Source organism: Pseudocitrobacter vendiensis, from assembly GCF_943590815.1.
GTDB lineage: Bacteria > Pseudomonadota > Gammaproteobacteria > Enterobacterales > Enterobacteriaceae > Pseudocitrobacter > Pseudocitrobacter vendiensis.
In genome coordinates, this window is sequence record NZ_CALSBS010000028.1 from 1 (window position 1) to 54,264 (window position 54,264).

61 protein-coding genes, 3 tRNA genes and 1 pseudogene are annotated in these 54,264 nt (G+C 53.2%); 30 read left to right on the forward strand and 35 right to left on the reverse strand.

The annotated features are described in order from the left end of the window. The first annotated feature begins 204 nt into the window (after positions 1-204). Positions 205-624 (forward strand): universal stress protein UspC, encoded by a 420-nt coding sequence (gene uspC, locus NMC31_RS21250; RefSeq protein WP_253899010.1) that lies wholly within the window; start codon positions 205-207, stop codon positions 622-624. Positions 625-672: 48 nt separating this feature from the next. On the opposite strand, the gene otsA is transcribed toward uspC, so the two are convergent. The 6 genes from otsA to NMC31_RS21280 all read right to left on the reverse strand — a co-directional run bounded on the left by otsA (position 673) and on the right by NMC31_RS21280 (position 7,438). Next, the gene (otsA, locus tag NMC31_RS21255) at positions 673-2,094 is read right to left on the reverse strand and encodes an alpha,alpha-trehalose-phosphate synthase (RefSeq protein WP_149462850.1); all 1,422 of its coding nucleotides are present in this window, start codon (positions 2,092-2,094) and stop codon (positions 673-675) included. After that, on the reverse strand, positions 2,069-2,869 hold the full coding sequence (gene otsB, locus NMC31_RS21260) for a trehalose-phosphatase (protein WP_149462851.1): 801 nt from the start codon (positions 2,867-2,869) through the stop codon (positions 2,069-2,071). Before otsB ends, otsA begins: the two co-directional genes overlap by 26 nt. A 163-nt stretch (positions 2,870-3,032) precedes the next feature. Then, complete coding sequence (gene araH, locus NMC31_RS21265) at positions 3,033-4,013, reverse strand: L-arabinose ABC transporter permease AraH (RefSeq protein WP_253899039.1); 981 nt, start codon at positions 4,011-4,013, stop codon at positions 3,033-3,035. Positions 4,014-4,027: 14 nt separating this feature from the next. After that, positions 4,028-5,542: an L-arabinose ABC transporter ATP-binding protein AraG gene (araG, locus tag NMC31_RS21270; RefSeq protein WP_253899011.1), complete on the reverse strand. Its 1,515-nt coding sequence runs from the start codon at positions 5,540-5,542 to the stop codon at positions 4,028-4,030. A 65-nt stretch (positions 5,543-5,607) separates the two neighbouring features. Continuing rightward, entirely contained in the window at positions 5,608-6,588 is a 981-nt protein-coding gene (locus NMC31_RS21275; RefSeq protein ID WP_253899012.1) for an arabinose ABC transporter substrate-binding protein, read from the reverse strand. 292 nt (positions 6,589-6,880) lie between these two features. Beyond that, the gene (locus NMC31_RS21280; RefSeq protein WP_253899013.1) at positions 6,881-7,438 is read right to left on the reverse strand and encodes a DJ-1/PfpI family protein; all 558 of its coding nucleotides are present in this window, start codon (positions 7,436-7,438) and stop codon (positions 6,881-6,883) included. Between the two features lie 602 nt (positions 7,439-8,040). Here NMC31_RS21280 and NMC31_RS21285 point away from each other — a divergent pair. Continuing rightward, a complete protein-coding gene (locus NMC31_RS21285) occupies positions 8,041-8,544 on the forward strand; it encodes a non-heme ferritin-like protein (protein ID WP_149462856.1) in 504 nt (167 codons plus the stop codon). 66 nt (positions 8,545-8,610) lie between these two features. Here the strand turns inward: NMC31_RS21285 and NMC31_RS21290 are convergent, their stop codons facing one another. Together NMC31_RS21290 and azuC are read right to left on the reverse strand one after the other, a co-directional pair. Continuing rightward, a complete protein-coding gene (locus tag NMC31_RS21290; RefSeq protein ID WP_015963981.1) occupies positions 8,611-8,859 on the reverse strand; it encodes a DUF2766 family protein in 249 nt (82 codons plus the stop codon). Between the two features lie 95 nt (positions 8,860-8,954). Then, complete coding sequence (azuC, locus tag NMC31_RS21295) at positions 8,955-9,044, reverse strand: stress response protein AzuC (protein ID WP_015963980.1); 90 nt, start codon at positions 9,042-9,044, stop codon at positions 8,955-8,957. Positions 9,045-9,251: 207 nt separating this feature from the next. On the opposite strand from azuC, the gene NMC31_RS21300 reads away from it, so the two are divergent. Further along, positions 9,252-10,676 (forward strand): MFS transporter, encoded by a 1,425-nt coding sequence (locus NMC31_RS21300; RefSeq protein WP_253899014.1) that lies wholly within the window; start codon positions 9,252-9,254, stop codon positions 10,674-10,676. A gap of 45 nt (positions 10,677-10,721) precedes the next feature. Here NMC31_RS21300 and NMC31_RS21305 read toward each other — a convergent pair whose 3' ends face one another. Further along, complete coding sequence (locus NMC31_RS21305) at positions 10,722-11,360, reverse strand: RpiB/LacA/LacB family sugar-phosphate isomerase (protein WP_149462858.1); 639 nt, start codon at positions 11,358-11,360, stop codon at positions 10,722-10,724. Positions 11,361-11,615: 255 nt separating this feature from the next. Between NMC31_RS21305 and yecR the strand changes: the two genes are divergently transcribed. Together yecR and ftnA are read left to right on the forward strand one after the other, a co-directional pair. Further along, positions 11,616-11,954 carry a YecR family lipoprotein gene (yecR, locus tag NMC31_RS21310; protein ID WP_253899015.1) on the forward strand — a complete coding sequence of 113 codons (339 nt, stop codon included), beginning with the start codon at positions 11,616-11,618 and terminating at the stop codon, positions 11,952-11,954. 159 nt (positions 11,955-12,113) lie between these two features. Beyond that, the gene (gene ftnA, locus NMC31_RS21315; protein WP_253899016.1) at positions 12,114-12,611 is read left to right on the forward strand and encodes a non-heme ferritin; all 498 of its coding nucleotides are present in this window, start codon (positions 12,114-12,116) and stop codon (positions 12,609-12,611) included. Between the two features lie 34 nt (positions 12,612-12,645). On the opposite strand, the gene NMC31_RS21320 is transcribed toward ftnA, so the two are convergent. Continuing rightward, positions 12,646-12,885 carry a YecH family metal-binding protein gene (locus NMC31_RS21320; protein ID WP_253899017.1) on the reverse strand — a complete coding sequence of 80 codons (240 nt, stop codon included), beginning with the start codon at positions 12,883-12,885 and terminating at the stop codon, positions 12,646-12,648. Between the two features lie 193 nt (positions 12,886-13,078). Here NMC31_RS21320 and tyrP point away from each other — a divergent pair, with 193 nt between their 5' ends. Then, positions 13,079-14,290: a tyrosine transporter TyrP gene (gene tyrP / locus NMC31_RS21325; protein ID WP_253899018.1), complete on the forward strand. Its 1,212-nt coding sequence runs from the start codon at positions 13,079-13,081 to the stop codon at positions 14,288-14,290. A gap of 32 nt (positions 14,291-14,322) precedes the next feature. On the opposite strand, the gene NMC31_RS21330 is transcribed toward tyrP, so the two are convergent. The 7 genes from NMC31_RS21330 to uvrY all read right to left on the reverse strand — a co-directional run bounded on the left by NMC31_RS21330 (position 14,323) and on the right by uvrY (position 18,668). After that, positions 14,323-14,991, reverse strand: coding sequence for a YecA/YgfB family protein (locus NMC31_RS21330; RefSeq protein WP_149462863.1), 669 nt, complete (start codon positions 14,989-14,991; stop codon positions 14,323-14,325). Positions 14,992-15,141: 150 nt separating this feature from the next. Further along, positions 15,142-15,228: transfer RNA gene (locus NMC31_RS21335), tRNA-Leu, on the reverse strand. Between the two features lie 12 nt (positions 15,229-15,240). Next, a tRNA-Cys gene (locus NMC31_RS21340) sits at positions 15,241-15,314 on the reverse strand. A gap of 38 nt (positions 15,315-15,352) precedes the next feature. After that, a tRNA-Gly gene (locus tag NMC31_RS21345) sits at positions 15,353-15,428 on the reverse strand. A gap of 151 nt (positions 15,429-15,579) precedes the next feature. Further along, on the reverse strand, positions 15,580-16,128 hold the full coding sequence (gene pgsA / locus NMC31_RS21350) for a CDP-diacylglycerol--glycerol-3-phosphate 3-phosphatidyltransferase (protein WP_015963969.1): 549 nt from the start codon (positions 16,126-16,128) through the stop codon (positions 15,580-15,582). Between the two features lie 54 nt (positions 16,129-16,182). After that, entirely contained in the window at positions 16,183-18,015 is a 1,833-nt protein-coding gene (uvrC, locus tag NMC31_RS21355) for an excinuclease ABC subunit UvrC (RefSeq protein ID WP_149462189.1), read from the reverse strand. Continuing rightward, positions 18,012-18,668 carry a UvrY/SirA/GacA family response regulator transcription factor gene (uvrY, locus tag NMC31_RS21360; RefSeq protein ID WP_015963967.1) on the reverse strand — a complete coding sequence of 219 codons (657 nt, stop codon included), beginning with the start codon at positions 18,666-18,668 and terminating at the stop codon, positions 18,012-18,014. Before uvrY ends, uvrC begins: the two co-directional genes overlap by 4 nt. Before the next feature lie 453 nt (positions 18,669-19,121). On the opposite strand from uvrY, the gene NMC31_RS21365 reads away from it, so the two are divergent. Further along, the gene (locus tag NMC31_RS21365) at positions 19,122-19,346 is read left to right on the forward strand and encodes a DUF2594 family protein (protein WP_149462190.1); all 225 of its coding nucleotides are present in this window, start codon (positions 19,122-19,124) and stop codon (positions 19,344-19,346) included. 67 nt (positions 19,347-19,413) lie between these two features. Here the strand turns inward: NMC31_RS21365 and sdiA are convergent, their stop codons facing one another. From sdiA to NMC31_RS21405, 8 genes are all read right to left on the reverse strand, one after another. After that, a complete protein-coding gene (sdiA, locus tag NMC31_RS21370) occupies positions 19,414-20,136 on the reverse strand; it encodes a quorum-sensing transcriptional regulator SdiA (RefSeq protein WP_149462191.1) in 723 nt (240 codons plus the stop codon). Between the two features lie 205 nt (positions 20,137-20,341). After that, the gene (tcyN, locus tag NMC31_RS21375; RefSeq protein WP_253899019.1) at positions 20,342-21,094 is read right to left on the reverse strand and encodes an L-cystine ABC transporter ATP-binding protein TcyN; all 753 of its coding nucleotides are present in this window, start codon (positions 21,092-21,094) and stop codon (positions 20,342-20,344) included. Next, positions 21,091-21,759 carry a cystine ABC transporter permease gene (tcyL, locus tag NMC31_RS21380; protein ID WP_149462193.1) on the reverse strand — a complete coding sequence of 223 codons (669 nt, stop codon included), beginning with the start codon at positions 21,757-21,759 and terminating at the stop codon, positions 21,091-21,093. Before tcyL ends, tcyN begins: the two co-directional genes overlap by 4 nt. A gap of 15 nt (positions 21,760-21,774) precedes the next feature. Further along, positions 21,775-22,761 carry a D-cysteine desulfhydrase gene (gene dcyD / locus NMC31_RS21385; RefSeq protein ID WP_253899020.1) on the reverse strand — a complete coding sequence of 329 codons (987 nt, stop codon included), beginning with the start codon at positions 22,759-22,761 and terminating at the stop codon, positions 21,775-21,777. A 93-nt stretch (positions 22,762-22,854) separates the two neighbouring features. Further along, positions 22,855-23,655, reverse strand: coding sequence for a cystine ABC transporter substrate-binding protein (tcyJ, locus tag NMC31_RS21390; protein ID WP_015963961.1), 801 nt, complete (start codon positions 23,653-23,655; stop codon positions 22,855-22,857). Between the two features lie 86 nt (positions 23,656-23,741). Next, a complete protein-coding gene (fliZ, locus tag NMC31_RS21395) occupies positions 23,742-24,287 on the reverse strand; it encodes a flagella biosynthesis regulatory protein FliZ (protein ID WP_253899021.1) in 546 nt (181 codons plus the stop codon). Positions 24,288-24,325: 38 nt separating this feature from the next. Continuing rightward, complete coding sequence (locus NMC31_RS21400) at positions 24,326-25,048, reverse strand: RNA polymerase sigma factor FliA (protein ID WP_113857143.1); 723 nt, start codon at positions 25,046-25,048, stop codon at positions 24,326-24,328. A gap of 162 nt (positions 25,049-25,210) precedes the next feature. Beyond that, a complete protein-coding gene (locus NMC31_RS21405) occupies positions 25,211-26,737 on the reverse strand; it encodes a flagellin N-terminal helical domain-containing protein (RefSeq protein WP_253899022.1) in 1,527 nt (508 codons plus the stop codon). 247 nt (positions 26,738-26,984) lie between these two features. On the opposite strand from NMC31_RS21405, the gene fliD reads away from it, so the two are divergent. The 4 genes from fliD to amyA all read left to right on the forward strand — a co-directional run bounded on the left by fliD (position 26,985) and on the right by amyA (position 30,768). Next, positions 26,985-28,394 carry a flagellar filament capping protein FliD gene (gene fliD / locus NMC31_RS21410; RefSeq protein WP_253899023.1) on the forward strand — a complete coding sequence of 470 codons (1,410 nt, stop codon included), beginning with the start codon at positions 26,985-26,987 and terminating at the stop codon, positions 28,392-28,394. Positions 28,395-28,409: 15 nt separating this feature from the next. Continuing rightward, positions 28,410-28,820, forward strand: a complete 411-nt coding sequence (fliS, locus tag NMC31_RS21415) for a flagellar export chaperone FliS (RefSeq protein WP_149462197.1) — start codon at positions 28,410-28,412, stop codon at positions 28,818-28,820. Then, complete coding sequence (gene fliT, locus NMC31_RS21420) at positions 28,820-29,194, forward strand: flagella biosynthesis regulatory protein FliT (RefSeq protein ID WP_149462198.1); 375 nt, start codon at positions 28,820-28,822, stop codon at positions 29,192-29,194. The genes fliS and fliT overlap by 1 nt, the downstream gene beginning before the upstream one ends. A gap of 86 nt (positions 29,195-29,280) precedes the next feature. After that, complete coding sequence (amyA, locus tag NMC31_RS21425) at positions 29,281-30,768, forward strand: alpha-amylase (protein WP_253899024.1); 1,488 nt, start codon at positions 29,281-29,283, stop codon at positions 30,766-30,768. A 106-nt stretch (positions 30,769-30,874) separates the two neighbouring features. Here the strand turns inward: amyA and yedD are convergent. Next, positions 30,875-31,285 (reverse strand): annotated as a pseudogene (gene yedD / locus NMC31_RS21430) (lipoprotein YedD); the annotation flags it as partial. A gap of 181 nt (positions 31,286-31,466) precedes the next feature. Here yedD and yedE point away from each other — a divergent pair. Next, a complete protein-coding gene (gene yedE / locus NMC31_RS21435) occupies positions 31,467-32,681 on the forward strand; it encodes a selenium metabolism membrane protein YedE/FdhT (protein ID WP_149462201.1) in 1,215 nt (404 codons plus the stop codon). Then, on the forward strand, positions 32,678-32,911 hold the full coding sequence (yedF, locus tag NMC31_RS21440) for a sulfurtransferase-like selenium metabolism protein YedF (protein ID WP_108475236.1): 234 nt from the start codon (positions 32,678-32,680) through the stop codon (positions 32,909-32,911). The genes yedE and yedF overlap by 4 nt, the downstream gene beginning before the upstream one ends. A gap of 141 nt (positions 32,912-33,052) precedes the next feature. On the opposite strand, the gene fliE is transcribed toward yedF, so the two are convergent. Continuing rightward, positions 33,053-33,364: a flagellar hook-basal body complex protein FliE gene (fliE, locus tag NMC31_RS21445; protein ID WP_149462253.1), complete on the reverse strand. Its 312-nt coding sequence runs from the start codon at positions 33,362-33,364 to the stop codon at positions 33,053-33,055. A gap of 214 nt (positions 33,365-33,578) precedes the next feature. Here fliE and fliF point away from each other — a divergent pair, with 214 nt between their 5' ends. From fliF to rcsA, 14 genes are all read left to right on the forward strand, one after another. Then, the gene (gene fliF / locus NMC31_RS21450; protein ID WP_253899025.1) at positions 33,579-35,240 is read left to right on the forward strand and encodes a flagellar basal-body MS-ring/collar protein FliF; all 1,662 of its coding nucleotides are present in this window, start codon (positions 33,579-33,581) and stop codon (positions 35,238-35,240) included. Then, positions 35,233-36,228 carry a flagellar motor switch protein FliG gene (gene fliG, locus NMC31_RS21455; protein ID WP_015963948.1) on the forward strand — a complete coding sequence of 332 codons (996 nt, stop codon included), beginning with the start codon at positions 35,233-35,235 and terminating at the stop codon, positions 36,226-36,228. Before fliF ends, fliG begins: the two co-directional genes overlap by 8 nt. Continuing rightward, a complete protein-coding gene (gene fliH, locus NMC31_RS21460; RefSeq protein ID WP_253899026.1) occupies positions 36,221-36,916 on the forward strand; it encodes a flagellar assembly protein FliH in 696 nt (231 codons plus the stop codon). The genes fliG and fliH overlap by 8 nt, the downstream gene beginning before the upstream one ends. Then, a complete protein-coding gene (gene fliI, locus NMC31_RS21465; RefSeq protein ID WP_253899027.1) occupies positions 36,916-38,286 on the forward strand; it encodes a flagellar protein export ATPase FliI in 1,371 nt (456 codons plus the stop codon). The genes fliH and fliI overlap by 1 nt, the downstream gene beginning before the upstream one ends. A gap of 21 nt (positions 38,287-38,307) precedes the next feature. Further along, positions 38,308-38,754: a flagellar export protein FliJ gene (gene fliJ / locus NMC31_RS21470; RefSeq protein WP_149462257.1), complete on the forward strand. Its 447-nt coding sequence runs from the start codon at positions 38,308-38,310 to the stop codon at positions 38,752-38,754. Next, a complete protein-coding gene (locus NMC31_RS21475; RefSeq protein WP_253899028.1) occupies positions 38,747-39,889 on the forward strand; it encodes a flagellar hook-length control protein FliK in 1,143 nt (380 codons plus the stop codon). Before fliJ ends, NMC31_RS21475 begins: the two co-directional genes overlap by 8 nt. 106 nt (positions 39,890-39,995) lie before the next feature. Further along, positions 39,996-40,463 carry a flagellar basal body-associated protein FliL gene (fliL, locus tag NMC31_RS21480; protein WP_149462259.1) on the forward strand — a complete coding sequence of 156 codons (468 nt, stop codon included), beginning with the start codon at positions 39,996-39,998 and terminating at the stop codon, positions 40,461-40,463. A 4-nt stretch (positions 40,464-40,467) separates the two neighbouring features. After that, a complete protein-coding gene (gene fliM / locus NMC31_RS21485; protein WP_149462260.1) occupies positions 40,468-41,472 on the forward strand; it encodes a flagellar motor switch protein FliM in 1,005 nt (334 codons plus the stop codon). Further along, complete coding sequence (gene fliN, locus NMC31_RS21490) at positions 41,469-41,882, forward strand: flagellar motor switch protein FliN (RefSeq protein WP_108475224.1); 414 nt, start codon at positions 41,469-41,471, stop codon at positions 41,880-41,882. Before fliM ends, fliN begins: the two co-directional genes overlap by 4 nt. A gap of 2 nt (positions 41,883-41,884) precedes the next feature. Then, the gene (gene fliO, locus NMC31_RS21495; RefSeq protein ID WP_436650919.1) at positions 41,885-42,268 is read left to right on the forward strand and encodes a flagellar biosynthetic protein FliO; all 384 of its coding nucleotides are present in this window, start codon (positions 41,885-41,887) and stop codon (positions 42,266-42,268) included. Further along, positions 42,268-43,005, forward strand: a complete 738-nt coding sequence (gene fliP / locus NMC31_RS21500) for a flagellar type III secretion system pore protein FliP (RefSeq protein WP_149462263.1) — start codon at positions 42,268-42,270, stop codon at positions 43,003-43,005. Before fliO ends, fliP begins: the two co-directional genes overlap by 1 nt. Positions 43,006-43,017: 12 nt before the next feature. Beyond that, a complete protein-coding gene (gene fliQ, locus NMC31_RS21505; RefSeq protein ID WP_007371488.1) occupies positions 43,018-43,287 on the forward strand; it encodes a flagellar biosynthesis protein FliQ in 270 nt (89 codons plus the stop codon). A 5-nt stretch (positions 43,288-43,292) separates the two neighbouring features. Then, on the forward strand, positions 43,293-44,087 hold the full coding sequence (gene fliR / locus NMC31_RS21510; protein ID WP_253899029.1) for a flagellar biosynthetic protein FliR: 795 nt from the start codon (positions 43,293-43,295) through the stop codon (positions 44,085-44,087). Positions 44,088-44,365: 278 nt separating this feature from the next. Further along, a complete protein-coding gene (gene rcsA / locus NMC31_RS21515) occupies positions 44,366-44,989 on the forward strand; it encodes a transcriptional regulator RcsA (protein ID WP_253899030.1) in 624 nt (207 codons plus the stop codon). A gap of 46 nt (positions 44,990-45,035) precedes the next feature. On the opposite strand, the gene dsrB is transcribed toward rcsA, so the two are convergent. After that, positions 45,036-45,224 carry a protein DsrB gene (gene dsrB / locus NMC31_RS21520; RefSeq protein ID WP_112296194.1) on the reverse strand — a complete coding sequence of 63 codons (189 nt, stop codon included), beginning with the start codon at positions 45,222-45,224 and terminating at the stop codon, positions 45,036-45,038. A gap of 167 nt (positions 45,225-45,391) precedes the next feature. Between dsrB and NMC31_RS21525 the strand changes: the two genes are divergently transcribed. Next, positions 45,392-45,601, forward strand: a complete 210-nt coding sequence (locus NMC31_RS21525) for a YodD family protein (protein WP_015963934.1) — start codon at positions 45,392-45,394, stop codon at positions 45,599-45,601. 294 nt (positions 45,602-45,895) lie between these two features. Beyond that, entirely contained in the window at positions 45,896-46,708 is an 813-nt protein-coding gene (locus NMC31_RS21530; protein ID WP_149462268.1) for a mannosyl-3-phosphoglycerate phosphatase-related protein, read from the forward strand. On the opposite strand, the gene dgcQ is transcribed toward NMC31_RS21530, so the two are convergent. The 3 genes from dgcQ to NMC31_RS21545 form a co-directional block, all read right to left on the reverse strand. Continuing rightward, on the reverse strand, positions 46,705-48,393 hold the full coding sequence (dgcQ, locus tag NMC31_RS21535; protein WP_253899031.1) for a cellulose biosynthesis regulator diguanylate cyclase DgcQ: 1,689 nt from the start codon (positions 48,391-48,393) through the stop codon (positions 46,705-46,707). The genes NMC31_RS21530 and dgcQ overlap by 4 nt on opposite strands. Before the next feature lie 201 nt (positions 48,394-48,594). Beyond that, on the reverse strand, positions 48,595-48,774 hold the full coding sequence (locus tag NMC31_RS21540; RefSeq protein ID WP_253899032.1) for a YodC family protein: 180 nt from the start codon (positions 48,772-48,774) through the stop codon (positions 48,595-48,597). A gap of 77 nt (positions 48,775-48,851) precedes the next feature. Continuing rightward, positions 48,852-49,763 carry a DUF808 family protein gene (locus NMC31_RS21545; protein WP_253899033.1) on the reverse strand — a complete coding sequence of 304 codons (912 nt, stop codon included), beginning with the start codon at positions 49,761-49,763 and terminating at the stop codon, positions 48,852-48,854. A 177-nt stretch (positions 49,764-49,940) separates the two neighbouring features. Here NMC31_RS21545 and yedA point away from each other — a divergent pair, with 177 nt between their 5' ends. Further along, positions 49,941-50,852, forward strand: coding sequence for a drug/metabolite exporter YedA (gene yedA / locus NMC31_RS21550; RefSeq protein WP_253899034.1), 912 nt, complete (start codon positions 49,941-49,943; stop codon positions 50,850-50,852). Here the strand turns inward: yedA and NMC31_RS21555 are convergent. Genes NMC31_RS21555 through drpB form a run of 4 tightly spaced genes read right to left on the reverse strand, consistent with a single transcriptional unit; the run spans position 50,827 to position 53,797 of the window. Beyond that, positions 50,827-51,321, reverse strand: coding sequence for a very short patch repair endonuclease (locus NMC31_RS21555; RefSeq protein WP_253899035.1), 495 nt, complete (start codon positions 51,319-51,321; stop codon positions 50,827-50,829). The two genes, yedA and NMC31_RS21555, sit on opposite strands and share 26 nt — an antisense overlap. After that, positions 51,302-52,717, reverse strand: a complete 1,416-nt coding sequence (locus NMC31_RS21560) for a DNA cytosine methyltransferase (protein WP_253899036.1) — start codon at positions 52,715-52,717, stop codon at positions 51,302-51,304. The genes NMC31_RS21555 and NMC31_RS21560 overlap by 20 nt, the downstream gene beginning before the upstream one ends. A 57-nt stretch (positions 52,718-52,774) precedes the next feature. After that, positions 52,775-53,470: a phosphohydrolase gene (locus tag NMC31_RS21565; protein WP_253899037.1), complete on the reverse strand. Its 696-nt coding sequence runs from the start codon at positions 53,468-53,470 to the stop codon at positions 52,775-52,777. 57 nt (positions 53,471-53,527) lie between these two features. Next, positions 53,528-53,797, reverse strand: a complete 270-nt coding sequence (gene drpB / locus NMC31_RS21570; RefSeq protein WP_253899038.1) for a cell division protein DrpB — start codon at positions 53,795-53,797, stop codon at positions 53,528-53,530. Positions 53,798-54,264: the final 467 nt, after the last annotated feature.

The window sequence follows — 54,264 nt, forward strand, 5'->3', positions numbered from 1 at the left end:
AGTAATTACTATAACTTAAGGAAAGTAGTTACATTCTCGGCATAATTTGCAACACACCCATTTTTTACACTATTCCGAACATAAGAATAATTAATGCATATATTGAAGCAGCTCACAGTTACATTTGAAACCACCCTTGCAGTCAGATGGCAAAAAGAGTATGAGCTTAAATAAGGTTAGTGAAGTGTCCTGCAAGGAGGTCTGATGCCTTACTCTCACCTGTTAGTGGCGGTAGCGCCAACGCCTGAAAGTCACGCGCTGGTGCGCAAGGCCGTTTCGATCGCGCGCCCGGTCAATGCCCGCGTCAGCCTGATCACGTTCTCAACCGATCCTGAAATGTATAACCAGCTGGCCGCGCCGATGATGGAGAATCTGCGTGAATTAATGCAGGAGGAGACCCAGCAGTTTCTTGATACGCTGGTTGAACAAGCCGACTACCCCATCTGGAAAACCCAAATTGCCAGCGGTGAATTGTGTGAAAGTATTAAATCCTGGTGTCAGCACTACCAGGTCGATTTAGTTATCTGTGGTAACCACAACCAAAGCTTTTTCTCGCGCGCCACCTGCTCAGCGAAGAATATCGTCGGCAGCAGTTGCGCCGACGTTTTGCTTGTGACGTTGTAACATTCCCTGTGCGACGCCGGTTTTGTCGGCTCCGGCGTCATTCTTTCCTTATGCCAGCTTTGGGAATGCCGCCACTTTATTCTCCATCTGACTCTCTTCGCTTCTCGGCGTAATCCGTTTTAGATCGCTCATAAACTGCGCCTGCCAGTTGTGGATGTCGTTACGCGTGATAATCTCCAGCATTTCCGCATGACGCGAGATACGCTCGGCAAGCGGCATATTCAACGCTCTGTCCAGCGCTGCCGCCACTTCATCCCGATCGTAAGGATTTACAATCAGGGCAGAGGTCAGTTCATTCGCTGCCCCGGCAAACTGCGAGAGCACCAGCACACCCGGGTTCGCCGGGTCCTGCGCGGCCACAAACTCCTTTGCCACCAGATTCATCCCATCGCGTAGCGGCGTGACCAGACCCACATCGGAATAACGAAAGACTTTCATCAGTAATTTACGATCAAAATGCTGATTCAGGTAATAGAGCGGTGTCCAGCCAAGTTGACCGTACTGCCCGTTAATCCGCCCTGCCGCCGTTTCCAGTTGATGACGAATATCCTGATAGGCCTGTACATCGCCACGCGACGTTGGCGCAATCTGGGTATAACGAATTTTGCCATGATGATGCGGGAATTTTTCCAGCAGCGCTTCATAGGCCTGAAAACGTTCCGGCAGGCCTTTTGAGTAATCCAGTCGTTCGACCGAAAAGATATTTTTGACGTTTTTAAGCTCGGCTTTCAGTTGCGCCAGCTTTGGTGGCAATGGCCCCTGCGCTTGTTTCGCTATCTCGTCCGGTTCAATACCAATCGGGTAAACTTCGGTGCGGAAGGTTTTTCCCCAGGCCGTATGCGTTTTACTGCGCGTGGTAACCCGCGTCTGAGCACTTACGCAATCGAGGAACGCCAGCCTGTCGTTTTCCGTCTGGAATCCCAGCAGGTCATAATCGCAGAGCTGCTCCAGTAGTTCGGCGTGCGGCGGCAGGGCGTTGAAAATTTCCGGCGTCGGGAAAGGAATGTGCAGGAAAAACCCGATACGGTTGTTCACCTCGCGCTTACGTAGCTCGCTGGCGAACGGCAGCAGATGGTAATCGTGTACCCAGATATCGTCATCGTCTTGCAGTAACGGCAGCAGTTTATCTGCCAGTTTACTGTTTACCCGCAGGTAACCCTCCCAGCATTCACGCTGAAAAGCGACCAAATCCAGTCGATAGTGAAACGCGGGCCACAGCACCGCATTGGAAAACTGGTTGTAGTAATGCTCGTGATCCTGCTCATTCAGCGTAAACGAAGCCCAACTGATGTTGCCCTGGGACACCTTTTCCAGCGGCGCATTCTCATCACCAATTTCGCCATTCCAGCCAAACCACAGGCCCCCTTTACTCTTCAATGCCCCCATGATCCCCACAGCCAACCCACCAGCACTGGCCTTTTTATCATCAGGAACGGAAATACGGTTAGATACTACGACTAAGCGACTCATAGCCATCTCTCCTGTCTGTAAGCGCGTTTTGTTTTTGATTTTCAGCCGCGTTTTGCAACCACTGGTGAACGGCCGCCACATCAGGTAAACGTGATGTAGCCTGCGTGTCGCCCGCTCCCACTTTAATCGATATTCCATTCAGTCTGTTCACGGCGGCAAAGCCCGCCTCATCCGTTAAATCATCGCCAATAAATACCGGCAGCTTGCCGCGAAAGGGCGCCTCCTGCATAAAGGCGGCAATGGCTGCGCCTTTGTTGATCCCCTTTGGTTTAATCTCCACAACGCACTTACCCGGCTGAAGCGCCAGCTCGGGAAACTGCGCAACGATATGCTGCGCCAGCGCCACAATTGCCGCTTCATGTTGCGGCGCCTGACGATAATGCAGTGCAAAAGCCATCCCTTTAGCTTCGAGTTCGGCCCCGGTCAATACTGCCAGCGCCGTACTTAATTGCTGCTGAACGCAACGAGCCGTCTCATTTTCCAGCGCAACGATATGCGTTTTCCCGCTGATATCGCGGCGTTCCGCTCCGTGTACGCCCGCCAGAGGGAAGCGATACGGACTGGCGAGCCTGTCCAGCTCAACCATTGAGCGCCCTGAAATCAACGCTACTGCGCCATCGTGCGCCTGTGACAACTGAAACAGCGCATCCCGAACGGGTTCAGGTATAGCAACATGATCGGGATGCGGTTTGATCCCTGCGAGAGTGCCATCAAGGTCAAAGAAAAAAGCGACATTTTTAGTTGGTGCAGGGGGTACAGAAAACAGGTCAGCCACCCTGGGTTCCTCCTTATCAGTGATTGCCTAGTGATGTGTTAACAAAAAGTTAGCAGTTAAAGTATAGACAGTGTGACGCGGCTCGCCATTTTCAAATGAAGACGCCGGTGGGATTAGCCACCGGCGCGGGTACTGCATACACTTAAAAATTGGACCTGACTTTTTAGACTGTTCGCTTCGCTTTTTGTTTGTAGCGGTCAAAGATAACTGCCGCCAGCAGGATTAAACCCCGTACTACGTACTGCGAGAATGGCGAAATATTCAGCAGGTTCATGGCGTTTTCTACCGTCCCCAAAATCAATATTCCGGCCACCACGTAGGAGATTTTTCCGATACCGCCTTTTAGCGACACCCCGCCCAGCACGCAGGCTGAGATGACAATCAGCTCATAACCGATAGAGGTCATTGGTTGCCCGCTGGTCATTCGCGAAGCCAAAATAATCCCTGCCGCCGCCGACACCAGGCCTGACAGAATAAAGATGATAATTTTGGTGCGAACAACCGGAACACCTGCCAGACGCGCAGCCTCTTCGTTCCCGCCAATCGCCAGGGTATTACGGCCAAAAGTGGTCTTATTCAGTAATAATCCGAAAATGATTAAACAGGCGACAGTCAGCCAGATTGGCGCCGGTAAACCGAGCCAGTTCGCGTATCCCAGTTCAAAGAAACGCTCATCTTCGATTCCAACGGCTTTACCATCAGAGATGATATAGGCAAGGCCGCGCACAATCTGCATGGTGGCAAGCGTGGTGATCAGGGCGTTGATTTTCAGTTTGGCAATGACGAAGCCGTTGACCAGACCGCTCAACACGCCCAGCATCAGCCCGGCAAAGACGCCTATCCACAGGCTTTCTGTCAGGTTAATCACCACCGCAGCGGTGACGCCTGCGCAGGCAATCACCGAGGCAACGGAGAGGTCAAAGTCGCCAGACGCCAGGCAGAACAGCATGCCACAGGCGACCATACCGGACATCGATATCGCCAGCCCCAGCCCTTTCATGTTGACGAAGGAAGCAAAATTCGGCACAAAAATCGCGCAGCCGATAAACAGTACCGCGAAGACAACCAGCATGCCGTACTGATCCCAGATACGGCCAAAGCTGAGTGATGGTCGGCGTGCGCCGGAAGTCGTTACAGAAGACATCATAAACTCCTTTCTCAGGCGACGGCCTGACTCACTTTAGGCATAGCGAGGCTTAACGCCTGCTGTTCATTCGCGCTGCCATGCAGCAGTTCACCGGCAATTTCGCCTTCGCGCATCACCACGATTCGGTCCGCCACGCCCAGCACCTCTGGCAGGTCGCTCGAGGCGAACAGTACCGCCACGCCGGACGCCGCCAGGGCGTAAATGACGTTATAGATTTCATGCTTCGCGCCCACATCAATGCCGCGCGTGGGTTCATCCAGCAAAATGACTTTCATCTCTTCCGACAACCAACGCCCCAGAATCGCTTTCTGCTGATTACCCCCGGAAAGATTCATAATCAGTTGCTCGGCACCCGGCGTTTTAATATTCAGCGATTGAATATGATGATCCGCGTTGCGCGTCTCCCAGCCGTTGTTAATTAGACATCCGGCATGAATATTGTTGCGCCGTGCGCTGATGTTGATGTTGTCGCGTACGGAGTGAACAGGAATAATCCCTTCGGCTTTACGGTCTTCCGGGCACAGCATCATACCGGCGCGAATCGCATGCGCGGGCTTATCGATGGTGACGGCCGCGCCGTCAATATAAACCTGACCGCTGGATATTTTGTTGCCGCCAAACAGCCCCTTCATCAGTTCGCTACGCCCGGCGCCAACCAGCCCGAACAGGCCAACGATTTCACCGCTGCGCACCGTCAGGGAAATGGGTGTCCGCACGCCTGGCGCCTTGACCTGGTCCAACCGCAGGCGTTCCGCACCATGCTCGCGTGGCTGCCAGCCATAGATATCACCAATGTCACGCCCGACCATCGCCTGGACCAGGCTGTCGTGGTTTACTTTTTCCATATCACTGAAGGTACAAACATAACGTCCGTCTTTAAATACGGTGATGGCGTCACTCAGGGCAAAAATTTCTTCCATACGATGAGAGACATAGATGATTACGCGGCCTTCTTTGCGCAGTTCGCGGATCACGCGGAACAGATTTTCAATTTCGCGCGCTGAGAGCGAGCTGGTGGGTTCATCGAAGGCGATGACCTTAGCGTTGCGCGCCAGCGCTTTGGCAATTTCCACCATCTGCCACTGGCCGATAGAGAGATACTTCAACGGTGTGTTCGGATCGATATCAAGCCCAAGGTGCTGTAGCTGTAGTCCGGCTTCGTAGTTCAGCAGCGAACGATTAACAATGCCGCCTTTGCTGGGCAACTGCCCGAGATAGATATTTTCCGCGACGGTCATCTCCGGTACCAGATGCAGTTCCTGATAGATAATCGCGACGCCGGCATTCAACGCAGCGGTGGTATCCGCAAAGGCGACATCCTGCCCGCGCAGCGTTAGCGTGCCCGCCGTCGGCGCATAGTTGCCACTCAGAATCTTGAGCAGCGTAGATTTTCCGGCACCGTTTTCGCCCATCAGCGCGTGCACCTGTCCGGCATAGCAGTCGAAGCTGATATCGGATAACGCTTTTACGCCCGGGAAGGTTTTAGAAATGCCGCGAAACGAGAGATAAGGGGTTGACTGTTGCATAACCACTCCTGAATGACAGGGTCACGCCTCCCCCGGCAATCAGGCCCGGGGAGACGCATCACGACTTACAGACCTTTTTTCGCCAGCTCTTCTTTAAAGTTATCGCGGGTAATCAGCACCACGTCGGTAACCGCGGTGAACTTCGGCGGCTCTACGCCCTTCTCAACCCAGTTGTAGAGCATTTCACTGGTTTTATAACCGTGAATATCCGGGCTTGGTAGCAGGGAACCATAAAAGCCGGTGGCCTGCGCCTTCGACAGTTCGTTCACCGCATCCACACCATTGATACCGATACCGATAACATCGGCAGCTTTAAAGCCCTGGCCTTCCGTCGCGCGCACGCCGCCCAGGACGGTGTTGTCGTTCATGCCGACAATCAGCCAGTGCTTCACGCCAGGGTGTTGCACCAACATAGAGTTACCAGCATCAAACGCGCCGGGGATGTCGTTGGATTTCGTCGGGACCTGATAAATCTGTTTTTCCGGGAAGCCAGCGGCTTTCAGCGCATCCAGCGAGCCGGTGGTGCGGCGACGCGCGGTATCCAGCTCGTTCGCCGTAATGGCCATCACGGCGGTATCTTTTACGTCCCAGCCGCGTTTTTGCATCTCTTTATAGAGTTCCTGCCCCTGGCGAGCGCCGATTTCACTGGCAGCCATCATCACCAGCGGAACGGTATCCATCGGCTTGCCTTTGGCATTCACGAACTGGTCATCGACGGTGATCACTTTCATGTCATAGCCGCGCGCTTTCGCCATAATTGCTGAGCCCAGTTTCGGGTCTGGGGTACAGATAACGAACCCTTTCGCGCCGTTAGCCGCCAGGCTATCGATGGCATTCAGGGTTTTCTCGCCGTCGGGTACGGCAATTTTAATCACGTCAAAACCCAAATCTTTGCCGGCTTTGTCAGCAAACTTCCATTCGGTCTGGAACCACGGCTCTTCCGGTTGCTTCACCAGAAAACCGAGCTTCAAATTTTCTGCCATAGCTGATTGTGACATAACCGCTGCCAGGCCGATGGCGGCCAGCGCTTTAGTGAATTTGTGCATGGTAGACTCCAGCTTTAGTGCTTTTATTTGTAGGTAAATAATCGGTTTTAAATTTTAATTAGGACGTAAAACAACGTATTAGCCGTTTCGTTAATTGCTATACGGTTGTTAGCACATTAATAGCGGGAAAATATTTATCCATAAGAGAGCCGCATCACACCGCAGAATTACAGTAGTTGCATACATGGATTTAGCAGAAAATGACATACAGAAAGGGCGAATTGTCTGACAATTCGCCCCGGTGATAGCACTATAATCTATATTGTTAGCTAACTAATCCTTGTTTAAGGTGCTACCACGGATAGTAAATATGGTCTGCGTGATCGCGTACTGGTGCCTCATCACCTAATAAGCGCGCCGCCACGGTAAAGGCAAAATCGAAAACATGACCGAATCCTTTCCCGCTGATGAGGTTGCCATCTTCCACTACCGGGGCATCAATATACTCACCGTCTTTAATATCCTGCCATAAGTCGCCGGAGCAGACATAGCGACGGCCTTTCAGCAGGCCGTTACCTGCCAGCACGCGAACGGCGGCAGAGCAAATGGGGCAAATATATTTTCCAGCTTCATCATGTGCGGCGACAAACTTCACCACGTCTTTATTTGCCGCGAGATTCACACTGCCCTGCGGCCCGCCCGGCAGTACCACTGCGTCGTAGATTTTATCCATGCGTTCTACAAGCGTGGCATCCGCCACCATCGGAATATCGTGATAGCTCACCACCGCACGCGATTCAGCGCAGGACACCAGTTCGACCTCAAGATGCAAACGACGCAGAATATCAATCGTGACTATCGCTTCACCTTCTTCAACCCCGGGTGCTAACAGCACGGCAACCTTTTTCATTGTAACTCCTGTTTTATCGTAATCGAGGATTGGTCGAGTATTTTTGCGCGAGACAATCTGTCTCAACATTGGCAAAAATGATCTAAGACAATTTACTGGCTATTGAACTGTTTGCCTGACCCACAAAATAAACAAACAAAAATAAACCACTGTTTCATTTTATTATACGAATAGTACGTAATTCCTGACAAGCTATGAAACAGGTTTATGCGATCGTCCCCAAAAAGTGTTAACAAGATCACAAATAAAGATGAACGTTAATATATTCACCATACGAATCATATAGGTGTAATAATTCCTTACGGTAACCCATACAGGCATAATCCTTTTCTGGAATATAGTTGTAACAAAACGTAAATGAACAAACTTAAGAGTTTTCTTAACCTGTAGCGCGCGGTATTATTTTTCGAGCCGATTCAGGAATCGTACATCGGTCACATTCAGAGGTCGTCGAATATTACATTCTGTCATTGTTCTCTGACGCGTAAATAGCGCGATTTAAACTTGAAGTAATTTACGCCCTTCATCATAGCGTAATGTTAAAAAGTAAGAATCCCGAGTGTTAACGCGAGTTGTCCCTTCCAGGAAATAAGGATATTGGTATGGCAGTCCCAGGAATGGTTCAAAAACTGAATACTCAAATGAACCTTGAGTTTTACGCATCGAATCTCTATCTCCGTCTCAGCGAGTGGTGTTCCGAACAACGCCTCAACGGCACCGCAACGTTTCTTCGCGCACAGGCACAAACCAGCGTCACGCAAATGATGCGAGTGTTTGATTACATGAAGAAATCCGGCGGGTACCCGGTAGTGAAGGCCATTGAGCCGCACGAAGAGCAGTGTGCCTCACTCGAAGAACTCTTCCTGAAAACCATTGAAGAGTATAACCAGCGCAGCAATACGCTTTCAGAGCTGGCTGAACAGGCGAAAGTTTTGCGCGATGACAGCACGCTGAGCTTCTTAACCAACCTTGAAGAAGAGCAGCAGCAGGATGGGGTTTTGCTTCAGGCGATTCTTGAAGAAGTACGCAATGCGAATAAAGCGGGCCTGTGCATGCAACAAACCGATCAGCATCTTCTGAACGTGGTAAACCACCAGGTACACTAATCCCTTCTTTGCATAACAACCGGCAGTGCAAACCTGCCGGTTGTCAATCACGCCTCAATCACCCAATCAATGTGCTTCACCCTGCGGGGTAAACTTTAGCTCGATCAGGGCAATCGCTTTCTGGATGGCGCGCAGCGTGACCGGGTCAGCTGACGGATGCCCGGCGAAATCGATAGATTTCAGCTGAGTGGACATCTTCTCACGCACTTCGACGGGGGCGATGACATCGATGACATCAAGAATTTGCTTAATGACCAACTGGCAGGCTACCACGTCGGATACCAGTTCTTCATCAGCAGTCAGGTTCTGGGACATATACGCTCCTTAACATTTAGGGGTACTATGGTACCCGAAAGGACCGAAGCGCGCCCCTTACAGACATAAAAAAACCTGCCGTGGCAGGTTTTTTATCAGAACATAGCGCCTGGCGGTACGTCTTTGAAAGTTTTGCAATAGTTCTCGAACATGCTTTTGAGGATTTTGCGCATGCGTTGTTTCATTGTGAGGCTCCATTTTGTTACGCAGGTGTTATTGTCTTTTAACACATAGTATGACACCCATCACAAAAATCAACCAAAATGAGACATGCATCACGTTTATTTTTCGTCAAATTGGTGATAAACACTCATTATCTTAAACAAATCCGCGACTTAGCTTAAAACTTTAATTACAAAATTTGCAGCTTATTTTGATAGGGTATAACAGAAATGAGTGAGCCTTTTCAGGCACAAAACGAGCGCGGCCTGTCACCCGCTGCTCTGTTGGTTGCTGGCGCGTTTTTTATGGAGTTTCTTGATGGCACCGTGATCGCCACCGCCCTGCCCGACATGGCCAAAAGTTTCGGCGTTGACGCCGTCGATCTTAACATTGGTATCAGCGCCTACCTGATTACGCTGGCTGTTCTCATCCCTGCCAGTGGCTGGATAGCCGACCGATTTGGCGCACGTAAAATATTTACGCTGGCGCTGGCCATTTTTACACTGGCGTCCGTATTTTGCGGCCTGGCGACCACCGTCGACAGTTTCGTTGCCATGCGTATTCTCCAGGGAATGGGCGGCGCGCTCATGGTACCCGTTGGGCGTCTGGCGGTTCTGCGTACCACGCCTAAACATCTGCTTATTACGGCCATCGCCACGCTAACCTGGCCTGCGCTTATCGCACCAATTATCGGGCCGCCGCTGGGCGGCTTTATCACAAGCGTCGCAGACTGGCGGTGGATCTTCTTTATTAACGTTCCGCTGGGCATTATCGCCATCTTGCTATCGCTCCGTATCATTCCCGATATTCGCGATGACGAACGCCGCCCCTTTGACCTGCCCGGTTTTCTTGCCACGTCGGTGGCGATGGTGAGCCTGGTGTGTGCCATGGAGGCGCTGGGCGGGCAGAGCATGCAGAGCGGGCTGGTGCTGACACTGTTTGTTATTGGCGGGCTGGCGTTTTATTACTCGCTGTATCATTTTCGGCGGGCAAAATGGCCGATGATCCGCCTGGATGCGCTGAAGGTCCCGACCTTCAGGGTCACGATGTACGGCGGATCGCTGTTCCGCGCCTCAATCAGTGCGGTGCCATTCCTGCTGCCGCTGCTTTTTCAGGTCGGTTTTGGGATGGACCCATTCCATTCCGGCCTGCTGGTGCTGGCGGTATTCGTCGGCAATCTGACCATCAAACCCGCTACCACGCCGTTGATTCGCTGGCTGGGTTTCCGCCGCCTGTTGTTGATTAATGGCGCATTGAACGTGCTGGCCCTGACCGCCTGCGCCTTTTTAACGCCACAAACGCCCGTCTGGGCCATATTGCTGGTGCTTTATTTAGGCGGCGTATTCCGTTCCATCCAGTTTACCGGCGTGAGTACACTGGCGTTTGCCGATGTACCTGGCCCGCAGATGAGTTATGCCAATACGTTGTTCAGCACCGCCAGTCAGTTAGCCATTGGGCTTGGCATCACCCTCGGGGCAATTGGTATTCGTCTGGGGGAGAAAGTGAGCGTTCTACTGGGGCTCGGCACAATGCCGGGGATAAGTTTCAGGCTGGCGTTTGTGTTTATCGCCCTGATCTGCCTGATAGGAATGATGGATACGCTACGGCTGACTAAAGATGCTGGCGTGTCGGTATCCAGAAAAGTGAAGGCGTAGAAACAAAAATCCCCACGCAGGTGGGGATTTTCATATCATGCGCAATTAGCCGAGGATCTGACGTACAAACGCTTCAATCTCTTTATTCTGGCAATTTTCGAAGAAGCACTGCTGGAAACGCTGACCAGAAACGGCGGTTTTCACCAGTTCCGGGTCAATGGCACGCAACGTATCCAGATAATTTTCTTTCACCACCGCCGCTTTAACCTGGTTCAGAATACCCGCATTACGTACCTGCGGTTCTTTACGCTCTGGCGGATAACCTTCACCATTGCGACCAGTGAACGCTTTTTCAAAGATAAAGCGCACGTTCAGTTCCGCGCCCCAACCGAACCCTTTGGCGAATGGCAGCGACAGCGCATTACCGTTGTTGATCTGCGCGAACAGGAAGGCATCAGCCGGGTCGATACAGTAGCCGCACACCACACCCGGGTGGATATTGAGAGACATCAGCGCGCCCTGACCGGTACCGCAACCCGTTACCACGAAGTCAACCGCTTTGGAATTCAGCAGGATGCTGGCCATGATACCCAGGTGAATATAGGTCAGATGATGGTCGTTTTCATCGCTCATACCTACGTTGAAAACCGGGAATCCTTTTTCATCGGCAACCGCTTTTAACTCGTTATGAATGATGGCGTTTTTGCTGGCCTGGCTGTTTTCCATCATCAATGCAATTTTCATTCTTTCCTCTCCTGAATGCAGCGCGGGCTTCTCCCGCAAGGGTACGATAACAATGTATGAACCTTACAACCTTGCAAACATACTTTCAAATTTTATGAAAAATGGTTTTAAAAATCACAGCAAGGCTCACATTTTTGCTTTACGTGGGGGAAAGATCGTCGCCTTAAGAGAGCAAGGTTCTCCTCTTTATTCGGAGGATTGCCCGCCTTTACCTATGTCAGGATAGCGCAATGATAGATTGCCCTGAGTACCGCCATGAAAATTCTCTTCCCGATTAGCGCTATCGTAATTTTGCTTTCCGCCTGTAGTGTCCACCGACAGGCAGCTATAAGCGAAATGGATGCGACCAGCGGTATCGTACGGCTAACTTATGGCCAGGCGATGTTGCAGAATGCGAAAACCGACGACTACGTTGTTAACGGCACCGCGACCAAAGCCTGCCAGCAAATGGGTTACGCCACCGCCTTTGCCTACGGGCAGCCAATTACCACCTGCGTCAGCAGCAGCGGGCCATTGTGTATTAATGAAAGCGTGACGCTGCAATATCAGTGCAGAGGTATTGCCGTCACGCCGGTTGCGCCTGCCTGGAATTAAATTTTACGCCGGAATACATTCCGGCGACATTATCATGCCAATGCGTTTTATTCCCATTCGCATTATTAAATAAAAGTTTTTATTTTTACCTTTTGCAAATAATTTAATAACAACTTATAGTTCCTCCATAATTAATTAACACCTTTATGGAGCCTGAAAATGTTAAAAGCGGAAATGATCGAGAAATTAAATCAACAAATGAATCTCGAGCTTTATTCCTCACTGCTTTATCAACAGATGAGCGCCTGGTGCAGCTTTAATAGCTTTGAGGGCGCCGCTGCGTTTCTGCGCCGCCACGCCCAGGAAGAGATGCAGCACATGCAGCGTCTGTTCGATTACCTGACCGATACCGGAAGCCTGCCCTGCATCCACAGTGTCGCTTCGCCGGTGGCGGAATACGCGTCGCTGGACGATCTCTTCCGCGCCACCTACGAGCATGAACAATTGATCACGTCTAAGATCAATGAGCTGGCGCATGCCGCGATGACTAATCAGGATTACCCAACCTTTAACTTCCTGCAATGGTATGTGGCTGAGCAGCACGAAGAAGAGAAACTGTTTAAATCTGTAATTGATAAACTGACCCTCGCCGGTAAAAGCGGTGAAGGCCTCTACTTTATTGATAAAGAGCTTTCTACGCTCGATACGCAGAATTAATTAACAGGCAGCGGCGTTAATTCGTCGCTGCTGATTAATGTCGACAGATTTTACTTTCCGCCGTTGTGAAGCCCGCGTCCACCGGAATAAACTTGCCTTTTTTCGCCAGAAAATCCACCAACTCAGCCGCACACATATTCTCTGCCGAACAGGTATGAAAACGCGCATCCTCGCCAAAACGATCTTCAATCGCCGCCACCAGACTTTCTGTTGAATAAGACTCACCTGATGCGATCATCATATTCAGTACTTCATGACCGTGAATAGATTCCATAATGCCTCCGCTAAAAGCAGCACAATAACCTGCATTTCACTTACCTGTTTTGCGCTAGCGCAGGCTTTCATTCCCTAACCATTTGTAAACTTTTTAATACACACGCTGTAATCGCGATTTGACGAATCGTCTGGATTCACATAACCTGCGCGACATATTTGTGTCGTATATGCGTGCTGTAGCAGAGGAAAGCGTGAAGAACCGTACCCTGGGGAGTATTTTAATCGTAGCAGGCACCACGATTGGTGCAGGGATGCTGGCGATGCCGCTGGCTGCGGCTGGCGTCGGCTTTGGTGTAACGCTGGTGCTGTTAATTGGGCTCTGGGCGTTGATGTGCTACACCGCCCTCATGCTGTTGGAAGTGTATCAACACGTGCCTGCCGATACCGGTCTTGGCTCCCTGGCGCAACGTTATCTGGGTCGCTATGGTCAGTGGATAACCGGTCTCAGCATGTTATTTTTAATGTACGCCCTGACTGCCGCCTACATTAGCGGCGCGGGTGAACTGCTGGCCTCCAGTCTCAGCCAGTGGTTCTCGGTGGATATGCCGCCCGCCATTGGCGTACTGCTATTTACAGCAATTGGCGGCACGGTAATTTGTATTGGCACATCGCTGGTCGACCTTTTTAACCGTTTTCTTTTCAGCGCCAAGATTATCTTTCTGGTGGTGATGCTGGCGCTGCTGCTGCCACACATTCATAAAATCAATTTGTTAACCCTGCCGTTGCAGCAGGGTCTGGCGCTGTCGGCCATTCCGGTGATTTTTACCTCATTCGGTTTCCACGGCAGTGTGCCCAGCATTGTGAGCTATATGAATGGCGACATTCGCAAGCTACGCCGCGTGTTTATGATAGGCAGTTTCATTCCGCTGGTTGCTTATCTCTTCTGGCAACTGGCGACGCTGGGCAGCATTGAGTCAGGCGTCTTTGCCGGGTTAATGGCGCAACATACCGGGCTGAACGGTCTGCTGGAAGCCATTCGCGCCGTGGTGGCTTCGGCCCACGTTGAGCTGGCCGTACACCTGTTTGCCGATCTGGCGCTGGCGACCTCTTTCCTCGGCGTTGCGCTGGGATTGTTTGATTACCTGGCGGATCTATTCCAGCGTCAGAATGGCGTGCGCGGCCGTCTGCAAACGGGTGGCATCACCTTCCTGCCACCGCTGGCATTCGCCCTTTTCTATCCGCGTGGTTTTGTGATGGCGCTGGGTTATGCGGGTGTTGCACTGGCGGTGCTGGCACTGATTATCCCGTCACTACTGACGATGCAGAGCCGTAAACATCACCCGCAAGGGGGATATCGTGTCGCTGGCGGCTCCCCCGCGTTATGGTTCGTGTTTGCCTGTGGCATTGCGGTGATTGCGATTCAGGTAGCGATAGCGGCAAACCTTTTGCCTGCCGTGGGCTAAAAAAAATGCCGGGTAATTTACCCGGCATTTTTTCATTTATTGGCGCAGCACTGTTTGTATTTCTTACCGCTTCCACACGGGCATGGGTCATTGCGACCCACTTTCCCCTCATTTCTGACAGGCTGCTGCACGGGCGTCACTTTCGGATGGGCCATCCAGTAACCATGCAGCATCAGCGCCGCCGGGCGAATCTTATCGATACTTGCCAGATACTCGTCAGCGGAGAAGTTATCAAGCGCCGCTGCGTTCTCATCATCGCCGTGCAACGCGATAGCATCCAGCTCTTCCTGTAACGCTGGCGGCAAACCAGACCAGTCACTTAAGCCCACACCACGCATATAGCCATAGCACCACTCTTCAACAACGGTCAGCTCCTGGCCTTCTTCCTCGCGCGTGCCGAACAGGGGTTCAAACTGATCGGGATAGTCATTCAGACGCTCGGCGATATCACCCATATGCTGCAGCGTGAGATTGATGAAATGATCACGCTCGCGATCTGCCGACCAGCGCGGCACGCTATCCGCCCCGCCCCATACGGCCAGCAGCCAGTCTGCAGGTTCAATGTCTTGCGGCGAGGAAAGTATTGCCGTCAGCATGCCGTCCAGTTCGGAAACATCGAGAATGGATTTATCCGTCGAATGTTTTTCGATGGTCTCATCCAGCCATTCCAGCTCGCTTTCGGTTAAAGGTCCTGTTTTCATTTTTGATCTCATCACGTTTATAAGGGAGCGTTCAGACAAGTATTGAGGGAGAGCAGGGTAAATGGAAGCAAAGAAAAGCAGATACAAAAAAACCACCCGTAGGTGGTTTCACGACACTGCTTATTGCTTTGATTATTCTTTGCTTTCCCATGGTACCCGGAGTGGGACTTGAACCCACACAGCGCGAACGCCGAGGGATTTTAAATCCCTTGTGTCTACCGATTCCACCATCCGGGCTCGGGAAGAAAGTGGAGGCGCGTTCCGGAGTCGAACCGGACTAGACGGATTTGCAATCCGCTACATAACCGCTTTGCTAACGCGCCTTTAAAACTTAACACCCGCAACTGCCGATGCTTTAATTTGGAGCGGGAAACGAGACTCGAACTCGCGACCCCGACCTTGGCAAGGTCGTGCTCTACCAACTGAGCTATTCCCGCATCATCAAGTTGCTTTGCTAACCACTTGATTTTGCTATCGTCTGGCAATCAGTGCTGCCGTTCGATGCGTTGCATTCTACTTATCTGACGCACTGAGTCAACGGTATTTTTCGCAACTTTGTGTTGTTTGCTGAAAATTACGCCGAAACGATCACTGTTCAAGCAAATCTGCACGCGCAGCGTTCAAATATTGCAGCATTGACCACAGCGTCAGCACCGCCGCAAACAGGAAGAGCACAATACCGGCCCACTCAACCCACTCATTAGGACGCCACAGCAGCCACGCCAGGGCGGCCATTTGCGCGGTGGTTTTCACTTTGCCGATCCAGGAGACTGCCACGCTACTGCGTTTACCCAGTTCTGCCATCCACTCACGCAGAGCAGAAATGATGATTTCACGGCCAATCATAATGGCAGCCGGCAACGTCACCCACCACGTGTGATAGTGTTCCACCACCAGCACCATGGCAATTGCCACCATCACTTTATCGGCTACCGGGTCAAGGAACGCGCCAAAACGCGTACTCTGGTTCCAACGACGCGCCAGATAGCCATCAAACCAGTCGGTCACGGCGGCAATACAGAAGATAAGCGCGCAGGCGAATGGCGCCCAGACGAACGGGAGATAAAACGCCAACACAAAGAACGGAATAAGGATGACGCGGAACAGGGTAAGCAACGTAGGAATATTATATTGCATGCAAGGTAACTATCTGTTGTTAGTAAATATTAGCCCTATGTTGCTACAGAGCCCCTAATGTTTCAACGAGTAGAAGATCTTTTCTGCCAGGCCGTGAGAGATACCCGGAACTTTTGCTATCTCTTCAACGCTGGCGTTCTGCAAACCCTGTAGGCCACCCATGTACTTGAGTAGCATCTGACGTCGCTTCGGCCCAACGCCTTCGATAGTCTCCAGCGTACTGGTGCTCTTTACTTTAGCGCGTTTTTTACGGTGCCCGGAAATCGCATGATCGTGTGATTCGTCACGAATATGCTGGATAACGTGCAGCGCAGGCGAATCTGGCGGTAAGCTAAAGCCCTCGCCTTCCGGTTCGAAGAACAGCGTTTCGAGCCCGGCTTTACGGTCGCTGCCTTTCGCCACGCCAAGCAGTAAAGGATGGTTTTTATCCCACGCGACATCCAACTCAGCAAAAACGGCTTTTGCCTGGCCCAGTTGCCCTTTCCCGCCGTCGATGAGTATGACATCCGGGATCTTACTCTCTTCTATATCTTTGCCATAGCGGCGTCGCAGCACCTGATTCATCGCTGCATAGTCATCGCCCGGCGTGATCCCGGTAATATTGTAGCGACGATACTCGGCACGCAGCGGCCCGTTCGCATCAAACACCACGCAGGAGGCCACGGTCTGTTCCCCCATCGTGTGGCTGATATCAAAACATTCCATACGCTTGATCTCGGGCAGCTCCAGTTGCGTCGCCAGCGCTTTCAGGCGCTGATGCACAGTAGACTGTTGCGAAAGTTTGGTGGTGAGCGCCGTCGCCGCGTTGGTGCGGGCAAGTTTCAGGTAGCGTGCGCGGTCACCTCGCGGTTTGGTTTCAACGTGAATACGTCGCCCGGCCAGCTCAGATAAGGAATCGGCCAGCAGCGTTTTATCACTGAGCGCAAAGTCGAGCAGGATTTCCCCTGGCAGAGTACGCATCTGACTGCCCTGGAAGTAGAACTGACCGACGAAAGTTTCCACCACTTCGTCCAGTTCCGTACCGCCGGGCACTTTCGGGAAGTAACTGCGACTGCCCAGCACTTTACCCTGTCGGATAAAGAGCACATAGACGCAAGCCATTCCTGCCTCAAACGAGACGCCGATAACGTCGAGGTCATCGCCGTTATTCGAGACAAACTGTTTCTCGGTCACGCGGCGAACCGCCTGAATCTGGTCACGAATGCGCGCCGCCTCTTCAAACTCCAGCGCCTGGCTGGCTTTTTCCATCCGCGCGATCAGCATGGTCAATACCTGATCATCTTTCCCGGCGAGGAACAGGCGCACATAGTCGACCTGCTGCGCGTACTCTTCTTCGCTGACCAGTCCGGCTACGCAGGGCCCAAGGCAGCGGCCTATCTGGTATTGCAGACAGGGACGCGAGCGATTGCGGTACACGCTATTTTCACACTGACGGATCGGGAAGATTTTTTGCAACAGCGCCAGCGTTTCCCGCACAGCATAGCCGTTAGGGAACGGGCCAAAATACTCCCCTTTCGCATGCTTCGCGCCACGGTGCATCGCCAGCCGTGGGTGGGTATCGCCGCTCAGGAAAATAAAGGGATAGGATTTATCATCACGCAGCAGCACGTTGTAACGTGGCTGGTAGAGTTTGATGTAGTTATGCTCCAGCAGCAGCGCTTCGGTTTCCGTATGTGTCACGGTCACGTCAATCTGCGCAATTTGCGCCACCAGCGCTTCCGTTTTACGGGAAGAGACCTGGCGACGAAAATAGCTGGAGAGGCGTTTTTTTAGATCTTTGGCTTTACCAACGTAAATAACGGTGCCGCCGACATCGTACATGCGATAGACGCCGGGCTGGCTGGTGACCGTTTTCAGGAAGGCTTTCGAATCAAAAACTTCACTCACTGACTTGCTAACGACTCCGCATTACACAGACCATGGCGAATTGCCAGGTGAGTCAGCTCCACATCACCGTGAATGTTTAATTTGCTGAACATTCGATAGCGATAGCTGTTCACCGTTTTGGGACTCAGATTCAACTGCTCTGAGATCTCATTAACTTTCTGGCCTTTAGTGATCATCAGCATAATCTGCAATTCGCGTTCAGACAAACTGGCGAATGGCGATTCAGTTTTTTCCGGCTCTATCTGACTCAGTGCCATCTGCTGCGCAATATCGGAAGCGATATAGCGCTGACCAGAGAAGACAGAGCGGATGGCATTCACCACTTCTTGCGGCGCTGCCCCTTTCGTTAAATAGCCAGCCGCCCCTGCCTGCATAACCCTGGCGGGAAGCGGATTTTCGGTATGAACGGTTAACATAATCACTTTTGTATCAACCGCAGAGCGCGCAATCTTACGCGTGGCCTCCAGGCCGCCGATGCCCGGCATGTTCATATCCATCAGTACAACATCAACGGGATTAGCGCGGCACCACTTCACAGCGTCTTCGCCGCAGTTAACTTCACCGGTGACTCTAATACCCTTTATATCTTCGAGAATGCGTCGTATCCCTGCGCGCACCAGTTCGTGGTCATCAACAAGAAGGACGTTGATCAAAGGAATAATCTCCAGAATAGGGATAACGCTACTGCCTCTTAATTCACCTCCATAGTACCGGGTTTTATATCAATTTTGAAAGTCTAAAAGTGTCACAGCGTCGATTTTGATCTCGTTTTTGGAAATTAGAATGTACATCCGCTGGAAACGTCTTAAAAACAGTGAGATGCAACGCGCACTTTTTACAACTTTCTGCGCAATTTGTCCGAATATGGACAATTTTTCGCAGATGAGAAATACGCAATATAATATGTAACAATAATTAACGATGAGTGAACCAGATTTAAACATTTTGTGTGCATAATCACTGTTCCGGCCATTTTTAATTATCAGAAAAGGTGAAAGCGGCGGGTAAAAAACAAGCACTCCTTTTTTTCTACTGGCTTGTGGTATACTTCGCGCCCTTCACTATCCAGTATCGCGCACCAGCGCAGAAATCATACGAGGCAATAAATGAGCACACCTGATTTTTCCACCGCGGAGAATAATCAACACCTGGCGCAGGAGGTATCCTGTCTGAAAGCCATGCTGACGCTGATGCTACAGGCCATGGGTCAGGCAGATGCAGGCCGCGTGATTCTCAAAATGGAAAAGCAAATTGCACTGCTGGAAGATGAACACCAGTCTGCTGTATTTTCCAGCACCGTTAAGCAAATTAAACAAGCTTACCGCCAGTAATAAAAAACCGGCTGTAAGCAATGCCTGCAGCCGGTCTCCAGTCTGACACGCAGAACCTTAAACAGAGTCAGATAAGACCAATCGCTACCGCATAACAGGCAATCTGTGTTTTATTGGGCGCGTCAAATTTCTTCTGCATATTCTTTTGGTGAAAGTTCACCGTATTCTCAGAAATTGACAGAATCATCGAAATCTCCGCCGACGTTTTGCCTTCTGCCGTCCACTGTAGTATTTCCAGTTCACGTTTACTGAACTTCATCGTCCTCGGCATGACCATTTCATCTTCTACGCGTAATAGCGCAAGGGAACTCATCTCTAATAACATTTGCAGACGAAGTTCTATTTCATCACTATACGGCCCCGCTTCTGTGGCGTGAGTCCGTGATACCGAAAAGAAACTATGAGCATGATTAGGAAGCATCAGGCATTGTGTCGCGCCGGTGCGCAGACCATGATCGCGTGCGGCATCCCACAGCTCCTGGGCTTCACAGAATAACGCGTCATCCCAGCGTAAATGACCAAGACGGAAATTATCCTGCTTCAGCACCGGATCGACTGCCAGATAATTCGCTGCTTTGTAATGCGACATCCAGGCGTCAGGATAGGTGGTATAAAGTGAAATTTTAGGTCGCGTGAATGGTACCGGATGGCGCACGCACAGCGAGAAGAAGTCATATTCAAGGCGTTCGGTTTGCTGCTGCAGAAGCGTATAAATTTGGTCGCTGGTCGATGCGGATTGAAAACGGTGGAGCATCTCCCGCCGCCAACTGAAAAAGTCACTGTCCCTCATAACGAACGAGAAAGCCTCTTATTGAGAATTGTTTTTATCAATACAGAAAACTAACACATAAACAGTGCTTATATGTATAAAATATTACATTCCCGCAAAATTAACTTAATTTTCGACTGCCGGGCGGAGATATGTCAGGGAAGTCTGCGGGAGGGCGAGGCAATTACCGTCCTGATTTTGGTTAAGGACGGTAATTGATTGCGGCTTATTGCATGAGGAATTTTTCGAGGAACTGACGGGTACGCGCCTGCTGCGGATTAGCAAACAGCGCTTTCGCCTCGCCCTGCTCCACAATGCGTCCCTGATCCATAAAAATGGCCCGGTCGGCGACATCGCGCGCAAAACTCATCTCGTGCGTCACAATCACCATGGTACGTTTCTCCTGAGCCAACTGACGAATGGTGTTCAGCACCTCGCCGACCAGTTCGGGATCCAGCGCAGACGTCGGCTCATCAAACAGAATCACATCCGGGCGCATTGCCAGCGCGCGGGCGATAGCCACACGCTGCTGCTGACCACCGGATAAGCGGCGCGGATAGCTCCCCTCTTTCCCGGTCAGGCCCACTTTCGCCAGTAACTCGCGCGCGCGCGCGCTGGCTTCAGCCTTATTTTCCCCTTTCACAATCACCGGGCCTTCAATGATATTTTCCAGTACCGTCCGGTGGGGAAACAAATTGAAGCTCTGGAAGACAAACCCCACATGCTGACGCAGACGACGAATCAACCCCTTCTGCTGGCTGAGAGATTTTGCCGTGTCGATGGTAATATCACCCACCCGAATGGTGCCGCCTTCCGGCTGTTCCAGCAAATTAATGCTGCGCAGAAGCGTGGTTTTCCCCGAGCCGCTCGGCCCGATAATCGCCACGACTTCACCTTCGTTTACCTGCAAATCGATGCCATGCAGCACCGTCTGACCATGGAACTTTTTCACCAGGTTTTTTACATCGATGGCACTCATTTTGGATCACGCTCCTGGCGGTTAAGCTGATTTTCAAAGTAGTTTTGCAGCGAGGAGAGCACCGTCGCCATCACCCAGTAGATCAACGACGCCGCGAGATACATGGTGAACACTTCCAGCGTGCGCGAAGTGATCAGTTGCGCCTGACGGAACAGCTCCGGTACCTGAATCGTCGCCGCAAGCGAGGTGTCTTTCACCAGGCTAATAAAACTGTTCGACAGCGGCGGCAGCGCAACCCGCGCAGCCTGCGGCAGAATCGCCCGGCGCAGCGTTTGCCACGGCGTCATCCCGATACTGGCGGCCGCTTCCCACTGGCCTTTATCGATAGAAGAGATCGCCGCACGCAGCGTTTCAGACGTATACGCCGCCGTATTCAGCGACAGACCAATCATCGCCGACGGGATAGGATCTAATTCAATGCCAAACTGCGGCAGGCCGTAGTAAATCATAAACAGCTGTGCGATAAGCGGCGTACCGCGGAAAATAGAGATGTAGAATCGCGCCAGCCAGCGCACCGGCCAGATTTGCGACATGCGCATCAGCGCCAGCAGGAACCCCAGCACCAAACCAAAAAACATGCCGCCAATACTCAATTGCAGCGTGAATACCGCGCCTTTGAGCAGATAGGGCAGCGAATCAACAACCAGTTGTATACTCTCTTGCATAAGTCTTTTTCTACGTTAGATATGCGGATGATAGGCGAAGAGCGCAGGCGCGCCGCCCGTATGAACAAACAGAATCGGCCCTTCATCCTTAAAGCGTTTCTGCGTAATACCGTCGATAAGCCCGGCCATCGCTTTGCCGGTATAGACCGGGTCCAGCAGAATGCCTTCGAGGCGAGAAAGCAGTTTCACCGCTTCCATGCCAGCTTCATTTGGCATGCCGTAAGCCGGGGCAAAATAGTCATCCCACAGCAGAATATCGGCACTGGCGCTCACCTCAAGGCTTTCGGCAACGGCCTGCTGCAGCGTCACCACTTTTGGTTTTTGGTCCGCGACACTGCGCGAAACGGTGACACCAATCAGTTCCGCATCCGGCATCACCTGCTCAAGGCCCACCGCCAGCCCGGCGTGAGTACCTGCGCTACCTGACGCCACCACCACGGAAGAAATCGCCACCGCACCTTCACACTGTTGCGCGATTTCCAGCGCGCTTTCGACATAACCCAGCGCACCCAGCGCGTTAGAGCCGCCTACCGGAATGACGTAGGGACGAAAACCCTGTGCTTCGATGCGCGTCGCCAGTTCAGCCAGCTGCGCATTCGGATCGGTCAGCGCGTCGCACATTTCCACCTGGGTATTGAACAGATCCAGCAGCAGGCGGTTACCGTTGGTCAGATAGTTTTCCGCCGTGGTGCCAATCGGGTTTTCCAGCAGCGCCACGCAGTGCAGGCCGAGCTTCGCGGCTACGGCCGCCGTCTGGCGCACGTGGTTCGACTGAATGGCCCCGGCGGTAATCAGCGTATCCGCACCTTCACGCAGTGCATCCGCCGCCAGAAATTCCAGCTTACGCAGTTTATTGCCGCCCATCGCCAGCGGCGTGACGTCATCGCGTTTGATAAAAATGTCGCGCCCTACGTAATCGGAAAAACGCGGCAGATATTCCAGCGGCGTAGGCGCGCCAATAAATTCGAGGCGCGGGAAGCGCGTTAAGTTTTGCAGAGACATGAAACCTCCTGACTAAATTATCTTGATTATGCACCCAGTTGCCGCGGAAATAAAAAAAGGCGCTCTGTTAGCGCCTTTTTTAAGCAACTTCGATTATTTCGTCACATCAGCGCCGAACCATTTCTCAGACAGCGCTTTCATGGTGCCGTCTTTCTGCATGGCATCGATCGCGCCATCAATCGCTTTCAGCAGGTCTTCATTACCTTTGCGCAGCGCCACGCCAGATTCCTGGTGAGAGAACGCTTCACCGGTGACGGCCAGCGTGTCATTGGTTTTCTTCACCATATCCAGCGCCGCCAGGCGATCAACCAGAATGGCGTCAACACGGCCTACGCGCAGATCCTGGAATTTCGTCGGGTCATCATCATAGGTGCGAACATCTACGCCCTGCACGTTCTGACGCAGCCACTCTTCGTAGTTGGTGCCCAGACCCACGCCCACTTTTTTCCCTTTCAGGTCAGCCGGGGTTTTAATGGAACCTTCATTGCCTTTTTTCACCAGCGCCTGAATACCGGAGATGGTATACGGGGTAGAGAAATCATATTTTTTCTGACGTTCAGGTGAAATGGTCACCTGGTTTATCGCCACATCAATGCGTTTGGAATCCAGCGACGCCAGCATCCCGTCCCATTTGGTCGGTTTAAGGTCTGCTTTTACGCCCAGATGTTTCGCCAGGTCGTTGGCGAAATCGACTTCAAAACCGGTCAGTTTGCCATCGTCGCCCTGGAAGCTGAACGGCGGATAGGTGCCTTCCAGGCCCACGCGCAGCGTGCCGCGCTCTTTCACCTGGTTAAGCAGATTTTCCGCTGCAAACGTGTTCGCGCTAACACCTGCCATTAAAGCCACTGCCATCACGCCCATTAGTGCCTGACGACCGAAAAGTGCTAATTTCATTATACCCCCGAAAAGATTGCTTTTTTTTGTAGTGTAGGCCGTTTGTGAAAACAGACAAACACCAGACAGTTATAAGCTATTCCGTTTTAATATATATCAGAGGTCGCGGGATACGCGAGGTTCTGACCCGGTACCATGCCAGCCCGATTAACAAATTGCGTATATTTTCGTAGCGCAATACGGTAATTATTGGTGCTGGTCACCGGCAGCCAGGGAATTAATATCTCATCCGGCGCGCCTTTCTGCAGCAGGTTTCGGGGAATATTATTTTTAACCAGATGCTCGCCCAGACGCCGTAAGCGCACGACATACTCGCGCACCGTGCCGGGGCTCATTTCGGTCTGTTCAAAGAGAAACTGCTTAAAGCCGATGATATCAAAGAAATCACTCTGCTCTTTGCAGTGCAGGTCGCCACAGAAGCGGCATAGCGCAGCCCACTCGCCACGCTGCTGTAACCAGGTCTCCTCGTCCATCAACATATCCAGACGGGCGATGGCGAGTTTGTTAACGATTTCGCCAAGGCGAACAAGCGTCACCCGATCGAGCGCTTTATGGCAGTGAGTACAATGTGTTTGGCTGTGTTTAAAGTCTTTAAGGTAGCGGCTTAAAGGCCGTCTTTTTAATTGCTGCATAGTGGTGAAAACTCCACGTCGTCATTTCTTATGCGGCATTACTCCAGCTTACCCAGCTTAGTGCGCAGGCGTTTGATTGCCTGGCTATGCAACTGACTGACTCGCGACTCCCCCACTTCCAGTACCGCGCCAATCTCTTTCAGATTGAGCTCTTCCTGATAATAGAGCGTCAGCACCAATTTTTCCCGCTCTGGAAGGGCTTCGATAGCTTCCATCACGCGTAGTCGGAGATTCCCCTCCAGCAATTGGTGTAGCGGATTTTCCTGCTGATTTGCCTCCGTCACCATCTCGACGCTATCGCCATGCTCTTCCCGCCACTCATCGTAGGAGAACAGCTGGCTATTATTGGTATCGAGCAGCATCTGACGGTACTCTTCCACGGGAATGCCCAACCGATGCGCAACTTCTGTTTCGGTCGCGTTACGGCCCAGTTCCTGTTCCAGTTGCCCCATCGCCTGCGCAACTTCACGCGCGTTACGCCGAACGCTACGCGGCGCCCAGTCCCGGCTGCGTAGTTCGTCCAGCATCGCCCCACGGATGCGTTGCACTGCGTAAGTGGTAAATGCCGTGCCCTGCAGAGCGTCGTAGCGTTCAACGGCATTCAATAACCCTATGCCGCCCGCCTGGAGCAAATCGTCAAGTTCCACACTCGCCGGCAATCGCACCTGAAGGCGCAGTGCCTCATGGCGCACCAGAGGTACGTAACGTTGCCATAGCGAGTGTTTATCCATTACACCATCAGCGGTATAGAGTGAATTCACGATAAACAGCCCTGCATTAATTAAGTTATCGGCATAATTATCCGTTTCTGCATAATTTTTAATTGAGGGAATAGTGGGTGAAATGAGGGGTTATTTGCGCAGTCGGGGAAGTGGAAACGTGAAAAACCCCGCCGGAGCGGGGTTTGCGAGGCATTCAGGGGATTAGCCCTGCAGCAGAGACAGAACCTGCTGAGGTACCTGGTTGGCTTTCGCCAGTACGGAGTTACCGGCCTGCTGGATGATCTGCGCTTTCGACATGTTGGACACTTCGGTCGCATAGTCGGCGTCCTGAATACGGGACTGCGCTTCAGACAGGTTGGTGGTGGTGTTGTTCAGGTTGGTGACCGCAGAATCCAGACGGTTTTGTACCGCACCGAGGGAGGAGCGGAATTTGTCGATCTGGCTGATTGCGTCGTCAAGGGCAGCCAGCGGAGACGTGGTTTTACCGTTCGGGATTGCGGTTACCGTGTTGGTTGCACTGGAGAGATCAGCGTTTTGCAGTGCACCAGCATCGTAAGTTTTACCTGACGCAGCATCGACAACAATTTCGGTTTTGCCATTGTCGCCACCCAGTTTTACAGCGGCATCGGTCACTGCTTTGCCGTCAGCATCGGTATAGCTGGCGGTTTTGACAGTGACTTTACCGGTAGTCTCATCAACGTTGGCGGCATACAGGCTGCCATCTTGTGCTTTGATTGCATAAGTAGCAGTATCATTGCCTTTCTCATCCTGAAGTTTAACGAGAGAAGCACCAGTGCTGATACCGGCAGTTGCCGTATCTGTATTGTCAAAAGTGACAGGCTTCGCGCCCACACCTGCTGCGGTATTCGCGACAGAGTTAATGGCCGTGGAGTCAGAAATAGTCGGAGCAGGAGATGCGGCTGTCCCCGTCGTCAGGGTAAGTTTACCCGCATTCGCTGAAGTACTATCGGAATCAATAGTTACCTCATAGAAACCGTCTGAACTATCTGTAGATCCTGTTACCTCAGCATAATATTTATTGTCATCACCCTTCACAATCTTGCTGATATTACCATCGCCAGTAGTCAGCGCCAGTGCAGCCAGGTCCGTAGTTGAATTCTGTAGAGCAACGGTACCGCCCGGTGCGGCAGAGCCACCAACAGAAGTAACCGCAGCACTGGTTTTCACTGCATCATTGTTTTTAACGCTGAAACCATCCAGACCCAGTGTATGAGAATCGATCTGCTGCAGGTCAATATTGATAGTCTGACCGTCATTTGCACCTACCTGAATAGACAGGGTGTCATTCTTAGCCAGTACGTTCACGCCGTTAAACTGAGTCTGACCAGAAACACGGTCAATTTCGCTTAAACGGGATTTGATTTCATCCTGAATAGAAGAAAGGTCAGATTCAGAGTTAGTCCCGGTCGTCGCCTGCACAGTCAACTCACGCACACGCTGCAAGTTATTGTTGATCTCAGACAGCGCGCCTTCAGTGGTCTGCGCCAGAGAAATACCATCGTTGGCGTTACGTGCAGCCTGAGTCAGGCCTTTGATGTTAGAGGTGAAACGGTTAGCAATGGCCTGGCCCGCTGCATCATCCTTTGCGCTGTTGATACGCAGACCGGAAGACAGACGCTCGATAGACGTCGACAGAGCAGACTGGTTTTTGTTGATGTTGTTCTGAGTGATCAGCGAGAGGCTGTTGGTATTAATGACTTGTGCCATGATTTCTTTTCCTGTTTTCAAGTCTACGGTTTAGGTATTGGGCTTCCACCCTTCGGCTTCGTCGCCGTCAAACCTGTTATCGTCTGGTCACTCACAACCTTTAGAATTTTTTTCTAGCCGCCGAAATACTCTCCTCACACCGTCCTATTCTCGCCATTAAATACGCAAAATTAATCGTAAACTTTGCGCCATTCCCGCCGATAACCCCGGTATTCGTTCTACGTGTCACACGATTAAGGAATTCATAATGGCAAGTATTTCAACGCTGGGCGTCGGGTCGGGTTTGGATCTGAGCGGCATTCTGGACAGTCTTGAGGCGGCGCAAAAATCGACGCTGACGCCAATTTCAAAACAGCAGAGTTCATACACCGCGAAACTGAGCGCCTACGGCACATTAAAAAGCGCGCTGGAAACCTTTCAGACTGCCAACACTGCGCTGAATAAAGCCGACCTTTTTACCGCCACCTCCACCACCAGCAGCAGCACCGCCTTCAGCGCCACCACCACCGGGAGCGCGATTGCCGGGAAATACACCATCAGCATCACTCAGCTGGCGCAGGCGCAAACGCTGACCACCAAAAACAGCCAAACCGACACCAAAACCGCTATTGCCAGCAGTGACAGCGTGCTGACTGTCCAGCAGGGCGGCGGGAAAGATCCGGTGACCATTGATATCAGCGCGGCCAACTCCTCGCTAACCGGTATCCGCGACGCCATCAACAATGCAAAAGCAGGCGTCAGCGCCAGTATTATCAACGTCGGCAACGGACAGTATCGTCTCTCGGTGACCTCGAACGATACGGGCAGCGACAACGCGATGACCCTGAGCGTGAGCGGTGACAGCGCCCTGCAAAGCTTTATGGGCTACGACCCGAAAGCGTCCAGCAACGGCATGGAAGAGAGCGTCACCGCGCAGAACGCCAAACTGACGGTCAACAACGTTCCGATTGAAAACAGCAGCAACACCATCAGCGATGCGCTGGAAGATATCACCCTCAACCTGAATGATGTCACCACCGGCAACCAGACGCTGACCATTACCAAAGACACCTCAAAAGCTGAAAGCGCGGTGAAAGCATGGGTGGACGCTTATAACGCGCTGCAGGATACGTTTAGCAGCCTGACCAAATACACCGCCGTTGATGCGGGCGCAGAGAGCCAGGACACCAGCAACGGCGCACTGCTCGGCGATTCCACGCTGCGCACGATCCAGACGCAGTTGAAAACCCTGCTGGGCAATACCCACAGTAGTTCCGATTACAAAACGTTGTCGCAGATTGGCATTACCACCGACGCCAGCACCGGCAAGCTTGAACTGTCGACCGAAAAACTGCAGACGGCGCTGAAAAAAGATGCCTCTGGGGTGGGCGATATGTTTATCGGCGACGGCAAAAATACCGGCGTCACTACCACGATTAGCAACAACCTCACCAGTTGGCTTTCTACCACCGGGATTATCCAGGCGGCGAAAGATGGCGTCAGTAAGACGCTGAATAATCTGACGGATCAGTACAACGCCGCCAGCGATCGTATCGACACAATGATGGCGCGCTACAAAGCGCAGTTCACCCAACTGGACGTGCTGATGAATTCCCTGAACTCGACCAGCAGCTACCTGACGCAGCAGTTCGATACGTCCAGCAGCAACTCTAAATAATTAGCAGGAGACGACATGTACGGCGCAAAAGGCACGCAGGCCTACGCACAAATTGGAGTAGAGAGCGCAGTCATGAGCGCCAGCCAGCCGCAGCTGGTGACCATGCTGTTTGACGGGGCGCTAAGCGCGCTGGTTCGCGCTCGCCTGTTTATGCAGGACAATCAGTTAGAAGGTAAAGGGCTCTCGCTATCGAAGGCGATTAATATTATCGAAAACGGCCTCAAAGTGGGGCTGGATGAGAACAGCCGTGATGAACTCACACTGAATCTTATTTCGCTGTACAGCTATATGGTGCGACGCCTGTTGCAGGCTAATCTGCATAATGATGTCGCCGCCGTTGAGGAAGTGGAAGGCTTGCTGCGCAATATCGCAGATGCGTGGAAGGAGTCGTTACTTACGCCAAACTTGATTCAGGACGCCGTCTAATGAACCACGCACCGCACTTGTATATTGCCTGGCAACAGTTGGTTGAGAAAAGCAAAACGATGCTCCGCCTTGCCACACAGGGTTTGTGGGATGAATTGATCGCCAGTGAGATGGAGTACGTGCGTGCGGTGCATCAGGTCGCGGAGCTCACCCAGCAGAATCCGCCGTCGGGCGCCATTCAGGACCAGCTCCGCCCGCTATTACGCGCCGTGCTGGATAACGAAGCCGAAGTAAAACGTCTTTTACAACTGAGGATGGATGAGCTGGCCACGCTTGTAGGTCAATCCTCCCTACAAAAATCGGTACTCACCACCTACGGTAATCAAGGGGGGCATGTTCTGTTGCCGCAAAGCAGCAACGATACCAGCCATTAACCCCCGCGGCGTGATTTTTGTCCAAATATCGCGCCGCACGCATTTCACACCTATATTACTTGTGTCGCCTTACACGGAGAGCAGGTATGCGCAACCCCACCCTTTTGCAATGTTTTCACTGGTATTACCCTACGGGCGGCGAATTATGGCCCGAAGTTGAGGCGCTTGCGCCGAACCTGAATGAAATCGGTATCAACATGATCTGGCTGCCGCCCGCCTATAAAGGCGCTTCTGGCGGCTATTCTGTAGGCTATGACAGCTACGATCTGTTCGACTTAGGCGAGTTTGATCAGAAAGGGACCGTTGCCACCAAATACGGTGATAAAGGTCAGCTACTGTCGGCTATTGACGCCCTGAAAAAGCACGATATCGCGGTACTGCTGGACGTGGTAGTGAACCACAAAATGGGGGCAGATGAGAAAGAGCGCATTCGCGTGCAGCGGGTTAACCAGGACGACCGCACGCAGATCGATGAAGAGATTGTGGAGTGCGAGGCCTGGACACGCTACACCTTCCCCGCGCGCGCGGGACAATATTCAAAATTCATATGGGATTACAAATGCTTCAGCGGGGTCGATCATATTGAAGATCCGACCGAAGACGGTATTTTCAAAGTCGTTAACGACTATACCGGCGAAGGCTGGAACGATCAGGTTGATGATGAGATGGGTAACTTTGATTACCTGATGGGCGAAAATATCGATTTTCGTAATCACGCGGTCACTGAAGAGATTAAATACTGGGCACGCTGGGTGATGGAGCAAACCCACTGCGATGGTTTTCGTCTCGACGCGGTAAAACATATTCCGGCCTGGTTTTATAAAGAGTGGATTGAGCACGTTCAGGAAGTGGCCCCCAAACCGCTGTTTATTGTGGCCGAATACTGGTCGCATGAAGTGGACAAACTGCAACAGTATATCGATCAGGTCGACGGTCAGACGATGCTGTTCGATGCGCCATTGCAGATGCATTTCCATGAAGCCTCACGCATGGGCGCGGATTACGACATGAGCCAGATTTTTACCGGCACGCTGGTGGAAGCCGATCCCTTCCACGCGGTGACGCTGGTCGCCAATCACGATACCCAACCGCTTCAGGCGCTGGAGGCCCCGGTTGAAGCCTGGTTTAAACCGCTGGCCTATGCGCTGATCCTGCTGCGGGAAAACGGTGTGCCTTCCGTCTTTTATCCCGATCTTTTTGGGGCACACTATGAAGACACGGGTGGCGACGGCGACACTTACACCATCGATATGCCGGTGATTGAACAGCTACATGAATTAATCGACGCTCGCCAGCGTTTTGCCCACGGCGTACAAACCCTGTGGTTCGATCATCCCAACTGTATCGCCTTCAGCCGCAGTGGCACTGACGACGCGCCGGGTTGCGTGGTGGTCATGTCGAATGGCGACGATGGCGAGAAAGCCATTACGCTTGGCGAAAATTACGCCAACAAACGCTGGAAGGATTTCCTCAATAACCGGGAAGAAATTGTTGAGACCGACGACGCGGGCAGCGCCACCTTCACCTGTAAGGGGGGAGGCGTCAGCGTGTGGGTTCTGGAGGATGTACTGTAAAACAGACCCGGCGGGAGAACCGCCGGGTTAACACTTATTTGATGGGAACGATATCCGCAGGCACGCTGCTGGATTGAGTTTCCGGCTGCGTGGCTGGCAGCTCTGTCGGTAACGCGCTCGCCAGCGGTTTTTTCTCCAGCGCGGCGATACACTCGATGGTTGGGCGATCGACGCGTTGTAACGTCATGCCATCATAATCCAGCGTACTGTTTTCGCGATCGACGGAATAGACATCGCGTTTTTCGGTCACGTTATACAGCTCATCCCCTCGCAGCATCAGTTTGCCCGGCACGGCAATCGTACGCTGCCACTGACGGCAATCCAGCGTATCACCATCGCGGGTGACGATTAAACTGCCGATGGCTTCCGGGCTGACCAGCGAACGCTGCGGCCCTTTCGTTTGCCAGTAACCAACCAGCCCTTCTGGCGCGGGCGCTTTCACCACGTCTTTATAGTTCTCGACCTGCACGCAGCCTGCCAGCGTCATCAGCGCGGCAACCATTGCTAATTTTTTCATGATTCATCCTGCACACGGAGAAAAAAATATTGTGACATTATAGCCTTAAGCTCGCCACCCTTTCACGTCCGTTGTCTGAAATTGATCTGTTCGAGGTTTTACGCAAAAAGCATTCACCAGATGAATAGAGCAGCGTAGAATTCCCGCTCTTTCGATCCTTCTGAGTTCAGAGGCTAGCACCATGACCTGGCAACACTTCAAACAGGCGTACCTGATCAAATTCTGGGCCCCTGCCCCGGCGGTTATCGCGGCCGGTATTCTCTCCACCTATTATTTTGGTATTACCGGCACCTTCTGGGCGGTGACCGGCGAATTCACCCGCTGGGGTGGACAACTGCTGCAACTGGCAGGCGTTCACGCTGAAGAGTGGGGATACTACAAACTGATTCACCTCGACGGCACCCCGCTGACCCGCATTGACGGCATGATGATTATTGGCATGTTCGGTGGCTGCTTTGCCGCTGCGCTGTGGGCCAATAACGTCAAACTGCGCATGCCGCGCAGCCGCGTGCGTATCCTGCAGGCCATCATTGGTGGCGCGATTGCCGGTTTCGGCGCGCGTCTGGCGATGGGCTGTAACCTGGCGGCATTCTTCACCGGCATCCCTCAGTTCTCGCTGCACGCCTGGTTCTTCGCCGTGGCAACCGCGATCGGTTCCTGGTTCGGCGCGCGCTTCACCCTGCTGCCGCTGTTTCGGATCCCGGTAAAAATGCAGAAAGTCTCTGCCGCATCGCCGTTAACGCAAAAACCGGATCAGGCGCGTCGCCGCTTCCGTCTGGGCATGCTGGTGTTTATCGGCATCGTTGGCTGGGGGCTGTTTACCGCCATCGATAAACCCAAACTCGGCCTCGCGATGCTGTTCGGCGTTGGCTTTGGCCTGCTGATTGAACGCGCGCAAATCTGCTTTACCTCGGCCTTCCGCGATATGTGGATCACCGGGCGCACGCATATGGCGAAAGCGATTATCTTCGGTATGGCGGCCAGCGCTATCGGTATTTTCGGTTATGTTCAGTTGGGAGCAGAAGCCAAAATCATGTGGGCGGGCCCAAATGCGGTGATTGGCGGTCTGCTGTTCGGCTTTGGTATTGTGCTGGCAGGCGGTTGCGAAACCGGCTGGATGTATCGCGCGGTGGAAGGTCAGGTACATTTTTGGTGGGTGGGCATTGGCAACGTCATCGGTTCAACCATTCTCGCCTACTACTGGGATGATATTTCCCCGGCACTGGCAACCAACTGGGATAAAGTCAACCTGCTCAACACTTTCGGCCCGACGGGCGGTCTGCTGGTAACTTACCTTCTGTTGTTTGCGGCGCTGATGCTGATCATCGGCTGGGAAAAACACTTCTTTAAACGCAAAAATCAGTCTGCCGTTGTCACGGCGAAGGAGATAGCATGAAAGATATCGTGCCTGATTACCGTCTGGATATGGTCGGCGAGCCGTGCCCGTACCCGGCTGTCGCCACGCTTGAAGCGATGCCGCAGCTGAAAAAAGGCGAAATTCTGGAAGTGGTGAGCGACTGCCCGCAGTCGATCAACAATATTCCGCTCGACGCCCGCAACTACGGCTACACCGTGCTGGATATTCAGCAGGATGGTCCCACGATTCGGTATTTGATTCAGAAGTGAGTTGGTTTAGCCCCTCACCCCGGCCCTCTCCCACAGGGAGAGGGTGAAAAACGCAGGAAATTCAGCAACGTGCTCGTTCGGTTCCCTCTCCCTGTGGGAGAGGGTTAGGGTGAGGGGAACCCGCACGCACTCACCCATCAATTACACCTGCATGCCCATCACTTCCTGATACGCACTCACCATTTTATTCCTCACCTGAATGCCCATCTGTAACGACACGGATGATTTTTGCAGATCGGTCATAACATCATTCAGCGCCACACCCGGTACGCCAAGGGTAAAGTTTTCCGCCTGGGTGCGTGCGGCGTTTTGCGTATCGCTGATGCGATCCAGAGCGGCGCTTAGTTGCCCGGCGAAACTCACGGTTGACTGCGTATCAACCTGCTGATTCCGCGCCACATTGGCCGTCATGTGTAACTGTGACAGCACGCCCTCAATACCCTGAATCGCCATAACCCACTCCTGATAAATGTTAATGGAGCAGAGATTAGCATCTTGTCAATAAGATAAAGGCGTTAATTAGCGGCAAAAAAACGGGTTATTTGGACCATAGAAAATCCCGCGACAGCAAATAATGGCATCGCTGTCATTTTGTGTTCGTCGCCCGGGAGTCTGCTTTGTTTTTGTACACATTTAACGCCATCTTTCAGGATTTACGAGGTGCGCAATGAGCGCGAACGCCACGACTACGCCGCAAACTAAAACGCTGGAGTGGGTCAGTCGCCTGCGCGCAAACCCGAAAATTCCGTTAATGGTGGCCAGCGCTGCCGCGGTGGCTATCATCGTTGCGCTGGTGCTGTGGGCGAAAAGCCCGGACTACCGCACGCTGTTTAGCAACCTTTCCGATCAGGACGGCGGCGCGATTGTCAGCCAGTTAACGCAGATGAACGTCCCCTACCGCTTTGCGGATAACGGCGGCGCAATCGAAGTTCCTGCGGATAAAGTGCATGAACTTCGCCTGCGTCTGGCGCAGGCCGGTTTGCCAAAAGGCGGCGCAGTCGGTTTTGAATTGCTCGATCAAGAGAAGTTCGGCATCAGCCAGTTCAGCGAGCAGGTGAACTATCAGCGTGCGCTGGAGGGCGAGCTGTCGCGCACCATCGAAACCCTGGGGCCGGTGAAGAGCGCCCGCGTCCATTTAGCGATGCCCAAACCGTCGCTGTTCGTGCGTGAACAAAAATCCCCTTCCGCCTCTGTGACCGTCAATCTTGAACCGGGTCGCGCGCTGGACGAAGGGCAAATTTCAGCGGTGGTGCATCTGGTCTCCAGTTCCGTCGCCGGGCTACCGCCAGGCAACGTTACGCTGGTCGATCAGAGCGGGCATCTGCTCACACAATCCAATACCAATGCCCGTGATCTGAACGACGCGCAACTGAAGTACGCCGCCGACGTTGAAAGCCGCGTGCAACGCCGCATCGAAGCCATTCTGGGGCCCATCGTCGGCAACAGTAATGTGCACGCGCAGGTCACCGCACAGATCGATTTTGATAATAAAGAGCAAACCGAAGAGCAGTATCGCCCAAACGGCGATGCCAGCCAGGCCGTGCTGCGTTCACGTCAGGTGAATGAGAGCGAGCAAATCGGCAGCCCGTACCCGGGCGGCGTGCCAGGCGCGCTGTCAAACTCCCCTGCGCCCGCGCCGTCAGCACCCATTGCGACACCGCCCGCGACTAACACTACCCGCACCACCAGCACCCAGAGCAGCGGCGGGCCACGCAACACACAGCGTAACGAAACCAGTAACTACGAAGTGGATCGCACCATTCGCCATACCAAACGCAACGTGGGCGACATTCAGCGCCTTTCCGTGGCGGTGGTGGTGAATTATCGCGCGCTGGCCGACGGTAAAACGCAGGCGCTCAGCGCCGAGCAAATGAAGCAAATTGACGCTCTCACGCGTGAAGCGATGGGCTTTTCCAGCCAGCGCGGCGATACCCTCAATGTGGTCAACTCTCCGTTTACGCAGGCGGAGGAAACCGGTGGTGAACTGCCGTTCTGGCAACAGCAATCGTTTATCGATCAGTTGCTGTCGTTGGGTCGCTGGTTACTGGTGCTGCTGGTCGCCTGGCTGCTGTGGCGCAAAGCCGTTCGTCCGCAATTAATGCGCCGTCAGCAGGAGACGCAGGTCGCCGCCGAGCAGTCGCGCGCCATCCAGGAAACGCAGGACGCGGTGGAAGTGCATCTCAGCAAAGATGAGCAACTCCAGCAACGCCGCGCCAACCAGCGAATGGGCGCGGAAGTCATGAGCCAGCGTATTCGCGAAATGTCTGATAACGATCCGCGCGTTGTCGCGCTGGTCATCCGCCAGTGGATGAATAACGATCATGAGTAAATTAAGCGGTGTAGATAAAAGCGTCATTCTGCTGATGACCATTGGTGAAGATCGCGCCGCCGAGGTGTTTAAACACCTGTCGGCGCGAGAAGTGCAGCAGCTCAGTACCGCTATGGCCAATGTGAAGCAGATCTCCAATAAGCAGCTTACCGAAGTGCTGGCGGAGTTTGAGCAGGAAGCCGAGCAGTACGCCGCGCTGAGCGTCAATGCCAACGAATATCTGCGCTCGGTGCTGGTGAAAGCACTCGGCGAAGAGCGCGCCGCCAGCCTGCTGGAGGACATTCTCGAAACCCGCGAAACCGCCAGCGGCATCGAGACGCTCAACTTTATGGAGCCGCAGAGCGCCGCCGATATTATTCGCGACGAGCATCCGCAAATCATCGCCACCATCCTGGTACATCTCAAACGTGCACAGGCCGCCGATATTCTGGCGCTGTTCGACGAGCGCCTGCGCCACGATGTGATGCTGCGTATCGCCACCTTTGGCGGCGTGCAGCCTGCTGCGCTGGCGGAGCTGACTGAAGTGCTCAACGGTCTGCTGGATGGTCAGAATCTTAAGCGCAGCAAAATGGGCGGCGTAAGAACGGCGGCTGAAATTATTAACCTGATGAAAACCCAGCAGGAAGAAGCCGTTATCACCGCCGTGCGCGAATTCGACGGCGAGCTGGCGCAAAAAATTATCGACGAGATGTTCCTGTTCGAAAATCTGGTCGAGGTGGACGATCGCAGCATCCAGCGGCTGTTGCAGGAAGTGGACTCCGAATCGTTACTTATCGCGCTTAAAGGAGCCGAACCGCCGCTGCGCGAAAAGTTCCTGCGCAACATGTCCCAGCGTGCCGCCGATATTCTGCGCGACGATCTCGCCAACCGTGGCCCGGTGCGTCTGTCGCAGGTGGAAAACGAGCAGAAAGCGATTCTGCTGATTGTGCGTCGTCTGGCGGAAACCGGCGAGATGGTGATTGGCAGCGGAGACGACACCTATGTCTGATACCACGCCGTGGAAAGTCTGGCAGCCGGACGATCTCGCCCCGCCCTTAGAAGATGAGATTGTTATTCCTGAGCAGGAAGCGGATGCGCAAGAGATCGCCCTTTCTGAAGAAGCATTGCGTCAGCAGCAACTGGCGCAAATTCAGATGCAGGCCCATGAACAGGGCTATCAGGCGGGGTTGCAGGAAGGCCGCGCCGCCGGGCAGCAGCAGGGTTATCAGGACGGACTGGCGCAAGGGCTTGAACAAGGCCAGATGCAGGCGCAACAAGCGCAAGCCCCGCTCCATGCCCGCATGCAGCAACTGGTCAGCGAGTTCCAGCATACGCTGGATGCGATGGATAGCGTTATCGCCTCACGTTTGATGCAGATGGCGCTGGAAGCCGCCCGGCAAATCATCGGCGAGACCACGTCCATCGACAGTTCTGCGTTGATTAAACAGATTCAGGGATTACTGCAACAGGAACCGTTGTTTAGCGGCAAACCGCAGCTACGCGTAAACCCTGACGATCTTCCTCGCGTAGAAGCGGTGCTGGGTGCCACCTTAAGCCTCCACGGCTGGCGGCTGCGCGGCGATCCGACTTTACATCCTGGCGGCTGTAAAGTGAGCGCCGATGAAGGTGACCTTGATGCGAGCGTCGCCACCCGCTGGCAGGAACTCTGCCGTCTTGCCGCGCCGGGAGCTTGCTGATGACCGCGCGTCTCACCCGCTGGCTGACAACGCTGGATAACGTCGAAGCGCGCATCACCCAGCTTCCCACCGTGCGCCGCTATGGTCGCCTGACCCGCGCGACCGGGCTGGTGCTGGAAGCCACGGGTCTGCAACTGCCGCTCGGTGCGACCTGCATTATCGAACGCCAGCTTGGTGCAGAAACGCAGGAAGTGGAAAGCGAAGTGGTGGGCTTCAATGGTCAGCGCCTGTTTCTGATGCCGCTGGAAGAAGTAGAAGGTATTTTGCCCGGCGCGCGCGTCTATGCGCGTAATGCCTCAGGCGACGGGTTACAAAGTGGCAAACAGTTACCGCTTGGCCCGGCGCTGCTGGGGCGCGTGCTTGACGGCAGCGGCAAACCGCTCGATGGCCTTCCCGCGCCGGAGACCACCGAAACCGGCGCGCTCATTACGCCGCCGTTTAACCCGCTCCAGCGAACGCCGATTGAACACGTGCTGGATACCGGCGTGCGGCCCATCAACGCCCTGCTCACCGTCGGTCGCGGGCAGCGTATGGGGCTGTTTGCCGGCTCCGGCGTGGGTAAAAGCGTGCTGCTGGGGATGATGGCGCGCTACACCCAGGCGGATGTGATTGTGGTTGGCCTGATTGGCGAGCGCGGGCGCGAAGTGAAAGATTTTATCGAGAACATTCTCGGCAGCGAAGGCCGGGCACGTTCAGTGGTGATTGCAGCCCCAGCCGACGTGTCGCCGCTACTGCGCATGCAGGGCGCAGCCTATGCCACCCGCGTGGCGGAAGATTTCCGCGATCGCGGCCTACATGTACTGCTGATTATGGACTCCCTCACCCGCTACGCGATGGCGCAGCGTGAAATCGCCCTGGCGATTGGCGAGCCGCCCGCCACCAAAGGCTACCCGCCTTCCGTTTTCGCCAAATTGCCCGCGCTGGTTGAACGCGCCGGGAACGGCATCAGCGGTGGCGGTTCAGTGACCGCATTTTATACGGTGCTGACCGAAGGCGACGATCAACAGGACCCCATCGCCGATTCGGCGCGCGCCATTCTCGACGGACATATTGTGTTGTCGCGCAGGCTGGCGGAGGCCGGGCACTATCCGGCCATCGATATTGAAGCATCCATCAGCCGCGCGATGACGGCGCTGATAAGCGAACCACACTATGCCCGCGTGCGTCATTTCAAACAGTTGCTCTCCAGCTTTCAGCGCAACCGCGATTTGGTGAGCGTCGGCGCTTACGCCAAAGGCAGCGACCCGATGCTGGACCGCGCCATCGCGCTATGGCCGCAGCTGGAAGCATTTTTGCAGCAGGGCATTCTGGAAAAAGCCGACTGGGAGAGTTCTCTTCAGGGGCTTGAGCAAATTTTCCCGTCAACCTGATGAAGCAGGAGGTACCGCAAGATGGCGCAACAAGGTGCATTGGCCACGCTCAAAGAGCTGGCGGAAAACGAGGTGGATACCGCCGCGCTCAAGCTCGGCGAGATGCGTCGTGGTTTTCAGAAAGTCGAAGAGCAATTGCAGATGCTGATGGATTACCAGCTTGAATATCAAAACAATCTCAACAGCGACATGAGTCAGGGGATTGCCAGCCTGCGCTGGCAAAACTATCAGCAGTTTATTCAGACGCTGGAAAGCGCCATTGAACAACATCGCCAGCAGTTACAGCAATGGAATAACAAAGTGGAGCAAGCATTGACCTTCTGGCGCGAGAAAAAACAGCGTCTTCAGGCGTGGGAGACGTTGCAGGAGCGCCAGGCCAGCGCCACGCTGCTGGCGGAAAACCGCCTCGACCAGAAAAAGATGGATGAATTTGCCCAGCGCGCCACGTTAAGGAATCGCAATGATTAACCTGCTCACGCTTTTAGCCCCGGACGTCGAGAGCGGCACGCCGGGTATTTCCACGCAGGCAGGCGGCGAGGCGGATTTTATAAGCCTGCTCAGCGATGCGTTGGGGAGTGAAAATACCCAACCGCTTAAAAGCCTGACCGCCGCCCTTTCTCAGGAGCCGGCGGACGCAAAAACCACGGCAAAAACCTCTATTACCGAATGGCTGTTACAGCAGGAGACGGCAAAGATTCCAGTCGAACTGCCGGACGGTACGACAACGGATACGCAGACGCTGCTCGGCCAATTGGCCTCGCATCTGAAAAGCGATGTTCAGAGCACCAAACCGCAGGAGGATAGCGATGACGACGAAACCGTTAGCGACGCATCGCTTGCCGGGATGAGCGCGCTGATGGCCATGCTGCCAACGGTGCAACCTGCACAATCAACGACGGTCACCGCAGGCACTGAGATACCCACCCTGAACGGTGTATCAGAACGCGGCGGTGATAAATCTTTTGCTCAGCCCCCCGCCAGCAACAATTTCGCTCAACCGCTCGCCAGCGGTGAACTGCCCACCGCAGCACAAAGCGCGCCGCAGTTGGTACCGGTAGCGCTGAAAGCAGAAGCCGACAGCACGCCAACCGCAGCGGCCCCAACGGCAACGTTCTCCGGGCTGGTCAGTGTCGCCGCACAAACTACGCCTGCATTACCGGCCACAATCGTACAGGCCCCACTCGGTTCACCGGACTGGCAGCAGAGCGTCAGCCAGCACATCACCCTGTTCACACGTCAGGGGCAGCAGACAGCGGAACTGCGTCTGCACCCGGAAGATCTCGGCCAGGTGCATATCTCGCTTAAGCTCGACGATAACCAGGCGCAGATTCAAATGGTGTCGCCGCACAGCCACGTGCGCGCCGCGCTGGAAGCCGCGTTACCGGTACTTCGCGCACAGCTGGCCGATAACGGCATTCAGCTTGGACAAAGCAATATCAGCAGTGAGAGTTTTGCCGGACAGCAGCAACAGCAACATGCTTCGGGCCAGCAGTCGGCCTGGCGTGGCGCGGCGTCCGGGGATGACGAGGATGATACGTTGATCGCCCCTGCTGCGTTGCAATCCGCCGCACGCGGCGATGGCAGAGTCGACATTTTTGCCTAAACGCCAGAGGTAGCGTGATTATTCCCGTCTTTTCCACGCTTTGACCCGCGCGGGAGTCGGGATAATCACACGATAAGCAGTATATGCAACAGGAAGACCGCATCAGATGACCGACACCGCTATCACCAAAAACCGCAAACGCGCCATTTGGCTGCCGCTGCTGATCCTCGTGACGCTCGCCGCCGTAGCGATCGCCGGTTACAGCTACTGGCGGATGCAGCAGCACAATACCACGGAAAGCAAAACCGAGACGCCGCCACCTGCCGCGCCGGTCTTTTACGCGCTGGATACCTTTACGGTGAATCTCGGCGACGCGGATCGCGTACTTTATCTCGGTATTACGTTGCGTCTGAAAGATGAAGCGACGCGCGCGCGTCTGAATGAATATCTGCCGGAAGTGCGCAGTCGTCTGTTACTGCTGCTTTCTCGCCAGGACGCCACGCAGTTGGCAACCGATGCCGGGAAGCAAAAACTGGCCGCTGCCATTAAAGAGACGTTGAGCACGCCACTGATTGCCGGTCATCCAAAGCAGGACGTGACTGACGTTCTCTACACCGCTTTTATTCTGCGATAACCTCATGGGCGATAGCATTCTTTCACAGGCCGAAATCGACGCCCTGCTCAACGGCGACAGCGACAATCGCGATGAGCCGCAGGCAGGCGTGGCGGGCGAAAACGACATTCGTCCTTACGATCCCAATACCCAGCGTCGCGTGGTGCGCGAGCGTTTACAGGCGCTGGAGATCATCAATGAACGCTTTGCGCGTCAGTTCCGCATGGGGCTTTTTAACCTGCTGCGTCGCAGCCCGGACATTACCGTCGGGGCGATTAAAATTCAGCCATATCATGAATTTGCGCGCAATCTTCCCGTGCCGACCAACCTGAACCTGATCCACCTGAAACCGCTACGCGGCACCGGGCTGTTCGTGTTCTCGCCGAGCCTGGTGTTTATCGCCGTGGATAACCTGTTCGGGGGCGACGGTCGTTTTCCGACCAAGGTTGAGGGTCGCGAATTTACCCACACGGAACAGCGCGTCATTAATCGCATGCTGAAACTGGCGCTCGAAGGCTACCGCGATGCGTGGAAAGCGATTAACCCGCTTGAAGTCGAGTATGTGCGCTCCGAGATGCAGGTTAAATTCACCAATATCACCACCTCGCCCAACGACATCGTGGTCAACACGCCATTCCACGTTGAAATCGGCAACCTGACCGGCGAATTCAATATCTGCCTGCCGTTCAGCATGATCGAACCGTTGCGTGAACTGTTGGTAAATCCGCCGCTGGAAAACTCGCGCAGTGAAGATCAAAACTGGCGCGAAAATCTGGTGCGCCAGGTGCAACACTCCGAACTGGAGCTGGTGGCAAACTTTGCCGACATTTCACTGCGACTGTCGCAGATCCTGAAGCTAAAACCCGGAGATGTGCTGCCTATTGATAAACCAGACCGCATCATCGCACACGTCGATGGCGTGCCGGTACTCACCAGCCAGTACGGTACCGTGAAAGGCCAATATGCTTTGCGCGTCGAACACCTGATTAACCCGATTTTGAATTCGTTGAATGAGGAACAGCCCAAATGAGTGATATGAATAACCCGTCCGACGAGAACACCGGCGCAATGGACGATCTGTGGGCTGAAGCGTTGAATGAACAACAATCCACCAGCGGCAAAAGCGCGGCGGATGCCGTGTTCCAGCAACTGGGCGGCGGCGACGTCAGCGGTACGTTGCAGGATATCGATTTGATTATGGATATCCCGGTCAAGCTCACCGTTGAACTGGGCCGCACCCGCATGACCATCAAAGAATTACTGCGTCTGACGCAGGGTTCCGTGGTCGCACTGGATGGCCTGGCGGGCGAACCGCTGGATATCCTGATTAACGGCTACCTGATTGCCCAGGGCGAAGTGGTGGTGGTGGCGGACAAATATGGCGTGCGCATCACCGACATCATTACGCCGTCCGAGCGCATGCGTCGCCTGAGCCGTTAATCATGAAAAGCCCGACTCACGCCACCGTCACCCACGCGTCTGCGCCCGATGCCTCACCGCTGATTCAGGTGAGCGGCGCGCTGCTCGGTATTATTCTGCTGATCCTCGCGGGGGCGTGGATTGCCAAACGTTTTGGCGTCGGCGGTAATAGTGTGAGAGGTCTGCAGGGTCTGAAAGTCAGCGCCAGCGCTTCATTAGGCCAACGCGAACGCGTGGTGGTGGTAAACGTCGAGGATGCACGACTGGTTCTGGGCGTCACTGCCAATCAGGTTACCCTGCTGCACACGCTGCCGCCCGCGCCAGCAGATACTCAAACAACACAGCCTGCTGCCGCCGATTTTTCGTCATTGATGAAAAATGTTCTCAAGCGTTCCGGGAGATCCTGATGCGCCGCATTTTCGTTGTCCTCATCTCCACGCTGTTATTGCTCTCGCCATCTGCCTTTGCGCAGCTGCCGGGGCTGGTCAGCCAGCCATTACCGGGCGGCGGTCAAAGCTGGTCACTGCCGGTTCAGACGCTGGTGTTTATCACCTCGCTGACGTTTATTCCGGCCATTTTACTGATGATGACCAGTTTTACGCGCATCATTATCGTCTTCGGTCTGCTGCGCAACGCACTGGGCACCCCCTCTGCGCCACCGAATCAGGTACTGCTGGGGCTGGCACTGTTTCTGACCTTTTTTATTATGTCGCCGGTCATCGATAAGATTTACACCGATGCCTATCAGCCTTTCAGCGAGGACAAAATTACGTTGCAGGAAGCCATGGATAAAGGCTCGCAGCCACTGCGCGAGTTTATGCTGCGTCAAACGCGCGAGGCCGATTTGGCGCTGTTTGCGCGTCTGGCGAACAGTGCGCCCATTGAAGGCCCGGAAGCAGTGCCGCTGCGCATTCTGCTACCGGCCTATGTAACCAGCGAGCTGAAAACCGCCTTCCAGATTGGCTTCACTATTTTTATTCCCTTCCTGATTATCGACCTGGTTATCGCCAGCGTGCTGATGGCGCTGGGGATGATGATGGTACCGCCCGCCACAATCGCCCTGCCGTTTAAACTGATGCTGTTCGTACTGGTCGACGGCTGGCAACTGCTGGTGGGTTCGCTGGCGCAAAGTTTTTACAGTTAACAGGAAAGCGACATGACACCTGAATCCGTGATGATGATGGGCACCGAGGCGATGAAAGTCGCGCTGGCGCTGGCTGCGCCACTGCTGCTGGTGGCGCTGATTACGGGGCTGGTTATCAGTATCTTGCAGGCGGCGACGCAGATTAACGAAATGACGCTCTCATTCATTCCTAAAATCATCGCCGTGTTTATCGCTATCGTGGTCGCCGGACCGTGGATGCTCAACCTGCTGCTTGATTACGTACGCACTCTGTTCAATAACATTCCGTATATCATCGGCTAATCCTGATGCTCAATATCACCAGCGACCAGTGGGTCCACTGGATAAGCCTCTATTTCTGGCCGCTGCTGCGCGTGCTGGCGCTGATTACTACAGCCCCAATATTGAGCGAACGCACCGTGCCTAAACGCGTCAAACTGGGGCTCGGGCTGGTGATAACCGTGGTTATTGCCCCCGCCATTCCGGTGCCGGATGTCCCGCTTTTTTCACCTGACGCCCTTTGGCTGGCGCTTCAGCAAATCCTGATTGGCATTGCACTGGGATTTACCATGCAATTTGCCTTTGCCGCCGTGCGGACTGCCGGGGAGATTATCGGTCTGCAAATGGGGTTGTCGTTTGCGACCTTTGTCGATCCCGGCAGTAACCTGAATATGCCCGTACTGGCGCGAATTATGGATATGCTCGCCATGCTGTTGTTTTTGGTTTTTAACGGCCATTTATGGCTGATTTCGCTGCTTGTTGATACCTTTCACACCTTGCCCATTGGTGGCGCCCCCCTTAACAGCAACGCCTTTCTGGCCCTTTCGCGGGCAGGGGGACTTATCTTCCTCAATGGCCTGATGCTCGCACTGCCGGTCATTACGCTGCTGCTCACCGTTAACCTTGCATTAGGTATGCTTAATCGTATGGCGCCGCAATTGTCCGTATTTGTGATCGGTTTTCCAATCACATTAACTGTAGGGATATTATTGATGGCGGCGTTAATGCCACTTATTGCGCCTTTTTGCGAACATTTATTTAGCGAAATATTCGATCTTTTAGCTGATATTATCAGCGAGTTACCCCGAGTCAATTCCCCCTGAATGCGCCCTCGATATTGTAAGGAAATTCCTAAAAGGGAATTTATAAAACATCAACCAGGATATATCTGGCGCGGATTATTTGTTTTTACCCCACTCACATAACATAACATTTACTTTACTTTGAGAAGATTCCTGGCAAATTATACGTAACTTTACGGGATAGTTTAGGCCGCCTGATCGTCTTCGCTTGGTTCTTAGTTTTAATAATTTGCTCAGGCAGTTATGAAGTGTTCAGGCAAGAGGGTTAATTATCGTTACGCATTGAGTGAGGGTATGCCATGTCAACGATTATTATGGATCTATGCAGTTACACCCGGCTGGGATTGATAGGGTACTTGACGAGTCGAGGGGTTAAGAAGCGCGATATTGATAACGTCAGCGACGTTGACGGACTTGCGGCATTGTGTAGCACCCGCCGCCCGTCTGTGGTGTTCATTAATGAAGACTGTTTTATCCACGATGCACAGAGCAGTCAGCACATTAAACAAATCATTAATCAACACCCCAGAACGCTGTTTATCGTTTTTATGGCGATTGCAAATATCCATTTTGATGAATATTTAATGGTTAGGAGTAATCTGTTAATTAGCTCCAAATCGATCAAACCTGACACTCTTGATGATATTTTGGGGAATTATCTTAAAAAAGAAACTGACAATGTAAAGCAGATTAACATGTCGACGTTATCGTTAAGTCGAACGGAATCGAGCATGTTACGCATGTGGATGTCGGGACAGGGGACGATTCAGATATCGGATCAAATGAATATTAAGGCCAAGACGGTATCGTCACATAAGGGTAATATCAAGAGGAAAATTAAAACGCATAATAAGCAAGTGATCTATCATGTTGTGCGTCTTGCAGATAATGTCACCTCCGGCATTTACGTGAATATGCGTTAATGTCGACTTACTGGCGGATAACACCGCCAGTCAATTTCATGCCGACTCAGTCTACTTTCTCGACGAAAATACCGTCCGGATGGCCATTTTCATTGAAAAACCAAATACCGAGCGGATAATCTTCCAGCGAGACCAGATACATTGTTCCTTCACTGAACTGCTCAATCGCCAGTACCACGCCCGATCGACGTGGGCCGCCATCCGTTTTGACCGTGACACGATCGTTTACCTGCATACGCAATCTCCTCAACATTTCTGCCCAGTGTAGAACAAAATGCCCGCGCTGACAGCGCCTTACTGCATAACTGCTGCTTTCTTCACCAATCGTGATTCCGCTCATAAAATGAGCACATTGATAAATGCCGGGTATACTTATTATTGCACGGGCTGTAAGAGGTAGTGATGATGAACAATGCCAAAGCGACCCACGGCGTCAATGTTGATGCGCTGCTGGCAGCAATCAATGAAATCAGCGAAAGCGAAATCCATCGTGCCGCTGACGATCCCTATCACGTGAGCGTTGATGGCCGTGAATACCATACCTGGCGAGAACTGGCTGAAGCGTTTGAGCTGGATATTCACGATTTTAGCGTGAACGAAGTCAATCGATGAGGATAGGGATAAAAAAATCCCGACGCTTGAGGAGTCGGGATCAAACTTGCATCTGCAAAAAGTCATCGAAAAATTCGTTACACCAGGAAATCTGATGTGGATGAAACATTATCTGCGTTTATATCCAATGACAAGATTTATTCACCAGACAGAACTATCCACTCACGGACAATGCCTAAGTGCATTACCGCGGGCCCAGCATCCCACGCGGGTTGTCATGCGTTTTATCTCAATTATACCGTTTTATTATTTTGAGATTTTTCTTAATAACCTTTGTGTGCATAAGGAGATCTTATGTTTGATTGGCAACAACCGCTGGTAATCTTCACTGATTTAGATGGCACGCTGCTGGATAACCACACTTATGATTGGCAGCCGGCAGCAGCCTGGCTGATGCGTCTGAAACAGCGGGATGTGCCAGTTGTCTTGTGTAGCAGTAAAACCGCTGCAGAAATGATGCTTATTCAGAAAGAGATTGGACTGGAAGGTCGCGCGTTTATTGCTGAGAACGGGGCAGTTATCCAGCTTGATGCAAAATGGCAGGATGACGAGTCCTGGCCACGCATCATTTGCGGGGCAACACATGCAGATATTCTGGGTGTCCTGCACCATCTTCGCGAACGGGAAGGCTATAAGTTTACCGCGATTTCCGATGTCGACGCGCAGGTGCTCAGCGAGTGGTCTGGTCTGAATGACAAACATGCGGCGCTGGCACGCCTTCAGGAGGCTTCTGAGACGCTTATCTGGCGCGATACAGATGAACGCATGGCCGCATTTTCCGCGACGTTACATCAGCTTGGGCTGCGTTTTATTCAGGGGGCGCGTTTCTGGCACGTGCTGGATGAGCAAAGCGGTAAGGCTCAGGCGGTCAGTTTTCTGCGCCGCAGGATGCTGCAACGGGAAGGTCACAGCCGCCTTTCCCTTGGTTTAGGTGACGGCCCTAATGACGCAGACCTGTTGGATAGCACCGATTACGCCGTCGTGGTGAAAAGCCTGAATCGGGAAGGGATTCATTTAAAAAATGACGACCCGCAACGAGTCTACCACACGCAGCGGCAAGGCCCGAGTGGCTGGGACGAGGGCCTCAGCCACTTCCTGGGTGATTAATCTTTGGCGCGCACCTGATTACGTCCACCCTCTTTCGCCAGATAGAGGCGGCGATCGGCCACCGATTGCAAATAGGCAAAATCATAACGTTTCTGCTCATCGTCGCTGGCTGATACCCCGACGGACGCGCTGACGCGAATGGTCTGCCCTTTCGACACCAGTATCTCACGGCGGTTGATACACTCGCGGATACGCTCGGCTATCTCTCGCGCCTGAGCAAGCGTGGCGTTCGGCAGGACAACGCAGAACTCCTCTCCGCCCACACGCCCGGCAATATCCCCTTCGCGTATTTTATTCGCAATCAAGCGGGCAATATGTGCCAGCACGCGGTCACCAGCCTGATGGCCATAGTGATCGTTAATCGATTTAAAATGATCGAGATCGAGTTGCAGAACCGCCAGCGGTTTTCCTGCCTGCCGACACTCTGCCGATGCCGTTGCCGCACGCTCAAACAATGCGCCACGGTTGTATAAACGCGTCAGCGCATCGTACCAGGCGCGCCATTGCAGGGACTCCTGTAATGTGGACATGTTACTCACCATCTGACGAATAACCATCCACGAGAGAATCAGCATACCGGTGAACAGTATCCACAGCAGCGTAAGCGCGATGCTGATACGCCCAAAATCGCCTTTTATCCCCTCTTCCAGGCTGTGAATCCGCAGCAGAACACCATCAAAATTACGCAGCTTTTCCCAGCTGATATAGCGCGTCATTTCGCGAAGACTACCGCGATTATTCTCTTCGTAGGCGCGAGCGAGCTGGGCCTGCACTTCCTGGGTGAGTGGCGTGACTTGCGGGTTGGACGAGGCGATCAGGTTCATCCGGCTATCATAAAGCTGATACTCCCCTTCTGTTTCGCCTTCCACGGCACGTAACAAAAACTCGCCCATTTCTCTGACGGAGAGTTGCGCCGCCAGCACACCAAACCAGTAGTGCTGATAGTTCAGCGGTACAGATGCGGTAACCATCTGCGCTTCATGCTGTTTATCGCTGGAAAACGTCGTGTACCAGCGCACGCCACGTCCGGGATTTTCACGTTCAGACTGCTGTATGAACCACGGGCTGGTCACCAGTTCATAAAACTGTTCGGTAATATTACGGGTCACGGGCTCGCTGCTCAGGAAGAATCCGGCCCGCGACACGTAAAGCATGCGCGGTGAAAAGCGCGAAAGATGTTGCCCGGTAATCGAAGAAAGACGCAGTAAATAGCCCAGCTCTAACGCCGCGGTGAACTCGTTTGTGACCAATGGGTTATCGCGCGATAAGAAATCAGATTGCTCGACAAACGCATCCGACACACCATTGAGCGGCAACGTACGGCGGTTTTCCAGCGCGATATGCCAGTCAGGCTCATGGCGCTTACGGGAAAATTCCGCTTCCGCGTTGCGCAGGACCTCAAACGCCAGGGGTGCCTGCAACGCGGCTTGCATACCATGACGAAAAAAAAGCAGGCGATCGACATTGAATTGCAACTGTCCGTCCATCTCACGGGCAACGTTTTCCAGATTATTGCGCTGGCTGGAGATATAAGCCTCCTCCAGTACCACCGTTTCGCGCCACGTCAGAATCGTTGAACACAGCAGAACTATGCAAAAGCAGAGGTTTACCACTCTACCGGGTCTGGAGTGCTGGCTAAGTTTTCTCAACCAACCGGGGGATTTTTCGGGGGCTACGGGATGCACAAAGGCTCCCGGCAAAACTCCTGATGAAAAGACAACGTACTCACTCCTGAACGGAAAAACGGCCTTGAATTCAATATGTACAAACAATCTTAGTATCGAGTCACACACGCATCATTGCCTGATGCGCTACGCTTATCAGGCCTACAAGGTTTCTGCAATATATTGTATTTGCAAAAAATGTAGGCCGGATAAGACGTTTGGCTAGGCTTTCTCCTGCGCGCTATCGCCACCAGGCATGAGCTCATCTTCACGGAAGGCCTCACGCTTGACGCCAAAACCGTCATACCAGCGACACTCAACCATCCCACTGGCATAACCCGTCACAACCATACGCTGACCGCCATTTTTAGACCGAACTTCATCACTGACCAAAAAGACCATAGTTGCCTCCGGTATCAGGGTGAAACAGTTTCACATTAGTCGATCGCCAGCGGATTTGCGTAATAGGTGCGCACTTTTTAGCCTTCACGCTGACGAAGGCGATTGATGCCATTTACGACCGCAACCACGACAGCGCCGATAATAAATCCGAGCACCAGATTCGCAAGCGTCGGGAGTAACATCGCGACGACGGCGCCCTGCTGCGTGGCAAAGCCTTCAATCGCGTGATGCAACGGCGCAACGCCGTGAACCACAATCCCACCGCCAACCAAAAACATCGCCAGCGTACCGACCACTGATAGAATTTTCATCAACCAGGGTGCAACAAAAAGTAAACCTTTCCCGACCCCTTGTGCCAGCGCGCTCTTTTTCTCTGCCAGCCAGTAGCCCATATCGTCCAGTTTAACGATGATGCCCACCAGCCCATAAACGCCGACGGTGACCAGTACGGCAATACCTGACAGAATCAAAACCTGGTTCAGTAGCGGGGCTTCTGCCACGATGCCCAGGGTAATCGCGACGATTTCTGCGGAGAGAATAAAATCGGTACGGACAGCGCCTTTTACTTTATCGCGTTCGTAAACCATCGGATCCTGGTTGGCGATGGCGTCTAATCGCTGCTGACGCGCGGCATCGTCCTCTTTGTGCTTACGCGCATGCAGCGTATGCACCACTTTCTCCACCCCTTCGAAGCACAGGAACGCCCCGCCTATCATTAACAACGGGGTCACCGCCCAGGGAATAAACGCGCTGATCAACAGGGCCAGCGGTACGAGGATCACTTTATTCAGCAGTGAACCCTTCGCCACACTCCAGACCACCGGAAGTTCACGATTCGCGCGCACGCCGGAAACCTGCTGTGCATTCAGTGATAAATCATCGCCCAGCACGCCCGCCGTCTTTTTCGCCGCCAGCTTTCCCATCATGGAGATGTCATCCAGCAGCGTGGCAATATCATCCAGTAAGGTTAATAAACTACTTCCCGCCACAATCTATTCCTTTCATTATTTTGTTTATTAATCACACAGTATGGAACAAATATACGGGTTACACATACCATACATTCTGCATACATAAATTCAACATTTCACTGCAAATAAAAGCACTCGCAGAGAATCATTTTGCCGCTTACTATATCCCGCCTTGGTGTTTTCCCGTGAGAAATTATGCGTATCAAACAGCTGTTACCGCTTATCGGTGCATTATTTGCGCTCTACATTATCTGGGGTTCGACCTACTTCGCCATCAGCATCGGCGTTGCCAGTTGGCCACCGCTAATGATGGCGGGCGTGCGTTTTCTCTCGGCGGGAGTGTTGCTGCTGAGCTATCTGCTGTTAACCGGTCATCGCCTGCCCGCCTGGCGTCCGTTGCTGAACGCCGCGTTAATTGGCGTACTGCTGCTTTCAGTGGGTAACGGTCTGGTCACCGTCGCCGAACACCAGAATGTGCCTTCCGGTATTGCTGCCGTGATGGTCGCGACGGTGCCGCTGTTTACACTCTGCTTCAGCCGCTTTTTTGGTATCGCAACGCGTAAACTTGAATGGTTGGGTATCGCCATCGGTCTTGCCGGGATTATTCTGCTGAACAGCGGCGGCAACCTCAGCGGTAACCCTTGGGGCGCGGTATTGATTTTGATTGGTTCGATGAGCTGGGCTTTCGGTTCTGTCTACGGTTCACGCATCGTACTGCCCGTCGGTATGATGGCTGGGGCGGTTGAAATGCTGGCAGCAGGTATCGTACTGATGAGCGCTTCTCTTCTGACGGGTGAGCGTCTGACCACAATGCCGGATACCTCTGGCTTTCTGGCGGTAGCGTATCTGGCGGTGTTCGGCTCCATCATCGCCATTAATGCCTATATGTTTTTGATCCGCAATGTGTCGCCTGCGGTCGCAACCAGCTACGCCTATGTTAACCCGGTGGTAGCGGTACTGCTGGGTACCGGGTTTAACGGCGAGCGTTTATCGGGCGTCGAATGGCTGGCGTTGGTAATTATTATCACCGCCGTGGTGCTGGTGACATTAGGAAAGTATCTGGTCGGCGCGAAAAGCAGCGTTACATCGTGTCAGGTAGAGAAGTAACCGCCAGTTGCGACATCCCCTGAGTGCCGATCTGCGCGCTGCCCTCGCCGCCGCAGATCCACTCTTCCAGCCGTTCCTTCAGGTCGATATCCGCCAGTTTTTCACGCCCGCGCAGGGCGCATTCCCAGATAATCAGTACGCGCCAGCCCAACTGATGTAACCGGGCAATATCGCGCCTGTCGCGCGCCACATTGCTGGCGATTTTTGTCAGCCAGAATTCCGTACGCGTGGCGGGGACCTTAAACAAGTAGCAGTCGTGATGATGCCAGAAACAGCCATGGGTAAAGATGATGCAGCGATAATCGCCCAGCACGAAGTCGGGCCGCCCCGGCAGGGTTTTCTCCTGTGCCGTCCAGGCGAAACCACACTCGGTAAGCAACGTGGCGACGCGTTTTTCTATCGCCGTGTCACGCGTACCGATCGCCCGCATGTTTTTACTGCGGGTGGCTTTATCGTGAACGTCCGCCATTTTTCTCTCGCATCGTAACGGCATGAAGAATGCGCGAACGCAGCAGACGCGCTACGGCGGCAAAAACCGGCACCACCACGGAATTACCAAACTGGCGATACGCCTGGGTATCAGAAACCGGAATACGGAACTGATGGCTATGGGGTTGTTCAAAGCCCATCAGGCGCGCACATTCCCGTGGCGTTAAGCGGCGCGGGCGATGCCTCTGGTTTTGCGGATCGTCGAAATCTTTCTCCCCCAGCGCTTTATCCCAACCGCGATCGATGAGGATCTCCGCACCGTCTTTGTAATAGCGCGCAGAGAGTGTACGCGCCACGCTGCCGGGACGTGTCGGGTCAACCATGCCGTAACCAAAACCGTTGCCTTTTGCCTGGTGCTTACGCGCGTAGCGGTAAAGATATTTCCACAGTACGGGGGTCAGAATGAATTTTTCATCCACTGTCGGGTCCAGCAGTTCGCCAAACTCTGGCCGCCGCGCCGGGTAATAATTCGGAATATCGCGCAGGGTAAATCCTTTGTGCAGACCAAGAGAGCGTCGGAAACCCACCAGCACGATACGCTCTCGGTGCTGCGGTAAAAAGTGCTGCCCGTCGATAATTTTCGGGTCATCCGCGCCCATATCCGTTGCATCAGAGACTTCGTACCCCAGTTCATCGAGGGTTTGCATTATGATGCGGAAAGTTTTACCGCCGTCGTGGCTTTTGAGATTTTTGACATTTTCCAGCACAAAGATAGGCGGGCGGCGGGCATCGATAATGCGCACAACGTCAAAAAACAGTGTGCCCTGCGTATCGCAGGCAAAACCGTGCGCGCGACCCAGCGCATTTTTCTTGGAAACGCCCGCCAATGAAAACGGCTGGCACGGGAAGCCCGCGAGCAAAACATCGTGCTGGGGGATGTGTTGACGAATATTCTCCTGAGCTTCACTGTCGCTCACATCCGTGTGACGACTTAAGGTGATATCACGGATGTCGGCGTTGAAATGATGCTCGCTCGGATCGCAGAACCAGTTTGCTTTATAGGTTCGCACCGCATGTTTGTTCCATTCACTGGTAAACACGCACTTTCCGCCTATGGCTTCAAACCCGTGACGAATGCCGCCGATGCCGGCAAACAGATCAACAAAACGAAATGCGTAATCAGGATGATGTGCGGGAGGTTTGGGCAATAAAGCCGCCAACTGAGCCATCTCGTTTTCACTCAATCGCGTATTGGCACGCGCCAGCGTCACCACCCGTTTAACGATAGCCGGGCTCCAGTGCTGCTCGCCAACCGCATTCAGCTGCGCCACGACGGTTTTGAGATCATAAATATCCAGCACATGTTCAAGCAGTGCCTGGGCATCGGTTTCAACCGCCTGATGCGGGGCCGCGCTCAGTGACTCACTCTGTTGCATAGATTCAACCAGACCAGACAAATAAGCGTGAGATTACCATACTTTGCCGAAGGAAATTCATTCCGACAGCGTAAATCGACGCACTACGGCTTCATCTATACCCAGCGGGTCGCCACGCAACTCAGCGCTCAGTTTCGCCATAAACTGCACCAGATAATCCGCATTGTGTTGCGCAAGCTTGCGCCCTCTGACGGTTTGCATGGTTTGCGGTAGCCGTAACAGCTTGGTTTGAAAGTGATCCAGCGCCCAACGTTTATCGTCTAACGGGCGAGAGTCAGCAAAAGGATCGTCCGCGTCAAACAGCGGCGTGTTCATGGCGCCCGACACGGCAAAGACGCGCGCGAGGCCGATAGCGCCTAACGCTTCTAGACGATCGGCATCCTGCACAATTTTCGCTTCCAGGGTCCGTGGCGTTATCTGCGCGCTAAAACTATGAGCTTCAATGGCATGCGCCAGCGCGGGGAAGAGATCGTCCGGGAAATCAGGGAAGTCCTGACGCAGAATGACCTGCGTTCGTTCGGCAGATAACCGCGACGCGCGTGAACGATCGGGATGATTTTTGGGCGGGCTGATAATGTCGTGGAAATAGCAGGCCGTGAGCAGTACCAGTAAGTTGACAGGTTCGTCTGCGGCGATGTGTCTGGCACTGAGCCAGACACGGCGGAAATGGGAAATATCGTGGGCGGCATCGCCACCGGGGTAATGTTGTGCGAACCAGCGTTCGAAACGCTGCTGCCAGGCATCGATTGTCATGCTTTGCGGCCTTAATCCGTTTCCAGGCCGCGAGAATAACAAAATTCGCTTAGCGCATCATTCCTGAATCTGACGAGGACGGGTATACCAGGCGATGCCGCCGAGGATCAACCCGACAATGCCGAGCACGATAAACCCCGCAAGCGCACCAAGCAGTTTGCCGGAGGTTGAGGCGATTTCGCCATCCAGCGTCGCGCCAGGAAGGGTTTCTACCTCGCTAATTACCCATAAGTAACGCACCATAGCCCAGACAAAATAGCCGCAAAACGCATAAAAAACCCATAACGCCAGCTTACCGCCAGGGCCACGCGTCATAGTCTCTTCCATATAACACTCTCATTTAGCGAGGAAAATCGTTGTTGCTGCAATTCCACTTAAGGAACAAATGTGATTGCGGTCACATTATAGCGACTCTTTGCACGCTGAGTAGTACTGGTCGGTCCTGCCTGAGCGCAAAATGCCGATCGTTTGATCTTCGGCAATTTTGTGAGGTGATGCACAATTCTTCAGAGGCACAAGCGTGAATGCTTCATGATTTTGTTGATTGACATAATTTCACTATATATCTTTGATGAAGTTATTCATACTTTTAATATTTTACGATCCGTTTTCAGACTTTATCTTTCATTATTTTCATGCAACTATTGCTCCGTTATTAGCCTTTTGTTGTTTTACACTGCACTCGTTAAATTTTTTTCATCTATAGCAGGCCCGATGATTTTTTAGTCGGGCTTTTTTTTTTAGTTTTTTTCCTCTTGCCCTGTCATCAAATCACATATCAATATCTAATACAT

Bases quoted from the DNA above. Each gene is read 5' to 3' on its own strand.
- fliP (WP_149462263.1), top strand. From the start codon at position 42,268: ATGCGCCGCATTTTCGTTGTCCTCATCTCCACGCTGTTATTGCTCTCG.
- uspC (WP_253899010.1), top strand. From the start codon at position 205: ATGCCTTACTCTCACCTGTTAGTGGCGGTAGCGCCAACGCCTGAAAGT.
- rcsA (WP_253899030.1), top strand. From the start codon at position 44,366: ATGTCAACGATTATTATGGATCTATGCAGTTACACCCGGCTGGGATTG.
- fliJ (WP_149462257.1), top strand. From the start codon at position 38,308: ATGGCGCAACAAGGTGCATTGGCCACGCTCAAAGAGCTGGCGGAAAAC.
- fliQ (WP_007371488.1), top strand. From the start codon at position 43,018: ATGACACCTGAATCCGTGATGATGATGGGCACCGAGGCGATGAAAGTC.
- NMC31_RS21540 (WP_253899032.1), bottom strand. From the start codon at position 48,774: ATGGTCTTTTTGGTCAGTGATGAAGTTCGGTCTAAAAATGGCGGTCAG.
- fliN (WP_108475224.1), top strand. From the start codon at position 41,469: ATGAGTGATATGAATAACCCGTCCGACGAGAACACCGGCGCAATGGAC.
- NMC31_RS21560 (WP_253899036.1), bottom strand. From the start codon at position 52,717: ATGCAACAGAGTGAGTCACTGAGCGCGGCCCCGCATCAGGCGGTTGAA.
- araG (WP_253899011.1), bottom strand. From the start codon at position 5,542: ATGCAACAGTCAACCCCTTATCTCTCGTTTCGCGGCATTTCTAAAACC.
- NMC31_RS21280 (WP_253899013.1), bottom strand. From the start codon at position 7,438: ATGAAAAAGGTTGCCGTGCTGTTAGCACCCGGGGTTGAAGAAGGTGAA.
- tcyJ (WP_015963961.1), bottom strand. From the start codon at position 23,655: ATGAAATTAGCACTTTTCGGTCGTCAGGCACTAATGGGCGTGATGGCA.
- NMC31_RS21365 (WP_149462190.1), top strand. From the start codon at position 19,122: ATGAGCACACCTGATTTTTCCACCGCGGAGAATAATCAACACCTGGCG.
- yedE (WP_149462201.1), top strand. From the start codon at position 31,467: ATGACCTGGCAACACTTCAAACAGGCGTACCTGATCAAATTCTGGGCC.
- NMC31_RS21330 (WP_149462863.1), bottom strand. From the start codon at position 14,991: ATGAAAACAGGACCTTTAACCGAAAGCGAGCTGGAATGGCTGGATGAG.
- NMC31_RS21300 (WP_253899014.1), top strand. From the start codon at position 9,252: ATGAGTGAGCCTTTTCAGGCACAAAACGAGCGCGGCCTGTCACCCGCT.
- dsrB (WP_112296194.1), bottom strand. From the start codon at position 45,224: ATGCAGGTAAACGATCGTGTCACGGTCAAAACGGATGGCGGCCCACGT.
- sdiA (WP_149462191.1), bottom strand. From the start codon at position 20,136: ATGAGGGACAGTGACTTTTTCAGTTGGCGGCGGGAGATGCTCCACCGT.
- NMC31_RS21525 (WP_015963934.1), top strand. From the start codon at position 45,392: ATGATGAACAATGCCAAAGCGACCCACGGCGTCAATGTTGATGCGCTG.
- fliG (WP_015963948.1), top strand. From the start codon at position 35,233: ATGAGTAAATTAAGCGGTGTAGATAAAAGCGTCATTCTGCTGATGACC.
- fliI (WP_253899027.1), top strand. From the start codon at position 36,916: ATGACCGCGCGTCTCACCCGCTGGCTGACAACGCTGGATAACGTCGAA.
- yecR (WP_253899015.1), top strand. From the start codon at position 11,616: ATGAAAATTCTCTTCCCGATTAGCGCTATCGTAATTTTGCTTTCCGCC.
- fliT (WP_149462198.1), top strand. From the start codon at position 28,820: ATGAACCACGCACCGCACTTGTATATTGCCTGGCAACAGTTGGTTGAG.
- fliO (WP_436650919.1), top strand. From the start codon at position 41,885: ATGAAAAGCCCGACTCACGCCACCGTCACCCACGCGTCTGCGCCCGAT.
- NMC31_RS21565 (WP_253899037.1), bottom strand. From the start codon at position 53,470: ATGACAATCGATGCCTGGCAGCAGCGTTTCGAACGCTGGTTCGCACAA.
- ftnA (WP_253899016.1), top strand. From the start codon at position 12,114: ATGTTAAAAGCGGAAATGATCGAGAAATTAAATCAACAAATGAATCTC.
- otsA (WP_149462850.1), bottom strand. From the start codon at position 2,094: ATGAGTCGCTTAGTCGTAGTATCTAACCGTATTTCCGTTCCTGATGAT.
- fliM (WP_149462260.1), top strand. From the start codon at position 40,468: ATGGGCGATAGCATTCTTTCACAGGCCGAAATCGACGCCCTGCTCAAC.
- NMC31_RS21290 (WP_015963981.1), bottom strand. From the start codon at position 8,859: ATGTCCCAGAACCTGACTGCTGATGAAGAACTGGTATCCGACGTGGTA.
- tcyL (WP_149462193.1), bottom strand. From the start codon at position 21,759: ATGCAAGAGAGTATACAACTGGTTGTTGATTCGCTGCCCTATCTGCTC.
- NMC31_RS21285 (WP_149462856.1), top strand. From the start codon at position 8,041: ATGGCAGTCCCAGGAATGGTTCAAAAACTGAATACTCAAATGAACCTT.
- drpB (WP_253899038.1), bottom strand. From the start codon at position 53,797: ATGGAAGAGACTATGACGCGTGGCCCTGGCGGTAAGCTGGCGTTATGG.
- fliZ (WP_253899021.1), bottom strand. From the start codon at position 24,287: ATGCAGCAATTAAAAAGACGGCCTTTAAGCCGCTACCTTAAAGACTTT.
- tcyN (WP_253899019.1), bottom strand. From the start codon at position 21,094: ATGAGTGCCATCGATGTAAAAAACCTGGTGAAAAAGTTCCATGGTCAG.
- fliE (WP_149462253.1), bottom strand. From the start codon at position 33,364: ATGGCGATTCAGGGTATTGAGGGCGTGCTGTCACAGTTACACATGACG.
- fliF (WP_253899025.1), top strand. From the start codon at position 33,579: ATGAGCGCGAACGCCACGACTACGCCGCAAACTAAAACGCTGGAGTGG.
- NMC31_RS21475 (WP_253899028.1), top strand. From the start codon at position 38,747: ATGATTAACCTGCTCACGCTTTTAGCCCCGGACGTCGAGAGCGGCACG.
- NMC31_RS21555 (WP_253899035.1), bottom strand. From the start codon at position 51,321: ATGGCGGACGTTCACGATAAAGCCACCCGCAGTAAAAACATGCGGGCG.
- NMC31_RS21405 (WP_253899022.1), bottom strand. From the start codon at position 26,737: ATGGCACAAGTCATTAATACCAACAGCCTCTCGCTGATCACTCAGAAC.
- fliL (WP_149462259.1), top strand. From the start codon at position 39,996: ATGACCGACACCGCTATCACCAAAAACCGCAAACGCGCCATTTGGCTG.
- yedF (WP_108475236.1), top strand. From the start codon at position 32,678: ATGAAAGATATCGTGCCTGATTACCGTCTGGATATGGTCGGCGAGCCG.
- amyA (WP_253899024.1), top strand. From the start codon at position 29,281: ATGCGCAACCCCACCCTTTTGCAATGTTTTCACTGGTATTACCCTACG.
- NMC31_RS21275 (WP_253899012.1), bottom strand. From the start codon at position 6,588: ATGCACAAATTCACTAAAGCGCTGGCCGCCATCGGCCTGGCAGCGGTT.
- NMC31_RS21320 (WP_253899017.1), bottom strand. From the start codon at position 12,885: ATGGAATCTATTCACGGTCATGAAGTACTGAATATGATGATCGCATCA.
- yedA (WP_253899034.1), top strand. From the start codon at position 49,941: ATGCGTATCAAACAGCTGTTACCGCTTATCGGTGCATTATTTGCGCTC.
- pgsA (WP_015963969.1), bottom strand. From the start codon at position 16,128: ATGCAATATAATATTCCTACGTTGCTTACCCTGTTCCGCGTCATCCTT.
- fliR (WP_253899029.1), top strand. From the start codon at position 43,293: ATGCTCAATATCACCAGCGACCAGTGGGTCCACTGGATAAGCCTCTAT.
- fliS (WP_149462197.1), top strand. From the start codon at position 28,410: ATGTACGGCGCAAAAGGCACGCAGGCCTACGCACAAATTGGAGTAGAG.
- NMC31_RS21305 (WP_149462858.1), bottom strand. From the start codon at position 11,360: ATGAAAATTGCATTGATGATGGAAAACAGCCAGGCCAGCAAAAACGCC.
- NMC31_RS21530 (WP_149462268.1), top strand. From the start codon at position 45,896: ATGTTTGATTGGCAACAACCGCTGGTAATCTTCACTGATTTAGATGGC.
- dcyD (WP_253899020.1), bottom strand. From the start codon at position 22,761: ATGTCTCTGCAAAACTTAACGCGCTTCCCGCGCCTCGAATTTATTGGC.
- araH (WP_253899039.1), bottom strand. From the start codon at position 4,013: ATGTCTTCTGTAACGACTTCCGGCGCACGCCGACCATCACTCAGCTTT.
- azuC (WP_015963980.1), bottom strand. From the start codon at position 9,044: ATGAAACAACGCATGCGCAAAATCCTCAAAAGCATGTTCGAGAACTAT.
- fliD (WP_253899023.1), top strand. From the start codon at position 26,985: ATGGCAAGTATTTCAACGCTGGGCGTCGGGTCGGGTTTGGATCTGAGC.
- fliH (WP_253899026.1), top strand. From the start codon at position 36,221: ATGTCTGATACCACGCCGTGGAAAGTCTGGCAGCCGGACGATCTCGCC.